At 72.0% G+C, this 56,996-nt stretch carries 52 protein-coding genes and 1 tRNA gene (1 of these 53 running past the window's edge); 15 read left to right on the plus strand and 38 right to left on the minus strand.

Going from position 1 to position 56,996, the window contains the following annotated elements; genetic code table 11:
• Positions 1-1,420, minus strand: a 1,420-nt coding sequence (locus QQZ14_RS00005) for a cystathionine beta-synthase (RefSeq protein WP_284532089.1), incomplete at its 3' end; no start/stop codon positions are given.
• Between the two features lie 78 nt (positions 1,421-1,498).
• Between QQZ14_RS00005 and QQZ14_RS00010 the strand changes: the two genes are divergently transcribed.
• From QQZ14_RS00010 to QQZ14_RS00030, 5 genes are all read left to right on the plus strand, one after another.
• Positions 1,499-2,554 carry an SGNH/GDSL hydrolase family protein gene (locus QQZ14_RS00010; RefSeq protein WP_284532090.1) on the plus strand — a complete coding sequence of 352 codons (1,056 nt, stop codon included), beginning with the start codon at positions 1,499-1,501 and terminating at the stop codon, positions 2,552-2,554.
• Positions 2,555-2,624: 70 nt separating this feature from the next.
• The gene (locus QQZ14_RS00015; protein ID WP_284532091.1) at positions 2,625-3,389 is read left to right on the plus strand and encodes an ABC transporter ATP-binding protein; all 765 of its coding nucleotides are present in this window, start codon (positions 2,625-2,627) and stop codon (positions 3,387-3,389) included.
• On the plus strand, positions 3,386-4,720 hold the full coding sequence (locus QQZ14_RS00020; RefSeq protein WP_284532092.1) for an ABC transporter permease: 1,335 nt from the start codon (positions 3,386-3,388) through the stop codon (positions 4,718-4,720). The genes QQZ14_RS00015 and QQZ14_RS00020 overlap by 4 nt, the downstream gene beginning before the upstream one ends.
• Positions 4,721-4,734: 14 nt before the next feature.
• Complete coding sequence (locus tag QQZ14_RS00025) at positions 4,735-5,973, plus strand: sensor histidine kinase (RefSeq protein ID WP_284532093.1); 1,239 nt, start codon at positions 4,735-4,737, stop codon at positions 5,971-5,973.
• Positions 5,970-6,626 (plus strand): response regulator transcription factor, encoded by a 657-nt coding sequence (locus tag QQZ14_RS00030; RefSeq protein WP_284533061.1) that lies wholly within the window; start codon positions 5,970-5,972, stop codon positions 6,624-6,626. The genes QQZ14_RS00025 and QQZ14_RS00030 overlap by 4 nt, the downstream gene beginning before the upstream one ends.
• Positions 6,627-6,663: 37 nt before the next feature.
• Here the strand turns inward: QQZ14_RS00030 and QQZ14_RS00035 are convergent, their stop codons facing one another.
• The 15 genes from QQZ14_RS00035 to mfd form a co-directional block, all read right to left on the minus strand.
• Positions 6,664-7,542 (minus strand): Bax inhibitor-1/YccA family protein, encoded by an 879-nt coding sequence (locus QQZ14_RS00035; protein ID WP_284532095.1) that lies wholly within the window; start codon positions 7,540-7,542, stop codon positions 6,664-6,666.
• A 117-nt stretch (positions 7,543-7,659) separates the two neighbouring features.
• Positions 7,660-9,048 carry a PAS domain-containing sensor histidine kinase gene (locus tag QQZ14_RS00040; RefSeq protein ID WP_284532097.1) on the minus strand — a complete coding sequence of 463 codons (1,389 nt, stop codon included), beginning with the start codon at positions 9,046-9,048 and terminating at the stop codon, positions 7,660-7,662.
• A gap of 107 nt (positions 9,049-9,155) precedes the next feature.
• On the minus strand, positions 9,156-10,724 hold the full coding sequence (locus tag QQZ14_RS00045) for a methyl-accepting chemotaxis protein (protein ID WP_284532099.1): 1,569 nt from the start codon (positions 10,722-10,724) through the stop codon (positions 9,156-9,158).
• Positions 10,725-10,935: 211 nt separating this feature from the next.
• Positions 10,936-11,009, minus strand: a tRNA-Leu gene (locus tag QQZ14_RS00050).
• 3 nt (positions 11,010-11,012) lie between these two features.
• Complete coding sequence (locus QQZ14_RS00055; RefSeq protein WP_284532100.1) at positions 11,013-11,855, minus strand: uracil-DNA glycosylase; 843 nt, start codon at positions 11,853-11,855, stop codon at positions 11,013-11,015.
• Positions 11,856-11,894: 39 nt separating this feature from the next.
• Positions 11,895-12,161, minus strand: coding sequence for a hypothetical protein (locus QQZ14_RS00060; RefSeq protein WP_284532101.1), 267 nt, complete (start codon positions 12,159-12,161; stop codon positions 11,895-11,897).
• 23 nt (positions 12,162-12,184) lie between these two features.
• Complete coding sequence (locus tag QQZ14_RS00065; RefSeq protein ID WP_284532102.1) at positions 12,185-12,433, minus strand: DUF3618 domain-containing protein; 249 nt, start codon at positions 12,431-12,433, stop codon at positions 12,185-12,187.
• Positions 12,430-12,831, minus strand: a complete 402-nt coding sequence (locus tag QQZ14_RS00070; protein WP_284532103.1) for a phage holin family protein — start codon at positions 12,829-12,831, stop codon at positions 12,430-12,432. Before QQZ14_RS00070 ends, QQZ14_RS00065 begins: the two co-directional genes overlap by 4 nt.
• 94 nt (positions 12,832-12,925) lie before the next feature.
• Positions 12,926-13,840 (minus strand): Ppx/GppA phosphatase family protein, encoded by a 915-nt coding sequence (locus QQZ14_RS00075; RefSeq protein WP_284532104.1) that lies wholly within the window; start codon positions 13,838-13,840, stop codon positions 12,926-12,928.
• Positions 13,837-14,316 carry a DUF501 domain-containing protein gene (locus QQZ14_RS00080; protein WP_284532105.1) on the minus strand — a complete coding sequence of 160 codons (480 nt, stop codon included), beginning with the start codon at positions 14,314-14,316 and terminating at the stop codon, positions 13,837-13,839. Before QQZ14_RS00080 ends, QQZ14_RS00075 begins: the two co-directional genes overlap by 4 nt.
• Before the next feature lie 221 nt (positions 14,317-14,537).
• The gene (locus QQZ14_RS00085; protein ID WP_284532106.1) at positions 14,538-15,146 is read right to left on the minus strand and encodes an FtsB family cell division protein; all 609 of its coding nucleotides are present in this window, start codon (positions 15,144-15,146) and stop codon (positions 14,538-14,540) included.
• Positions 15,147-15,161: 15 nt separating this feature from the next.
• On the minus strand, positions 15,162-16,439 hold the full coding sequence (gene eno, locus QQZ14_RS00090) for a phosphopyruvate hydratase (RefSeq protein ID WP_284532107.1): 1,278 nt from the start codon (positions 16,437-16,439) through the stop codon (positions 15,162-15,164).
• A gap of 167 nt (positions 16,440-16,606) precedes the next feature.
• The gene (locus QQZ14_RS00095) at positions 16,607-17,263 is read right to left on the minus strand and encodes a MazG family protein (protein ID WP_284532108.1); all 657 of its coding nucleotides are present in this window, start codon (positions 17,261-17,263) and stop codon (positions 16,607-16,609) included.
• 17 nt (positions 17,264-17,280) lie between these two features.
• Positions 17,281-17,940, minus strand: coding sequence for a SurA N-terminal domain-containing protein (locus tag QQZ14_RS00100; RefSeq protein ID WP_284532109.1), 660 nt, complete (start codon positions 17,938-17,940; stop codon positions 17,281-17,283).
• Positions 17,937-21,461, minus strand: coding sequence for a transcription-repair coupling factor (mfd, locus tag QQZ14_RS00105; RefSeq protein WP_446740470.1), 3,525 nt, complete (start codon positions 21,459-21,461; stop codon positions 17,937-17,939). Before mfd ends, QQZ14_RS00100 begins: the two co-directional genes overlap by 4 nt.
• A gap of 733 nt (positions 21,462-22,194) precedes the next feature.
• On the opposite strand from mfd, the gene QQZ14_RS00110 reads away from it, so the two are divergent.
• Both QQZ14_RS00110 and QQZ14_RS00115 read left to right on the plus strand, forming a co-directional pair.
• Positions 22,195-23,595, plus strand: coding sequence for a sensor histidine kinase (locus tag QQZ14_RS00110; protein WP_284532111.1), 1,401 nt, complete (start codon positions 22,195-22,197; stop codon positions 23,593-23,595).
• Between the two features lie 2 nt (positions 23,596-23,597).
• Entirely contained in the window at positions 23,598-24,278 is a 681-nt protein-coding gene (locus QQZ14_RS00115; protein WP_284532112.1) for a response regulator transcription factor, read from the plus strand.
• Positions 24,279-24,452: 174 nt separating this feature from the next.
• Here the strand turns inward: QQZ14_RS00115 and QQZ14_RS00120 are convergent, their stop codons facing one another.
• Together QQZ14_RS00120 and QQZ14_RS00125 are read right to left on the minus strand one after the other, a co-directional pair.
• A complete protein-coding gene (locus QQZ14_RS00120) occupies positions 24,453-25,214 on the minus strand; it encodes a helix-turn-helix transcriptional regulator (RefSeq protein WP_284532113.1) in 762 nt (253 codons plus the stop codon).
• A gap of 376 nt (positions 25,215-25,590) precedes the next feature.
• Positions 25,591-26,229: a helix-turn-helix transcriptional regulator gene (locus tag QQZ14_RS00125; RefSeq protein ID WP_284532114.1), complete on the minus strand. Its 639-nt coding sequence runs from the start codon at positions 26,227-26,229 to the stop codon at positions 25,591-25,593.
• A gap of 462 nt (positions 26,230-26,691) precedes the next feature.
• On the opposite strand from QQZ14_RS00125, the gene QQZ14_RS00130 reads away from it, so the two are divergent.
• The 5 genes from QQZ14_RS00130 to QQZ14_RS00150 all read left to right on the plus strand — a co-directional run bounded on the left by QQZ14_RS00130 (position 26,692) and on the right by QQZ14_RS00150 (position 31,912).
• On the plus strand, positions 26,692-28,095 hold the full coding sequence (locus tag QQZ14_RS00130; protein ID WP_284532115.1) for a sensor histidine kinase: 1,404 nt from the start codon (positions 26,692-26,694) through the stop codon (positions 28,093-28,095).
• Positions 28,055-28,759: a response regulator transcription factor gene (locus QQZ14_RS00135; RefSeq protein ID WP_284532116.1), complete on the plus strand. Its 705-nt coding sequence runs from the start codon at positions 28,055-28,057 to the stop codon at positions 28,757-28,759. The genes QQZ14_RS00130 and QQZ14_RS00135 overlap by 41 nt, the downstream gene beginning before the upstream one ends.
• 211 nt (positions 28,760-28,970) lie before the next feature.
• Positions 28,971-29,636, plus strand: a complete 666-nt coding sequence (locus tag QQZ14_RS00140; protein WP_284532117.1) for a hypothetical protein — start codon at positions 28,971-28,973, stop codon at positions 29,634-29,636.
• A gap of 111 nt (positions 29,637-29,747) precedes the next feature.
• Positions 29,748-30,890 carry an MFS transporter gene (locus tag QQZ14_RS00145; RefSeq protein ID WP_284532119.1) on the plus strand — a complete coding sequence of 381 codons (1,143 nt, stop codon included), beginning with the start codon at positions 29,748-29,750 and terminating at the stop codon, positions 30,888-30,890.
• Positions 30,887-31,912 (plus strand): hypothetical protein, encoded by a 1,026-nt coding sequence (locus QQZ14_RS00150; protein WP_284532121.1) that lies wholly within the window; start codon positions 30,887-30,889, stop codon positions 31,910-31,912. The genes QQZ14_RS00145 and QQZ14_RS00150 overlap by 4 nt, the downstream gene beginning before the upstream one ends.
• A 19-nt stretch (positions 31,913-31,931) precedes the next feature.
• Here the strand turns inward: QQZ14_RS00150 and QQZ14_RS00155 are convergent, their stop codons facing one another.
• Both QQZ14_RS00155 and QQZ14_RS00160 read right to left on the minus strand, forming a co-directional pair.
• Positions 31,932-33,248, minus strand: a complete 1,317-nt coding sequence (locus QQZ14_RS00155) for a UDP-glucose dehydrogenase family protein (RefSeq protein WP_284532122.1) — start codon at positions 33,246-33,248, stop codon at positions 31,932-31,934.
• A 15-nt stretch (positions 33,249-33,263) separates the two neighbouring features.
• On the minus strand, positions 33,264-34,580 hold the full coding sequence (locus QQZ14_RS00160; RefSeq protein WP_284532123.1) for a glycosyltransferase family 4 protein: 1,317 nt from the start codon (positions 34,578-34,580) through the stop codon (positions 33,264-33,266).
• 161 nt (positions 34,581-34,741) lie between these two features.
• On the opposite strand from QQZ14_RS00160, the gene QQZ14_RS00165 reads away from it, so the two are divergent.
• Entirely contained in the window at positions 34,742-36,451 is a 1,710-nt protein-coding gene (locus QQZ14_RS00165; protein ID WP_284532124.1) for a DUF4082 domain-containing protein, read from the plus strand.
• Between the two features lie 36 nt (positions 36,452-36,487).
• Here QQZ14_RS00165 and QQZ14_RS00170 read toward each other — a convergent pair whose 3' ends face one another.
• From QQZ14_RS00170 to QQZ14_RS00185, 4 genes are read right to left on the minus strand one after another with little or no spacing between them, the layout of a single operon-like run.
• Positions 36,488-36,775, minus strand: a complete 288-nt coding sequence (locus QQZ14_RS00170; RefSeq protein WP_284532125.1) for a phosphopantetheine-binding protein — start codon at positions 36,773-36,775, stop codon at positions 36,488-36,490.
• Positions 36,776-36,795: 20 nt separating this feature from the next.
• Entirely contained in the window at positions 36,796-38,031 is a 1,236-nt protein-coding gene (locus tag QQZ14_RS00175; protein ID WP_284532126.1) for a pyridoxal-dependent decarboxylase, exosortase A system-associated, read from the minus strand.
• Positions 38,028-39,593, minus strand: coding sequence for an acyl-CoA ligase (AMP-forming), exosortase A system-associated (locus tag QQZ14_RS00180; protein WP_284532127.1), 1,566 nt, complete (start codon positions 39,591-39,593; stop codon positions 38,028-38,030). Before QQZ14_RS00180 ends, QQZ14_RS00175 begins: the two co-directional genes overlap by 4 nt.
• 27 nt (positions 39,594-39,620) lie before the next feature.
• Positions 39,621-40,493 (minus strand): hypothetical protein, encoded by an 873-nt coding sequence (locus QQZ14_RS00185; protein WP_284532128.1) that lies wholly within the window; start codon positions 40,491-40,493, stop codon positions 39,621-39,623.
• Between QQZ14_RS00185 and QQZ14_RS00190 the strand changes: the two genes are divergently transcribed.
• A complete protein-coding gene (locus QQZ14_RS00190) occupies positions 40,482-41,147 on the plus strand; it encodes a polysaccharide deacetylase family protein (RefSeq protein WP_284532129.1) in 666 nt (221 codons plus the stop codon). The two genes, QQZ14_RS00185 and QQZ14_RS00190, sit on opposite strands and share 12 nt — an antisense overlap.
• Before the next feature lie 5 nt (positions 41,148-41,152).
• Here QQZ14_RS00190 and QQZ14_RS00195 read toward each other — a convergent pair whose 3' ends face one another.
• Genes QQZ14_RS00195 through QQZ14_RS00220 form a run of 6 tightly spaced genes read right to left on the minus strand, consistent with a single transcriptional unit; the run spans position 41,153 to position 48,062 of the window.
• Positions 41,153-42,073 (minus strand): glycosyltransferase family 2 protein, encoded by a 921-nt coding sequence (locus tag QQZ14_RS00195; RefSeq protein WP_284532130.1) that lies wholly within the window; start codon positions 42,071-42,073, stop codon positions 41,153-41,155.
• The gene (locus tag QQZ14_RS00200; RefSeq protein WP_284532131.1) at positions 42,066-43,478 is read right to left on the minus strand and encodes an O-antigen ligase family protein; all 1,413 of its coding nucleotides are present in this window, start codon (positions 43,476-43,478) and stop codon (positions 42,066-42,068) included. Before QQZ14_RS00200 ends, QQZ14_RS00195 begins: the two co-directional genes overlap by 8 nt.
• The gene (locus QQZ14_RS00205; protein WP_284532132.1) at positions 43,465-44,214 is read right to left on the minus strand and encodes a hypothetical protein; all 750 of its coding nucleotides are present in this window, start codon (positions 44,212-44,214) and stop codon (positions 43,465-43,467) included. Before QQZ14_RS00205 ends, QQZ14_RS00200 begins: the two co-directional genes overlap by 14 nt.
• Positions 44,201-45,454, minus strand: a complete 1,254-nt coding sequence (locus QQZ14_RS00210; protein WP_284532133.1) for a hypothetical protein — start codon at positions 45,452-45,454, stop codon at positions 44,201-44,203. The genes QQZ14_RS00205 and QQZ14_RS00210 overlap by 14 nt, the downstream gene beginning before the upstream one ends.
• Positions 45,451-46,548, minus strand: coding sequence for a glycosyltransferase (locus QQZ14_RS00215; protein ID WP_284532134.1), 1,098 nt, complete (start codon positions 46,546-46,548; stop codon positions 45,451-45,453). The genes QQZ14_RS00210 and QQZ14_RS00215 overlap by 4 nt, the downstream gene beginning before the upstream one ends.
• 20 nt (positions 46,549-46,568) lie before the next feature.
• A complete protein-coding gene (locus QQZ14_RS00220; RefSeq protein ID WP_284532135.1) occupies positions 46,569-48,062 on the minus strand; it encodes an oligosaccharide flippase family protein in 1,494 nt (497 codons plus the stop codon).
• Between the two features lie 330 nt (positions 48,063-48,392).
• Between QQZ14_RS00220 and QQZ14_RS00225 the strand changes: the two genes are divergently transcribed.
• Positions 48,393-49,307, plus strand: coding sequence for a hypothetical protein (locus QQZ14_RS00225; protein ID WP_284532136.1), 915 nt, complete (start codon positions 48,393-48,395; stop codon positions 49,305-49,307).
• 10 nt (positions 49,308-49,317) lie between these two features.
• Here QQZ14_RS00225 and QQZ14_RS00230 read toward each other — a convergent pair whose 3' ends face one another.
• The 8 genes from QQZ14_RS00230 to QQZ14_RS00265 all read right to left on the minus strand — a co-directional run.
• Entirely contained in the window at positions 49,318-49,998 is a 681-nt protein-coding gene (locus QQZ14_RS00230; protein WP_284532137.1) for a hypothetical protein, read from the minus strand.
• Positions 49,995-51,314 (minus strand): glycosyltransferase family 4 protein, encoded by a 1,320-nt coding sequence (locus QQZ14_RS00235; protein ID WP_284532138.1) that lies wholly within the window; start codon positions 51,312-51,314, stop codon positions 49,995-49,997. The genes QQZ14_RS00230 and QQZ14_RS00235 overlap by 4 nt, the downstream gene beginning before the upstream one ends.
• The gene (locus QQZ14_RS00240; RefSeq protein WP_284532139.1) at positions 51,311-52,438 is read right to left on the minus strand and encodes a DegT/DnrJ/EryC1/StrS family aminotransferase; all 1,128 of its coding nucleotides are present in this window, start codon (positions 52,436-52,438) and stop codon (positions 51,311-51,313) included. The genes QQZ14_RS00235 and QQZ14_RS00240 overlap by 4 nt, the downstream gene beginning before the upstream one ends.
• On the minus strand, positions 52,435-53,079 hold the full coding sequence (locus QQZ14_RS00245; RefSeq protein WP_284532140.1) for an acetyltransferase: 645 nt from the start codon (positions 53,077-53,079) through the stop codon (positions 52,435-52,437). Before QQZ14_RS00245 ends, QQZ14_RS00240 begins: the two co-directional genes overlap by 4 nt.
• Positions 53,076-54,209 carry a DegT/DnrJ/EryC1/StrS family aminotransferase gene (locus QQZ14_RS00250; protein WP_284532141.1) on the minus strand — a complete coding sequence of 378 codons (1,134 nt, stop codon included), beginning with the start codon at positions 54,207-54,209 and terminating at the stop codon, positions 53,076-53,078. The genes QQZ14_RS00245 and QQZ14_RS00250 overlap by 4 nt, the downstream gene beginning before the upstream one ends.
• The gene (locus QQZ14_RS00255) at positions 54,206-55,204 is read right to left on the minus strand and encodes an NAD-dependent epimerase/dehydratase family protein (RefSeq protein ID WP_284532142.1); all 999 of its coding nucleotides are present in this window, start codon (positions 55,202-55,204) and stop codon (positions 54,206-54,208) included. Before QQZ14_RS00255 ends, QQZ14_RS00250 begins: the two co-directional genes overlap by 4 nt.
• The gene (locus QQZ14_RS00260) at positions 55,201-56,274 is read right to left on the minus strand and encodes a Gfo/Idh/MocA family protein (protein ID WP_284532143.1); all 1,074 of its coding nucleotides are present in this window, start codon (positions 56,272-56,274) and stop codon (positions 55,201-55,203) included. The genes QQZ14_RS00255 and QQZ14_RS00260 overlap by 4 nt, the downstream gene beginning before the upstream one ends.
• 120 nt (positions 56,275-56,394) lie before the next feature.
• Positions 56,395-56,996: the 3' end of a DUF4082 domain-containing protein gene (locus QQZ14_RS00265; protein ID WP_284532144.1), read on the minus strand. It continues 4,171 nt past the right edge of the window; 602 of the gene's 4,773 nt are visible here — the last part of the coding sequence; its start codon lies beyond the right edge, outside the window — the gene reads right to left on this strand; the stop codon is at positions 56,395-56,397.

The following is a 56,996-nucleotide window of genomic DNA, read 5'->3' on the forward strand; positions in this document are numbered from 1 at the left end:
CGGACACCCCCGCCCTACGTCGCGAAACCCGAGCGAGAAACGCCAGCAGGTCGTCCCGCGTGACGACCCCGACCGGCTTGCCGTCCTCGTGCACCAGCAGTGCGTCGGCGCTCTCGAGGGCGGTGACGGCGTCGGAGGCCGGCTCGGTGGAGCCGATCGTCGGCAGCGGGGGCGACATGTGCTGGCTGACCGAGTCGGTCAGCCGCGCCGTACCCGTGTAGAGCAGGTCGAGCAGGGTCCGCTCCGACACCGACCCGACCACCTCGGCGGCGACGACCGGCGGCTCGGCCCGCACGACCGGCATCTGGGAGACGTTGTACTCCTGCAGGATCGCGACGGCCTCGGCGATCGTCTCGTTCGGGTGCGTGTGCACGAGGTCGGGCAGCCGGCCGCTCTTGCCGCGCAGCACCTCCCCGACCGACTGGACGGAGCGCTCGGCACCCTCGACGGGGAACCCGTACTGCGCCAGCCAGTCGTCGTTGAACACCTTGGTCAGGTAGCCGCGGCCCGAGTCGGGCAGCAGTACGACGATCACCGCATCCTCACCCTCGGGCGTGCCGGCGAGCTCGTGGGCGAGCTGCACCGCGGCGTGCACGGCCATGCCGGAGGAGCCGCCGACCAGCAGCGCCTCCTCGCGGGCCAGCCGCCGGGTGGTCGCGAACGAGTCGGCGTCGGAGACCTCGATGATCCGGTCCGCGATGTCGCGGTCGTAGGCCTCGGGCCAGAAGTCCTCGCCCACGCCCTCGACCAGGTAGGGCCGCCCGGAGCCGCCGGAGTAGACCGACCCGGCCGGGTCCGCGCCCACGACCTGCACGGCGGGGCTCTGCTCCTTGAGGTAGCGGCCGACCCCGGTGATCGTCCCGCCGGTGCCGACGCCGGCGACGAAGTGGGTGACCTTGCCCTCGGTCTGCGCCCAGATCTCGGGGCCGGTGGTCTCGTAGTGCGACCGCGGGTTGTGCGGGTTGGAGTACTGGTCCGGCTTCCAGGCGCCCGGCTGGGAGGCCAGCCGGTCGGAGACGTTGTAGTAGGAGTCGGGGTGCTCGGGCTCGACCGCGGTCGGGCACACGACGACCTCCGCGCCGTACGCCTTGAGCACGTTGCGCTTGTCCTCACTGACCTTGTCGGGGCAGACGAAGACGCACTTGTAGCCCTTCTGCTGCGCGACCATCGCCAGCCCGACGCCCGTGTTGCCGGACGTCGGCTCCACGATCGTGCCCCCGGGCTGGAGCTCGCCGGACGCCTCAGCGGCCTCGATCATCCGGGTCGCGATGCGGTCCTTCACGGAGCCGCCGGGGTTGAGGTACTCCACCTTGGCGAGGACGATCGGTCCCTTCGCGCCGGCCAGGGAGCCCATGGACTTCGAGAGCCTGAGCAGCGGGGTGTTGCCGATCAGGTCGAGGAGTGAGTTCACGTACTGCATCGCGCCAATCTAGAGGCGCCGCCGCCCTCCGCGTAAACCCCGGCGGCACGGGCTGGTAGGCGTCCGTAGAGTGGCGCCGTGGGGAAAGCGGCTGCTGCTCGGAAGCTGGCCTCCGCCGCGGCGTACGGCGGCGGTGGCCTCTCGGTGCTCGGCGGGGCGATCTACGGCGTGCTGCGCGTCGAGGCGACGGTCGCGCGCAACCGGATCGGCCGCCTCGACGACGACCCGCCCGACCCGACCGGCTGGTACGGCCGCGGCCGCCCCGGACCGGCGATCAAGGTCGTGCTGCTCGGCGACTCCAGCGCGGCCGGGTACGGCGTCGAGCGGGTCGAGGAGACCCCCGGAGCCCTGCTGGCCAGCGGCCTGGCGGAGCGGGCGGACCGTCGGGTCTACCTGCGCGACTTCGCCGTCGTGGGCGCGATGTCCTCGGACCTGTCGAGCCAGATCGACGGCGCGCTGCCCATCGAGCCCGACGTCGCGGTGATCCTCATCGGCGCCAACGACGTCACCCACTCGGTGCTGCCCTCGGCGTCCGTCCGGCACCTCGCCGAGGGTGTACGCCGCCTCCGCGAGGCCGGGGTCGAGGTCCTCGTCGGGACCTGCCCCGACCTGGGCACCATCAAGCCGATCGCCCCACCGCTCAAGCAGGTCGCGCGCGCCTGGTCGCGCCGACTGGCCGCGGCCCAGACGATCACGGTCGTCGAGGAGGGCGGCCGCACGGTCTCGCTCAGCTCGATCCTGGGCCCCGAGTTCGCGGCCGCGCCCGCGATCCTCTTCGGCCCCGACCAGTTCCACCCATCGGCGGACGGCTATCGCTCGATGGTCACCGTGCTGCTGCCGTCGACGCTGGCCGCGCTCGGGCTCATCCCCGAGGACGAGGCCGAGCCGGAGGCCTACCGCGGCGAGGGCGTGCTGCCGATCACCGCCGCCGCCATCCAGGCGGTGAACGTGCCCGGCACCGAGCTCGGCGGCACCGAGGTCGGCGGCTCCCGGCGCGGCGTCCGCGGCCTGTGGGTCGAGCTGCGGCACCGCCGCCGCCACCCGGGCACGGAGGGCGAGGCGCCCGACGCCAGCGACGAGGACGCGGCCGACGACGATCCCGCCGAGGGGCTCCCGGAGGCCCGCGAGGGGTAGGGGAAACCCCACCCCGACCGGCGGTCCAGGCCCATCGAGACCGCGCCTCGGCGCTCCTAGCGTCGATGGCATGAACTCACCCACCACGGCTTCAGCCGCCCTCGAGGTCCACGGCCTCACCCGCACGTACGGCGAGGGTGCCGGCGCGGCCACCGCGCTCGGCGGCGTCGACCTCGCCTTCGTCCCCGGGACCTTCACCGCCGTCATGGGCCCCTCGGGCTCCGGCAAGTCCACGTTCCTCAGTTGCGCCGCCGGCCTCGAGCGGCCCACCGGGGGCCGGGTGCTGGTCGACGGCCACGACATCACCGACTGGGCCGAGAACGACCGCACCCGGCTGCGGCGCGAGCGGATCGGCTTCGTGTTCCAGGGCTTCCACCTGATGCCCTACCTCACCGCCGAGCAGAACGTCGCGCTGCCGCTGCGCCTCGCCGGCCACCGTCCGGACCGCGCCCGGGTGGCGGCCCTCCTCGAGCGGGTCGGCCTCGCCGACCGCGCCCGGCACCTGCCGGGCGCGCTCTCCGGTGGCCAACAGCAGCGGGTGGCGATCGCCCGCGCGCTGGTGACGGAGCCGGCCGTGATCCTCGCCGACGAGCCGACCGGCGCCCTCGACTCCACGACCGCCCGCGGCGTGCTCGCGCTGCTGCGCGAGAGCGTCGACGCGCTCCAGCAGACCGTCGTCATGGTCACCCACGACCCCGTGGCGGCGGCGTACGCCGACACCGTGGTCTTCCTGGTCGACGGCCGCGTGGCCGGGCGGATGGACCGGCCCACCGCCGACGCCGTCGCCGGCCAGCTCACGCACCTGTCGGACCTGGTCGCGGGAGGTGTGTCATGACGCAGCTCGCCTGGCGCTCGCTGCGCCACCGCGCCACCGCCTCGGTGGCGACCTTCGTCGCCGTGCTCCTCGGCACGGCACTCATGGGCTCCTTCGCCACGCTGGCCGCGAGCGCCTCCGGGCCGGTCTCGGCGGCCGACCAGGACACGCTGCGGACCATGGGCACCGTCGTCGGCGCCTGGGGGGCGATCATCGTGCTGTCCGCCGTCGTCTCGACCGTCGGCATCACGGTCACCCAGCGCGAGGTGGAGATCGGGCTGCTGCGCACGGTCGGCGCGACCCCGCGCCAGACCTCCCGCCTGGTCCGAGCCGAGACGCTCCTCGTCGCGACGCTGGCCTCGGCCCTGGGGGCTGTGCTGGCCTGGCTGGGCGGCGGGTTCCTCCTCGCGCTCCTGCGCAACACCGACACCGTCCAGGAGTCGGCCCGCTACCGGCCCGGCCTCGCCCCGGTGGCGACGGCGGCGCTGGTGGTGCTCGTGAGCCTGCTCGGCGCCGGGTTCGCGTCCCGCCGCGCGACCCGCGGGTCGGCGAGCATCACCCCGAGCGAGGGCCGGCCAGGAACGGCCCGGCTGCAGTGGTGGCGGATCGCCGCCGCCGTGCTGCTCCTCGGCTACAGCGCCACGATGGCCGTCGTCACGATCACCGTGACCGCGCACGACGAGGACCCGTACTCCGCGATGGCGACCTCCGGCCAGCTGGGCATCCTGGTCGCGCTCGCCCTGGCCTGCCTGGCCCCGTGGCTGCTGCGGGTGCTCTCCGCGCCCGCCCGGCCGCTGCTGGGCACCGGCCCGGCGGCGTACCTGGCGACGTACAACTCCCGGCGGCGGGCCCGCCTGCTGAGCGGCGTCCTGGGCCCGGTCATCGTGCTGACCGCCGCCGGGATCAGCGTGTTCATGATCGTGGGCACCGACGACCGGACACGGCCGGCCGGCTTCGAGGACGACGCCCGGACGATCAACCTGCTCAACAACGTGGTCGTCGGGATGATGGTGGTGTTCGCGGCCGTCGTCGTCATCAACACGTTCGCGGCGGTCGTCGCCCACCGGCGGGCCGAGCTGCGCCAGCTGTGGCTGCTCGGCGCGACCCCGCGCCAGGTCGAGGCGTCGGTGCTGGCCGAGGCCCGCGGCGTCGCCGCCATCGGGGTGGTGCTCGGGGCGATCGCGTCGCTGGCGGCGGTCGTGCCGTTCGGCGTCGCCCGCCACGAGGGCGTGGTACCCGACGGGCAGCTCTGGCTCCCGCCCCTCGTGATGGCCGGCGCGGTCGTGCTGACCCTGCTGTCGGCACGCTCCGCGGTCCGGCGCGCTCACGTGCCGGCCGGCGCGCTCCAGTGACAGACTGGTCCGCCATGCTGCTACGCGGGATCGGGTCGCTCCGGCCCACGCCGGTCGACGGGGACGCCCTCGTCGACCGGCTGCGGCTGACCCTGCTCTCCGCCGGCTACGCCCTGCTGGGGGCGCCGGCTCTGGCGTTGGGCATCCTCACGATCCTGTGCATCCCGCTCGGGCTGGTCACCGCCGGGTTCGCCCTCGCCTTCGCCGCCGTCCCGGCCACGGCCGCACTGACCGCCGTCCACCGGCGGGTGAGCGGTGCGCTGCTGGGCGAGCAGGTCACGACGGCGTACGCCGACACCACGGGCACGAACGTGGTCACCCGGCCGGTGCGCTGGCTCACCGACAAGGCGCGCTGGCGCGACGTCGGGTTCTTGTGGTTCTCGGCCACCGGCGGGTTCGTGATGTCCGTGCTGCCGGTCGGGCTGCTGACCGCGCCGATCACCCACCTCGGTGGCGCGGTGCTCGACGGCGGCTTCTGGTGGTGGATGCTCGTGCTGCTCGACGGGCCGCTGATCGTGGTGTGGTGGTGCGTGACACCGGCGCTGGTGCGCGGCCGGGCGGTCGCCGAACGCAACATCCTGGGCCACTCACGGGTGGAGCGGCTCGAGCGCCGGGTCCAGGAGGTCGCCGCGTCCCGCGAGGAGTCCCTCGACCACTCCGCGGCCGAGGTGCGCCGCATCGAGCGCGACCTGCACGACGGCGCCCAGGCCCGGATCGCCGCGGTCGGCATGAACGTCGGCCTGGCCGAGAAGCTGCTGGCCACCGACCCGGCCGCCGCGGCGGACCTGCTGCGTGAGGCCCGCGAGACCACGGTCTCGGCCCTGGAGGACCTGCGGTCGGTCGTCCGCGGCATCCACCCGCCGGCCCTGGCCGACCGCGGCCTGGCCGGCGGCATCGAGGCCCTTGCGCTGCCGATCCCGCTGCCGGTCACCGTCGCCGTCGACCTGCCCCGGGGCATCCCCGAGCCGGTCGAGTCGGCCGCCTACTTCGCGGTCGCCGAGTGCCTGGCCAACACCGTCAAGCACGCCGGCGCCACGCGCTCCTGGGTCGTCGGCTCGTACAACGACGGCGTGCTGCACCTCGAGGTCGGCGACGACGGCCGCGGCGGCGCGGACGCCCACGTCGACGCGCAGGGCGGCGGACTCTCCGGGATCGCCCGGCGGCTGGCGGCGTTCGACGGCACGATGGAGGTCGTGAGCCCCTCGGGCGGGCCGACGATCGTGACCATGGAGGTTCCGTGCCGGACCCGCTGAGAGCGGTGGTCGCCGAGGACCAGGCACTGCTGCGCGTCGGCCTCACGCGCATCCTCGAGGCGAGCGGCATCAGCGTGGTCGCGGCGGTCGACAACGCGCCGTCGCTGACCCGGGCCCTCGCCTCGCCGGACGTCGACGTCGCGATCGTCGACGTGCGGATGCCGCCGGCGTACGCCACCGAAGGCCTGGTCGCCGCGGTCGCCGCGCGCCGCGCCCGCCCGGCGTTCCCGGTGCTGGTGCTCAGCCAGTACGTCGAGCCGCTCTACGCCCGCGAGCTGCTGGCCAGCGGCGAGGGCGCGGTGGGCTACCTGCTCAAGGACCGGGTCGCGGACGTCGACGGGTTCGTGGCCGCGGTCCGCCAGGTCGCCGGCGGGGGCACGGTGCTCGACCCCGAGGTGGTCGCCGGTCTGGTCAGCGGCGCCGGCCGCGACCAGCCGCTCGAGCGGCTCACCCCTCGCGAGCGCGAGGTGCTGACGCTGATGGCCGAGGGCCGGTCCAACGCGGCGATCGCGGCCCGGCTGTTCGTCTCGGAGAAGGCGGTCGGCAAGCACACCAACGCGATCTTCACCAAGCTCGACCTCCCTCCGGCGCCCGACGACAACCGCCGGGTGCTGGCCGTGCTCGCCTGGCTCGACGGCCCGAAATCACGTTGACCCGCCCGAAACTTTCGGGCGGGTCAACGTGATGTGCTCAGTTGTCGCTGAACATCGCGAGCAGGCGCAGCAGGTTGGTGTAGATCCAGACCAGGCTGACGGTCATCGCGAAGGCCGCGCGCCACGACTCCCGCTCCGGGATCCGGTTGGCGATGCCCTGCTCGACGAAGTCGAAGTCGAGCACGAGCATGAACACGCCGAGCGCGAGGCCGGCGATGGCGGTCAGCATGCCGAGCGTGCCGAAGCCGAAGAGGCCGATGTCGGCGTTGAACATGCTCAGCACGAGCTCCATCAGGCTCAGGCCGACCATGCCGAACACGGCGGCCATCACGAACATGCGGAACTTGTTGCCGACCTTGATGTCGAAGATCTTGTACGCCGCGAGCGTGCCGGCGAAGGCCGCGAACGTGCCGATCACCGCGCCGGAGACGACGCCGTCACCGAACTGCACGTCGAAGAGCTTGCTCAGGCCACCGAGCGCGATGCCCTCGAGCACGGCGAACGCCATGACGAGTGCCGGGCTGATCACCCGCTTGAACGAGTTGACCATCGACAGCGCGAAGGCGCCGAGGGACCCGAAGGTGACGGCGGCGATCAGGCTGCCGCCGACCTCGCCGTTCTCGATGTCGGGGGTCATCACCCAGGTGGCGAGGGCGGCCACGATGACGAGGCCGAGCGAGATCGCGGTCTTCTGGACGACCGAGTCGATCGTCATCGGGCCGTGGTCGACAGCCGGAGTCGTGCCGGTGGGTTGGCCCGGGGTGCCGGTGCCCCAGGTCGCGGGGTCGGTGTAGCCGGTCTGGCCGTAGCCCTGGTGCGCCGACCCGTTGCCGGCGTACGTCTGGTTGCCGTAGGCGTTGGAGCCGGGGGCGTTGAACTCCTCCGACCGGCGGAACACAGGGTTGTTGCTCTGCATGGTCTCTCCTCGAGGCCGTGGGTGTCGTCGCTCTGACGGGTCACCTGACAAGCCCAGTCTAGGCGGGCTCACCGGGTTGAACGCTCGCCCGCCTCGTTTGGTTCCCGCGGCCGGCACCTACGCGGCGCTGAGCGGCAGCCGCACCGAGAACGCCGTGCCCGCCCCGGGGCCGCTGGTGACCGAGATCGAGCCGCCCATCAGCTCGACCAGCTGCTTCGTGATCGCCAGCCCGAGTCCGGTGCCGCCGTACCGGCGCGTGATCGAGGGGTCCGCCTGGAGGAAGGACTCGAAGACCCGCTCGGTCTGCTCCGGTGTCATGCCGATGCCGGAGTCCTGGACGACCACCTGGAGCTCGGGCCGTCCGTCGCCGAGCCGGCTGGCCCGCGCCTCCAGGCGGACGAACCCGGTCTCGGTGAACTTCACCGCGTTGTCGAGGAGGTTGGAGACCACCTGCCCGACCCGGACCGGGTCGCCGTGGATCGAGTCCGGCAGGGGCCCGTCCACGACCAGCTCGAAGCGCAGGCCCTTCGCCGACGCCGCCGCGCGTGCCACGGCCGTCGTGTCTGCGAGCAGCACCGTCGGGTCGAAGTCCGTGCGTTCCAGGGTCGCCCGCCCGGACTCGACACGGGAGAAGTCCAGGATCTCGTCGACCAGGCGCAGGAGCCGTGATCCGGCGCGGTCCATCGCCTCGGTGAGCCGCTGCTGGCCGGCGTCGAGCTCGGTGTCCCGGAGCAGCTCGGCAGCGGCGAGCACCGTGGTCAGCGGTGTGCGGATCTCGTGGCTCATGTTCGCCAGGAACAGTGACTTCGCCTGGTTGGCGTGCTCCGCTGCCCGACGGGCGTCCTCGAGCTGCTGGAGCAGCCGGTTGCGCTCGGTGACGTCCTCGGCGATGCCGAAGACCCCGACCACGACATCGCCGACGACGATCGGCAGTCCGGTCACGATCAGCTCGACGAGACTCCCGTCCCGGCGACGCACCGACGTGTCGATCGTCTGGGGTCGCCGCTCGAGGATCTCGATGAACGCCGCCCCCACGTCCTCGAGGTCCTCGGGGCACAGGAGGTCGGTGAACGACATCGTCCGCAGCTCCTCCTCGGAGTAGCCGGACAGCACCAGGGCCGCCCGGTTCGCCGAGGTGAAGCGCCCGTCGGTCCCGAGCGAGAACACCGCCTGGGGGTTGTACTCGAACAGCGAGCGGTGGCGCTCGCCGGTCTCGGCGAGGGCGCGCTCGGCCGTCGCGAGCTCACGCGCGTCGCGGTGCGCGTCCCGGTAGCGGCGCAGCGAGTAGACCGCGAGCCCGATGATCGCCGCCACCGCGGCGACGGCGAGCTCGTCGGCGTCGTACCGCTCGTGGTGCCGCGACCAGTCCGAGAACAGCTCGAACAGGTCGAACGCGGACGCGAGCACAAACCCGCCGACCACGACCACCGCCACCAGCGCCAGGTCGATGCGCGCCGACCGCCGCCGGCGACGCTCCCGCTCGGTGACGTCAGGGAGCCGAGTCACGCCGCCCGATCCCCGCTCGTGGTCCCCCGCGAGCGTGGCAGCATGCGACCACGTCTACCCGGAGCGGTGCCGTGCCAAACGTCGCGAGGGCTCACGTGGACTGCCGCTCAGACCAGGGTGAACCGCGACACCTCGGCGCGCAGTTCGGTGGACATCCGGGCGAGCTCCTGGATCGCGGTGAGCGTCTGGTTGACCGCCTGCGTCGTGGTGTCCGCCGCAGCAGCCACCCCGGAGATGTTGGTCGCGATCTCACCCGACCCGGTCGAGGCCTCCGCCACGTTGCGCGACATCTCGTTCGTCGTCGCGGTCTGCTCCTCCACCGCCGAGGCGATCGTCAGCTGGTAGTCGTTGATCGAGGCGATGATCGAGGAGATCTCACCGATCGCCCCCACCGCACCACCGGTATCGGCCTGGATCGCCTCCACCCGACGCGCAATGTCCTCCGTCGCCCGCGCCGTCTCCTGCGCCAGCTCCTTCACCTCGTTGGCCACCACCGCGAACCCCTTGCCCGCCTCACCAGCACGAGCCGCCTCGATCGTCGCGTTCAACGCCAACAGGTTCGTCTGCTCCGCGATCGAGGTGATCACCTTCACCACATTCCCGATCTCCTGACTCGACGCCCCCAGCTTCCCCACCGTCTCGTTCGTCGACTCCACCATCGACACCGCCTGCGAAGCCACCCGAGCCGCCTCGTTCGCCGAATGCGCGATCTCCCGGATCGAGGCACCCATCTGCTCCGAACCCGCCGCCACCGTCTGCACGTTGCGCGACACCTCCTCAGCAGCACCCGACACCACACCCGCCTGCACCGACGTCTCCTCCGCACCCGCCGCAATCTGCTGCGACGACGCCGACAACTCCTCCGACGCAGCCGCCACCGCATCCGCCGAGGACCGCACGGTCCCGACGATCGAGCTGACCGACTCGATCGACTGGTTGAAGGCCTTCTCCAGGTCACCGACGCATCCCGTGGACCTCTCCGGCAGCCGGTGCGCGAGCTCGCCGGCCGCGAACCGCTCGAGGGCGGCGATGCTCGCCTTGAGCGGCCGCACCAGGCTGCGGGTGATCGCCCACGCGCTGACGCCCGCGACCAGGAGCCCGAGCGCGCCGATGATGATCACGCGCAGCCGCATCGACCCCGCGACGTCCACCGTGTCCCGGGAGGCGGCCGCGGCGTCCTTGCTCAATGCCTCGGAGGCACCGCTGAGGACGACGTCCATCGCGTCGTTGGCCTCCTGGACCTGGTCGGACCGACGCCGCTGCCCATCCTGGTCCGCGACGGCACCGTCGACGAACGACGAGATCGCGGCGGTGTAGTCGCCGAAGGCCGCCTCGACCTCGCCGACCACGGCCTGGTCGTCCTGGTCGAGGGGGATCTTCCGGAGTTCGGCGATGAAGGCAGCCACCTTGGCCGTGTCGTCGACGACGTCGGCCTGGAGGCTCGCGGGGTCGGCCGCGGTGAGGGACTTCAGGGCGTCGACCTTGAGCTCACTGGAGCGGGTGTCGAGCTGCAGGTAGATCGCCCGGGCGTCCTGGTGGGCCAGTGCCCGGTCGGCGTCGTGCCGTACGCCGCCGGCGGCGACGGCCGCGACGAGCGCGACAACGGTGGTCGTGATCAGGCCGATGCCGGTGATCACGGCGATGCGGCGTCCGACGGTCCAGCGGATGTTGGGCATCCTGGGTCCTTCCATGGGGGACTCCGTCCGGGAGTCGACTGGTGGGCCCGAGAGACCGAGCAGGGCGCGCTCGGCCAAGGTGCGTGACGACGTCGGAGGCCGCTCGGCAGCGGTCCGTCCAGATCGGTTACGGGTCCTTCGGCCCGTCGTCCCGGGACCTGAGTCAGTGGACCAGACCAGTTCACGGACGGGGCCGGCCTCCACACTGGGGTGCCCCCGCTGGGACTCGAACCCAGACTGCGCCGCTTTTAAGGCGGCTTCCTCTGCCGGTTGGGATACGGGGGCCGGTCAGGCCACGATCCTCCCAAGGACGGCGGCGCGGCGCAGGACGTCGTCCAGCATCGGCTCGGTGAGCCGGCCGGTGAAGGTGTTCTGCTGGCTGGGGTGGTAGCAGCCGAGCAGCGTGATCTCGCGGTCCGGGCCGACCAGCTGCGCCTCGACCCCGTGGCCGAAGCGCGGCTTGGGCCGGGCCACGTCCCAGCCGAGGCCGGCGAACGAGCGCAGGGTCGCGTCCCAGCCGAAGGAGCCGAGCGCGACCACGACCTCGACGGTGTCGACCACGAGGCCGAGCTCCGCGGAGATCCACGGGGCACAGGTGTCCCGCTCGACGACGCTGGGCTTGTTCTGCGGCGGGGCGCACCGCACGGTCGCGACCATCCGGGTGCCGATGAGCTCGAGCCCGTCGGCGGCGTGCACGCTCGTGCTCTGGGTGGCCAGCCCGACGCGGTGCAGGCTCGCGAACAGCCAGTCACCGCTGCGGTCGCCGGTGAAGATGCGCCCGGTGCGGTTCGCGCCGTTGGCGGCCGGCGCCAGGCCGATCACCAGGACCCTCGGGTGAACCGCGCCCCAGCCGGGCACCGGACGGCCCCAGTAGGGCTGGGTGGCGAACGACGCGCGCTTGTCCCGTGCCACGTCCTCCCGCCAGCGGACCAGCCGGGGGCAGGCCCGGCAGACCGACACCCGGGCGTCGAGCTCGGCCAGGTCCGCCGTACCGGCCAGCCGGCGGACCTGCGCGGCCGTCGCGGCGACCGGCGTCTCGTCGGTGGCGGGGTCACCCGGCCAGCCGGTGCCGGGGGGAACCGGGGAGGCGAACAGCTCCCCGGTGGCCGGGTGCGGGAGGACGTCGGTCACCGGGCCATCCTCCCGCACCCGGTCAGCGTCGGGGCCGGGTCAGGGTGCCGGCTGCACCGAGGTCTCGCGGCGGACCTTGTCGGCCGCGGTCGAGGCCGCGTCGGAGACCTTCTCCTTGGCGACGTCGGCGGCGGTGGCCGCCTGCTGGGCGACGGTGTCCTGAGCCTTGCCGGCCGCCGCCTGCACCTTGGGGTTGTGAGCGACCTTCGAGGCACCGGCCTTGATCTGCTCGTAGCGCTCGTGGCCGGCGCGGGAGCCGAGGACGTAGCCGACGGCGACGCCGGCCAGCAGGGTGAGCTTCTTCATGGGATCTCCTTCATCGAGGGCTGTCAGTGGCGGCGTCGCCAGACCAGCAGGCCGGCGACGAGGGCGACTGCGGCGAGGGCCGCGACGGTCAGGTCGGGCCGTGGCTTGCCGTCCGCCGTGGTCGCGCGGTCCTTGATCTCGCCCGCCTTGTGCTGGGCGCGGGCCTTCACGTCGAGCTTGGCGTGCAGCTCGGTCACGGTGGCCGCGAGCTCCTCCCGCTGCCGGGCGAGGTCGGCCTCGAGCGACTCGGGCGAGGTGCCGTTGCTGGTCATCGGTGCTCTCCCTTCAGCGCGGACACGTCCTCCTTGACGTTGGCGATCGTGACCTCGGGCGCGACCGGCGTCGCCTGCTGCATCTCGTTGCGACCGCCCAGGGCGGCGCCGAGCGCCGCGAGCAGCAGCACCGCCGCCACGATGAGGCAGGCCGCCCACAGGGGCAGCACCAGGTCGAGGGCCACGATGGAGGTGGCGATCAGGGTGGCCGCGGCGAAGAACGCCAGCAGCCCGGCCAGGCTGAACATGCCGATGCCGAGCCCGGCGCGCTTGCCCTTCTGCGCGAGCTCGGCCTGGGCCAGGCGCAGCTCGGTGCGCACCAGCTCGGGGATCTGCTCCGACAGCCGGTGCACGAGGGCGCCGAGCGGTTCGTCGGTCGTCGTACGCGGGTCGCTCATGAGGGCCCGGTGCCCACCCGGGAGGGTCCGAAAACGGTAGTCCCTGACGATCGGGCCCTATGGGAGCGCTCCCACGGGGCCCGATCGTCAGGGACTACCCCACCGAGCCGATGGACCAGGCGATGCCGTCGAGGATGTCGGACTCCGAGACCACGAGTCGGTCGACCCGGGCGCGGCGCAGCACCGCGGAGAGGATCAGGGCGCCCGCGTCGATCACGTCTGCCCGGCCCGGGTGCATGAAGCCCAGCGCCCGACGTTCGTCGTGGCTCATCGCGACCAGCCGGTCCACCGCGGCGTGCACGTCGGCGGTCGCCACGACGGCCTGGTCGAGGGCGTCGCGGTCGTACGCCGGGAGGTCCAGCACCGCGGCCGCCACGGTGGTGATCGTGCCGGCCACGCCCACGACGGTCGCGGCGGCGGCGACGTCGACGGGGCAGGCGTCGAGGTGGGCGTCGATGTCGGCCAGACAGGCCGCCACCTGGTCGGGGGTGGGCGGGTCGCCGGCGACGTGCCGCTCGTGCAGGCGGACCGACCCGATGTCCATCGAGTGGGCCTGCTCCGGTCCGGACCTACCGAGGATCAGCTCGGTCGAGCCGCCGCCGATGTCGACGACCAGCACCGGCACGGGGGCGGGGACCCGGAGGTTGCGCACCGCGCCGCCGAAGGCCAGAGCCGCCTCCTCGGCACCGGTCACCACCTCGGGCTCGACTCCGAGGCGCTCGCGGACCCCGGTCACGAACACGTGGGCATTGGCGGCGTCGCGCGTGGCGGAGGTGGCGACGAACCGCACCCGCGCCGGCGGGACACCGTGGTCGCGGATCAGCGCGGCGTACTCGTCGATCGCGGCGAAGGCCCGCTCCAGCGCCTCGTCGGCGATCCGCCCGGTGCGGTCGAGGTCCTGGCCGAGGCGGACGATCCGCATCTCGCGCACGTCGACCCGGGGAAGGTCGCCCACCAGCAGCTTGATCGTGTTGGTCCCGCAGTCGATCGCCGCGACCCGCCCGCTCATACGCAGGGCCCGGACTCCCACCACGGGCCGAGCAGCTCGAGCACCTCGTCCCCGAGCGGGTTCACGCCGGGCCCCTGGGCCAGCGCCTGCCCGGCGAGCACGTGCAGGCACTTGACCCGGTCGGGCATGCCGCCCGCGGAGATCCCCTCGATCTCCTCCACCTGCCCGAGCCCCGCCCGGAACTCCAGGTAGCGCTCGTGGGCCCGGCGGTACGCCGCGGCCAGGTCGGGATCGTCGGCCAGGCGGTCCTGCATCTCCTTCATCAGTCCCGAGCCCTCGAGCGTCCCGATCCGTGAGGCCGCCCGCGGGCAGGTCAGGTAGAACGTGGTCGGGAACGGCGTCCCGTTGGGCAGCCGGGGCTCGGTGGTGACGACGTCGGGGTTGCCGCACGGGCAGCGGTGGCCGACCTCGTGGATGGCCCGGGGCTCCCGGCCCAGCTGGGCCTCGACGGCGGCGATGTCGTGGGCGTCGATCACTCGGCGATTGTTGCAGCAGGTGGTTTCGAGGCTCGCTTCGCTCGCACCTCAACCACCGTGCCGGCTCGCTTCGCTCGCACCTCAACCACCGTGCCGGCTCGCTTCGCTCTCACCCCAACCACCGTGCCGGCTCGCTTCGCTCTCACCTCAACCACCGTGCTAGCGGTGGTTGAGGTGCGAGGAGCGCCAGCGACGAGCCTCGAAACCACCGCACGCGACCGTCAGTCGGTGCCGGTGATCTTGCCGGTGATCTTGCCGGTGATCTTGTCGGTGGGGGTGGGCTCAGGGGCCGGAGGGTGGCCGGCCAGCTCGACGGACTCCCACGCGGACGACCACCAGGCCTTCGGGGGCTTGCGGGCCACGGTCGACGGGTCGGTCAGGGAGGTGTCGCTCACCAGGGGGTCGCCGTCCTCGTCGAGGACGACGTAGGCGGTCTCGCCCGGCATCACGAAGTTGAGGTCGCGCGCCTGCTGGCGGACGTAGGCCGGGTCCTCCCAGCGCCGCTTCTCACGCTCGAGGTCGTCGATGCTCGCCCGGCGCAGCGCGATCTGGCTCTTCAGGTCGCCGATCTGTTCGCGCTGCTGCAGGTAGGCCCGCAGCGAGGAAGCGTAGGAGACGGTCAGCACCGCGAGCACGAGCACCAGGATCGCGGCTCGGCCGGTCAGCTTGGGCCGGCGACGCCCGGTGCGCCCGGGCGCTGGGGGCCCCGGAGACGCCGACGCCGCCGGCACGGGCCGGCCCGGTCGGGCGGCGGTCGGGACCTTGCGTGGTCCCGACCGCCCCCGCGGGCGCGGCGCGCGCGGCGGCGTACGGCGACTCTCGGACGGCATACGTCCTAGGTTCGCTCAGCCGGCGTACCGAGGGAACGCCGACGCGCCGGAGTAGCGCGCCGCATCTCCGAGCTCTTCCTCGATCCGCATCAGCTGGTTGTACTTCGCGACGCGCTCGGACCGCGCCGGGGCGCCGGTCTTGATCTGACCGCAGTTGGTCGCGACCGCGAGGTCGGCGATCGTGGTGTCCTCGGTCTCGCCCGAGCGGTGGCTCATCATGCAGCGGTAGCCGTTGCGGTGCGCGAGGTCGACGGAGTCGAGGGTCTCGGTGAGCGAGCCGATCTGGTTGACCTTGACGAGCAGCGCGTTGGCCTGGCCGCCGTCGATGCCGCGCTGGAGGCGCTCGACGTTGGTGACGAACAGGTCGTCGCCGACGATCTGGATCTTGCCGCCGAGCTGGTCGGTCATCGCCTTCCAGCCCGCCCAGTCGTCCTCGTCCAGCGGGTCCTCGATCGAGACGATCGGGTACGACGACACCAGGTCGGCGTAGTAGGCGGTCATCTGCTCGGCGGTCTTGGTGCCGCCCTCGAACGCGTAGGACCCGTCCTTGTAGAACTCGGAGGCCGCGACGTCCATCGCGAGCGCGATGTCCTTGCCGAGGGTCAGGCCGGCGGCCGAGACGGCCTCGGCGATCAGGTCGAGCGCGGCCCGGTTGCTCTCCAGGTTGGGGGCGAAGCCGCCCTCGTCGCCCAGGCCGGTGGCCAGGCCCTTCTTCTTCAGCACGGACTTCAGTGCGTGGTAGACCTCGGCGCCGTACCGCATGGCCTCGCGGAAGGTCGGCGCGCCGATCGGGGCGATCATGAACTCCTGCACGTCGACGTTGGAGTCCGCGTGGGAGCCGCCGTTGAGGATGTTCATCATCGGGACCGGCAGCAGGTGCGCGTTGGGGCCGCCGACGTAGCGGTACAGCGGCAGGCCGGCGGAGTCCGCGGCCGCGCGGGCGACCGCGAGCGAGACGCCGAGGATCGCGTTGGCACCGAGCGTGCCCTTGTTGGGGGTGCCGTCGAGCTCGAGCATCGTCTGGTCGACCAGGCGCTGGTCGTCGGCGGCGAGGCCCTCGACGGCGGGGGCGATGGTCTGGATGACGGCGTTGACGGCCTTGGTCACGCCCTTGCCGACGTAACGGTCTCCACCGTCACGCAGCTCGACCGCCTCGAACGCGCCGGTGGAGGCGCCGCTGGGCACGGCGGCCCGGGCGAAGGACTGGTCGTCGAGGAGGACCTCGACCTCGACAGTGGGGTTGCCGCGCGAGTCGAGGATCTCGCGCGCGCCGACAGCTTCGATGGATGCCACGTCAGTGCTCCTGGGGGTCGTCTGTGGGGTGGGCCCGGGCCGGGTCGCGGCGGACCGTCGTTCAGCCTAGACCGTGCGCAGGGGCACACCCAGGGCCCTGGGCCCCTGCGGGACGAAGGGCCCTGGCAACTGGGGTCGTGTGTCCCCCGTGCGCCCCACGGGGGCGGTCAGAGCCGCCGGCGCACCGCGTCGCGGAGCGCCTGCTCGGGGTCGACACCGGTCTCCCGCGCCTCGGCGACCAGGGCGAGCAGGCGTTCGCCGAGGTCGTTGGCGGGGTCGTGGACGGGTGTGGCCCCGACAGGCCCGACCACCGGCGACGACCCGGCCCGGGCGAGGCGGTCGAGGACCTTGTCGGCGTACAGCAGTGCGGGCAGGGCGGGCGGGAGGCCGTCGGAGACCGAGGTGCGCTGCTTCTCGGTCGCCTTGATCGACTCCCAGACCTCGTTGATGTCGGCAGGCTCGACCGGGGAGTCCGCGTCGGGGGCGAACACGTGCGGGTTGCGGCGACGCATCTTCGCGACGATGTCCGCGGCGACGTCGTCGAGGGTGAACTCGCCGGACTCCTCGGCGATCACCGCGTGGAAGTACACCTGCAGCAGCAGGTCGCCGAGCTCCTCGCGCAGGTGCGCCCAGTCGCCGGTGGCGTCGCCCGTGTCGATGGCCTCGAGGGTCTCGTAGGTCTCCTCGAGCAGGTACCGCGACAGCGAGCGGTGGGTCTGGCCGCGCTTCCATGCGCACTCGGCGCGCAGCCGGCGCATCACCTCGAGGAACTCGAGGAGCGGCTCGGTGCCCTCGGGTGGTTTCGAGGCTCGCTTCGCTCGCACCTCAACCACCGGGCCTCTCAGCCGCAGCGCTGGGTCTCGGGCAGCAGGGCGGCGTACGCCGTGTCCGGCTGGTCGGCGTCGGCCTTCTTCGTCGTATCCCCGAGGCCGTAGGAGAGGCTGGTGTCGACGGGCGTGGTGACGCCCTTGTCGATCGACACCCCGAAGCGCGGGTCGATGTCGACATCCTGGTCGGCGAGCCAGGCGAGGAACTCCTGCTCGCCCGCCTTGGTCGCGGCGTCGCCGCTGGCGCCCTGCTCCTCGCCGACCGACCTCTCGACGGCCTGGAGGTAGAGCGTCACGCCCTGCACGTCGATCACGGCCTGGACCTGGTCGTCGGGCAGCGACCCGAGCTGCCCCTTCGCCTGGTCCACGGCCTGGGCGTAGTCGTCCGCCGCGGACACGCCCTGCTCGTCGGCGAACTGGTCGACCGCCGCGCGCAGCGCCAGCGCGCCGGCGACCTGACCCCGCAGGTAGTGCCCGGCGAGGACCTGGCCCTGCTGGAGCTGCCCCTCGACGTAGGTGCAGAACGACGTCGACACGTCGTCGACCTCGTTGACGGAGATCGTCTCGTCCCCGACCCGCGCGGCGACGCCGGGGTTGAACGCGGGGACGGAGCCACAGCCGGTGAGCAGGAGGATCGAGGCCGAGGCCAGGCCGATCAGGCGGATGCGGGTCACGTGCTCTCCTGGGGGTCGATGACAGCGTCGATCACTTGCCGAGCCCATTCAAGCAGGGCGATCCCGGTGATCGGATGCCCCCCGACCACGGCGGTCTGCGGGCGCGGGACGAGGATCGTGCTGACGGGCGCCTTGACGATCGACTTGGGGTACAGCCGGTTGAGCCGGACGACGCGCGACTCGGGCAGGTCGACGGGCGCGAACCGCACGTTCCGGCCCGCGATCGTGACCTCGCCGACGCCCGCGCGGCGGGCCCGGGCCCGGAAGCGGGCGACGATCAGCAGCGAGGCGACCTCCTGCGGCGGCTCGCCGTACCGGTCGAGGAGCTCCTCGTTGATCTGGTCCACATCCTCGTCGGAGCGGACCTCGGCCAGCCGCTTGTACATCTCCAGGCGCAGCCGCTCGCTGGGGATGTAGTCGTGCGGCAGGTGGGCGTCGACGGGCAGCTCGATGCGCACCTCGTTGAGCTCGGGTTCAGCGTCGCCGCGGAACTCCTGGACGGCCTCGCCGACCAGCCGGACGTAGAGGTCGAAGCCGACGTCGGCGATGTGGCCGGACTGCTCACCGCCCAGCAGGTTGCCGGCGCCGCGGATCTCCAGGTCCTTCATCGCGATCGCCATGCCGCCGCCGAGGTCGGAGTGCTGGGCGAGGGTCGCGAGCCGCTCGTGGGCGGTCTCGGTGAGCGGCTTCTCCGGCGGGTAGAGGAAGTAGGCGTAGGCCCGCTCCCGCGACCGGCCGACCCGGCCCCGCAGCTGGTGGAGCTGGGAGAGGCCGAGGGTGTCGGCGCGCTCGATCACCATGGTGTTGGCGTTGGACACGTCGAGCCCGGACTCGACGATCGTCGTGCAGACGAGCACGTCGAACTGCTTCTCCCAGAACTCCAGCATCACCTGCTCGAGCTGGTGCTCCCCCATCTGGCCGTGCGCGACCGCGACCCGGGCCTCGGGCACCAGCTCGCGGATCCGGGCCGCGGCCTTCTCGATCGAGCTGACCCGGTTGTGGATGTAGAACACCTGGCCCTCGCGGAGCAGCTCGCGGCGTACGGCGGCCACGATCTGCCGGTCCTCGTAGGCGCCGACGTAGGTGAGCACCGGGTGACGCTCCTCCGGCGGTGTCGTGATCGTGGACATCTCACGGATGCCGGTGATCGCCATCTCGAGCGTGCGCGGGATCGGCGTCGCCGACATCGAGAGCACGTCGACCGAGGTGCGCAGCCGCTTCATCTGCTCCTTGTGCTCGACCCCGAAGCGCTGCTCCTCGTCGACGATGATCAGGCCCAGGTCCTTGAACCGGATGTCGGGGTTGAGCAGACGGTGGGTGCCGACCACGATGTCGACCGAGCCGTCGGCCATCGCCGCGATCACCTCGCGTGCCTCCGCGTCGGTCTGGAACCGCGAGAGCGCCTTGAGGATCACGGGGAAGCCGCTCATCCGCTCGGTGAACGTGCTGAGGTGCTGGGTGACCAGCAGCGTGGTCGGCACCAGCACTGCCACCTGCTTGCCGTCCTGGACCGCCTTGAACGCCGCCCGCACCGCGATCTCGGTCTTGCCGTAGCCGACGTCGCCGCAGACCAGCCGGTCCATCGGGACGGTGCGCATCATGTCGCCCTTGACCTCGTCGACCGTGCTCAGCTGGTCGGGGGTCTCCTGGAACGGGAACGCGTCCTCGAGCTCGCGCTGCCACGGCGTGTCGGGACCGAACGCGTAGCCCTGGGTGGCCTGGCGCGCGGCGTAGAGCTTGATCAGCTCGGCCGCGATCTCGCGGACCGCCTTGCGGGCGCGGTTCTTGCGCTTGGTCCAGTCCCCGCCACCGAGCCGGTCGAGCGAGGGCTGCTCGCCGCCGACGTAGCGGGTCACCTGGTCGAGGGCGTCCGCCGGGACGTACAGCCGGTCGGGTGGGCCGCCCCGCTTGCTCGCGCCGTACTCGAGCACGAGGTACTCGCGCACCGCCCCGCCGACCTCGCGCTGCTTCATCTCCACGAAGCGGCCGACGCCGTGCTGCTCGTGCACGACGTAGTCGCCGGCGCCGAGCTCGAGCGGGTCGATCTGGCGCTTGCGCCGGGCCGGCATCTTCCGCATGTCGCGGGTGGACGCCTTCTGGCCGGACAGGTCCTCGCCGGTGAGGATCACCAGCCGGTTGGCCTCGTCGACGAGGCCGTGGTCGATCGCGCCGCAGGTGACCGTGACGACGCCGTCGGTCAGGTCGGCGGCTCGGTCGATGTCGTCGACGACCCGGGCGGGCACGTCGTGCTCGCCGAGCACCTCCACCATGCGCTGCGCGGGGCCGTGGCCGGTGTGCAGGACGACGACACGGTGCCCCGCGCGGCGCCACGCCTCGATGTCGGCGACGGCCCGCTCCATCTCGCCGCGGTAGGCGTCCACCGCGGTCGCCGGGATCGTCCGGCTCGGTACGGCATCCACGTCGATGTCGACCGTGGTCTCGACAGACTCGACCACCGGGGTGTCGATGCCGAAGGGGCTGACCGTCCACCAGGGCTGGTGCCGGTCCAGGCAGTGCTCGCGCACGTCGGCGATCGTGCGGAACGACGCCGCCCCCATGCCGGTCATGAGCAGGTCGATCGGCGCGGTGCCGCCACCGGCGGCCGCGGCCCAGCTGGCGCCCAGGAACTCCTCGCTGGTCGCCACCAGGTCGTGGGCCCGGCTGCGGGCGCGCTCGGGGTCGAGCACGACCACGTGGGTGTCCGCGGGCATCAGGTCGACGAGCAGCTCCATCTCGTCGACGAGCACCGGCGCCAGCGACTCCATCCCCTCGACGGCGATGCCGGCGGCGATCTTGTCGGTCAGCTCGAGCAGCTGCGGGTGCTGCCGGCCGAGCTCCGCGGCGCGGGTCCGCACCTCGTCGGTGAGCAGCAGCTCCCGGCACGGCGGGGCCCACAGGCGCTCGACCTTCTCGAGCGTGCGCTGGTCGGCGACGGAGAACGAGCGGATCTCCTCGACGTCGTCACCCCAGAACTCCACGCGCAGCGGGTGCTCCTCCGTCGGCGGGAACACGTCGACGATGCCGCCGCGCACCGCGAACTCCCCGCGCTTCTCCACCAGGTCGACGCGGGAGTACGCCGCCCCGGCGAGCCGGCGTACGACGTCGTCGAGCGGTGCGGTGTCCCCCGGCTCGAGCTCGACCGGCTCCAGGTCGCCGAGCCCCTTGACCTGGGGCTGCAGCACGGAGCGCACCGGTGCCACCACGACCTTCAACGGCCCGTTGCTGGCGTCGTGGCCGGGGTGGCTCAGCCGGCGCAGCACCGCCAGCCGGCGCCCGACGGTGTCGCTGCGCGGGCTGAGCCGCTCGTGCGGCAGCGTCTCCCAGCTCGGGTAGTAGGCCACCAGCGCCGGGTCGATGAGGTCGCCGAGCGACTCGACCAGGTCCTCCGCCTCGCGGGAGGTCGCGGTCACCGCCAGCACCGAGCGTCCCTCGCGGACCAGGCCCGCGACCACGAACGGCCGCAGCGCCCCCGGTCCGGTCAGGTCGAGGGCGCGCACGGCGCCCCCGCGCGCGTCGGCCATCGCCTCGGCGAGCGTGGGGTCGGCGAGGACTGCTTCGGCCAAGCCGGAGAGGTGCACAGGTGGCTCCAGGAAGAGGGGCGGACAGCACGAGAGCCCCCGGTCAACACAGGACAGGGGGTGGTCCGCCCAGTCTACGGTCACGTCGAGTCGGGACTTCCGACGGTCGAGTCGGGACTTCTGATGGTCGAGTCGGGGCTTCCGACGGCGACAACACGAGGAACCACAGACTGCGACGCATCACCACGCACCCGGGCCACTTCACGATAGGAGCCGGTGCGGCGGGTCTGGGACCAACGCCGGTGGCACCCGCACGGCGTGACGGGCGCCCCGATTTTGGGGATGCCCGGTAGCCGGATCCGGGCCAGGATGGAAGGAGCCCTTCGGGGACCTGGACGCTCGTCAACCGTCCGGCAACGAGGGTCTACCCGACCGGTGGGATCGGAACCCCCGAACCGGCCCCAGTCCCCACTCCCAGGATCCCCCAGGAGTGTCCGGGTGGCCCGCGCCGGCGGTTGGCGAGCCCCGGTTGTGGACGAACTGCTGCGATATCCGGACCTCGGGCGTACGTTTAGTTCGAAGAGAAGTGTGCGGCCAGAAGATTCCCTCGGGGCACCGACGCCGCACGAGGAGACCTCACTCTCCTACTGGATCCGCAGGGGGCGGACGGTGCACACGGGGCGCATCCATCTCGGGGATGCTCGGAGTTCGGGGATCCAGCTTGTCCGAAAACGAGATGGCCGTTGTCTGGCGATGGCGCAGCACGGCGCTTGTCGCTGTGGTGCTGGTGTGCTGCTGGTTGGTCACCACGGGGATCACCGACCCGGACTTCAGCCCGGTCGGGATGGCCCGGTCGGCCGGCCTGATCGCCTACCCCGCGCTCCTCGCAGCCTTCCTGATGCTCGAGCTCCACGGACGTGTGTCCGGGACCGGCGTGTCTCCGTGGCTTGCGGTCGGAGTCGCCTTGATCGCCACCCAGGGCCTCCTGCTGACCCTCGAATCCTGGGACGCACCGTCCTGCTGCCCCCCCGGCTGGCCGTTGCTCGCCGACGCGCTGCTGGCGGTGCTGCTGCTGATCCTGGCCGGGCTGGTGGCCGTGCCGCTCCGGGTCGACCCCGGCATGGCCAGCCTGGCCGGCGGCTTCGCGCTGGCGTCGGCTCACCTCGTCGTCCGCACACCCGGACCCGACCTCTCGATCCCCCTGCGATGGACCATGCTCTGCCTGCTTGCCGTCGCGGGCATTGTCTTGGCCGTGCGGCTGGTGACCGTGACCGATCTGCCACTCCAGGCCGCGGGCTCGCTCGCCGCAGGCGTCGTGGCCCTGCTCGCAGGGCGTCTGGCCACCGACGCGCTCCCGGCAGAGAATCCCGCGGTCAGCCTCTTCGTGGTGTCGGCGGAGGTCTTCGGGGCCGCGTTGGCGTGCGGGGTCTTCGCGGAACTGCTGCGTGAGGACGTCGTCCGCGCACAACAGCGTGCTGTCCGGGTGGACGAGGAGCTCACGGCCCTGCGGTCCCAGGTCCGGATCCACCGCGAGCAACTGCACGAGGCTCGGGCCACCGTCGCAGGCATCCTCTCGGCGTCGGTCCTGCTCGGCCAGGACGGCGCGCTCGACGACGCGATGCGGCGACGGTTGGCCGACATGCTCCACCCGGAGACCGTCCGCCTGCAGCGCCTCCTGGCGGAAGGCGTCGCCGCCCGCCAGCCCTTCGATCTGGACGAGGCGATCGAGCCGGTGATCCTGACCCATCGGGCAGCCGGTCAGATCATCGACTGGGAGCGCGGTGATCGGTGGGTCGTCGCCCGGCGCGACGACGTGACCCAGTTGGTCCGGATCCTCCTCGACAACGCGGCCATGCACGCGCCCGGAGCAACGGTGTCGGTCGGCGGGACAGAGCGGGACGGCTGGGTGGAGCTCACGGTCGCCGACGACGGCCCCGGACCGCCGACCGACCTGGGCGAGCAGATCTTCGACTGGGGGACCCGCGGCGAACACTCGCCGGGGTCAGGCATCGGCCTCAACCTGGCGCGACGTCTGGCAGAGTCGTCGAACGGCTATCTGCGGCTCGCTCGGGGCGAGGTGGGCGCGGTGTTCGTCGTCGGTCTCCCCAGCGTGCAACCCGAGTCGGGGGAGACCTGAGGATGGCGCACGGAAGGACGCGCATCGCGATCATCGACGACCACGAGCTGTTCGCGCAGTCCCTGGCTGTCGCGCTGACCCTCGACGGGTACGACGCCGAGCGGCTGCCCCTCGGTGCCCACCCCTCGCCTACCCAGGTGATCGCGGCCACCAAACGCTGGAACCCGAGCATCGTCCTGCTCGACCTCGACCTTGGTGCCGCTGGCGATGCCGGCCAGCTGATCGGCCCTCTCAGCCAGGGCGACGCCGTGGTCATCGTGATCACGGCCGCTGAGGACCCCGTCCGGCATGGCGGGTGCATCGCCGCCGGAGCCGCCGCAGTGCTCCCGAAGTCGAGCTCCTTGGCGGACATCCGGGCCGCCGTCCAGCGGGCGTCGGCACGGCAACCCCTGATCGACTGGCGCGAGCGGGAACAGCTGATCGGCCGCTGGAACAGGCACCGGGCGGCAGGGCGGGCGCACCACCAGCGATTCGACCGTCTGACGGAGCGCGAACGCCAGGTGTTGGGACACCTGGTGCGAGGCCGGACGGTGAGGGACATCGCTCGCCTCGGGGTGGTCTCGGAGGCGACCGTCCGGACGCAGGTGAAGTCGATCCTGGCCAAGCTCGACGTGTCCTCGCAGATCGCCGCCGTGGGCCTGGCCCACGAGGTGGGGTGGCGCGCACCCCATGACGAGCCCTAGCCTCCTCGCCTCGCTCGTTCGTGAGCCCGGGGATGCCGGCCGGCGGCCGGGTCGGGCGCGCCTGGTCCGCGGCGCTGTGCCGCCGGTTCTCCCGCCTCGTCGTCGGACTCGGGGTGGTGTCGTCAGGCGGCGGTCCAGCCGGTGTCGATGAGCCGGCCACGTAAGATCCCGAGGCTAGGGGAGGCGACCGCACAGCGTGCGGACGGCTGCCGCGGCTCGCAGCTGCGAGCCGACGCCCAGCTTGTGCAGCACCGACCTGACCTGGCTGCGGACAGTTGCCTCGGCGAGATCCGACGACGCGGCGATAGCACGGATGGACTGGCCGTCGACCAGCAGTTCGAGGACCGCGTGCTCGCGCGGCGTGAGCGTGCGCAGCCGGGCGAGCGCCTCGCGCCGCTCGCGAGCCACGGCGTGCCAGAGCGCGATGACCCCGGCCTCGGTCGTGCTGTCGACGAGGCGGTCGCCGTGGGCGACCACGATGATCGCCTCGACGACCTCGTCCAAGGTCCTCTCCGAGGACATGACCGCTCCCGCCCCAGCCTCGAGGAGGGCACCCCACGCGGGCCCCGGTCCGTCGCTGGTCACGACCACCCAGCGGACCGGGTGCTGGACGAAGAGCCACAGGACCTGGGCCAGCGTCGGCGACAGGTCGTCTCGGCACAGCATGAGGCCGGCGTCCGGACGCAGCCGCGACAGCTGGAGCGCCGGGCGGTCGTCGGGGACCGCCGAGCGCCACTGGACGGTGTGGGTCACGAACCCCCGAGCCGCCAGCGCCGCACGGACAGCCTGGCTGAGAAGCAGCTCGTCGGATCCGACGGCGATGCGCAGCGGCCGCCGTGGCCCGCGCGTCGCGGTCACGTCGACCTCGCCGCGAGTGCCACCGTCGCACTGCGCCCGCACCGGCCGGGTGCTCTCGTCCTCAAGTGGGACGCGCATGCCGGAACCCGCGCCGGATGCTGCGGCAGCCGCTGGGGGGATCCCAGCACCACCTATGGGGGATGTCAGGGATTGATGGGTGCTGCGCACCTGAAGATCGTGGCCCTCTTGGCAGGGAATGCGGTAGAGCGCCCCCGAATTTGGGGTAGCCGTGTGAGCAGCGTCACCTCTTGGTCCGAAGCGACTCGAACACGTCGTGCTCGGACCTCCCGGACCGGTCATCATCTCGGGTGACCGATGACCGGCGCGGCGAGGGCGCGCTGAGGCACGGCGGCCACCCTCGACGCACAGACCCGCATCGCCATCATCGACGACCGCGAGATGTTCGCCTCGCCGCTGGCCGCGCCGTGAGTGCCGGCGACCGGCAGGCACGGGCCTATGCGGCCCCGTCGCGCAGGGTCTGGACGGCGGCGACCGCGCGCAGCTGGGAGGACACCTCCAGCTTGCGCAGCACGGCCTTGATCTGACTGCGCACCGTCGTCTCGGCGACCGCGGAGTCCCCCGCGATCGCGCGCACCGTCCGACCGGCGACGAGCAGCTCGAGCACAGCGTGCTCCCGCGGGGTCAACGTCCGCATCCGCGCCAGCAGCGCCCGGCGCGGCGGGCTCACCTGATGCCATCGGTTCAGCGCCCGTTCGCGATCGGAGGCTGGCATCGACCCGCGCCCCAGGGCGACCTTGACCAGCGTGTCCCCGATGACCTCGAGACCGACCCCGGCGGGCAGCACCATCCGCGCGCCCGCCTCGAGCAACGCGCCCCAGGTGGCGTCGGGCTCCGTCCCCGTCACCGCGACCCACCGGAGGGGGTGCTGGTCGAGTAGCCACTGGACCTGAGCCAGCACCGGCGACAACACCGCGTCCAGGACCACGAGGCCGACATCGGGACGCATCCGGGAGAGCTGCCGGACCATCCGGTCCCCCGCGCCGTGGGAGCGCCAGTCCAGGCTGTCTGCCGCCCAGCCCTCGGCGGTCAGGGCCGCCCGGACCGCCTGGGCGACCAGGAGGTGGTCCGCCATGACAGCGACGCGCAACGGAGTGGATGCGCTGATCCGGCTCACCCCGCTCCCGAGGGAAGGTGCGGCTGCCATGGGCCCACCCCCCGGTCGCTCACTTGCTCTTGGGACACTCGGACACCCCCATGGTGCTCCGCTCAGCGCCGTGCTGCCTCCCACCGGCCCCAGGTGCCCCATTATTGGGGAAGGTCCGACCGCTTTTGGGGGCCTCCGGCAACCGATCGACTCCCCAAATTGGGGTAAGCATGCGGATTCCGTCGTGACGGTGCCGTAGCCCGCCTGAATACTCCGTGCATGGGGACACATACGATCAGTCGGGGGGCCATCGTGAGACTGCGTGATCTGCCTCCCCTGGACCGGTTCCAGGGGAGGCGCCAGGCGCCCCTGCGGGCCGCCGACCGGCCGCGAACCGCCTGGGGGACGCACCGGCGGGGGTGGCGCGACGCCCTCGCGATCATCGCGGTGGTGGCGTCCCTCCAGCTGGTCCATCTCACGATCGACCATTCCGAGCACGCGATCGCCGACCTGGCGAGCCAGGCCACTGCGCTGACCTCCGCCGCCCTGTTGGCTTCGTCGGGTCTCCTCTACTTCGACGCGCGCACGACCGACAACGAGGTGGTCGCCTGGCTCGCCGCGGCCGTGCTCCTGCTCGGGCTCGCCGGCGGGGCCTCGATCACGCTGGAGCGCCCGGGCGGCGGCGCACCACAGGGCTGGCCGGCGATCTACCAGGCCGTGCTGATCGTCGTGGCGCTCGGTCTCGTGGCCCTCTCCGGACGACCCCGGTACGCCGGGCACCCGCTGGGTCTGGGCGTGCTCGGCGGGACCACCTCGACGCTGGTGGCGCTGACGCTGCTCGACACGGGCCTGCTACCCAGACTCCCCCCCACACTGGAATGGCTGGCTCCGGCCACCCTCGCGCTGGCGTACGCCGCGCTGACGATCCGGCTCTACCATCTCTCCTCACTCCCCGGCTGGTTCCGAGTCCAGCTCGGGCTGACCGCTGCCCTCCTCGGCGTCAGCCAGGTGGCCGCCCAGGGCGGCTCCGGACACCTGCTCGCCGACTCCGTCACCATCGTCGGCGGGGTGGTCGGCGCGGCATGTCTGTGGAGCGGCTGCAGCGTGCTGCTCCAGCGGGCCATGAGCGAGACCGAGCAGGCCCTCGTCGACGTCCGCACCCGGGTGCACGAACTCGAGGGCAGCTTCCGAGCGGACCGGGCACGGATGCACGAGGTCGACGCCACACTGGCGGGGATCGCCTCGGCGGCGGACCTGCTCCACGACGCGCCCCACCTCCCGCCCCAGCGGCGCCGAGTCCTCCAGGCGATGGTGCGATCGGAGAGCGCCCGGCTGGTCCGGCAGCTCGCGGAGGACCGCGGGGGTCCGCCGCGACCGGTGCCGGTGGACGCCGTGTTGGAGCCCCTCGTCGAGCGCCAACGGCTGCGCGGCGTCGACGTCGCCTGGTCCCCGACCGGAATCGTCGCATTGGCGGAGCCGGGCGACCTCGGTGACGCGCTGAGCGTGCTGTTGGAGAACGCGGTCCGGCACGCACCAGGCAGCACCGTACGCGTGGAGTGCCGCCGCGCGGGCTCTCCGCTCGATCCCACGGTCGAGATCCTGGTGTCCGACTCCGGTGCCGGCGTGGCACCGGAGGTCCGCGCACGGCTCTTCGACTGGGGCGCCCGCGGACCTCAGTCACCAGGGCAGGGCATCGGTCTCTACTACGCCGCCCAACTCGTCAACCGGCATCACGGGGAGCTCCGGCTGGCGGACACCCCCGCAGGCGGCGCGACGTTCATGATCCGGATCTCAGCGGCTCGGAGGGCATCCGATGGGCACCTCAACAGCGCCATCGCATCCACAGGCACGTAGTAGGACGCGCATCCTCATCCTCGAGGACCACGCGCTCTTCGCAGAGTCGCTCGAGCTGGCCCTGTCGATGGAGGGCTACGACGTACGCCGCGCGCCGGTCCCGCAGAGCAGCGGGGCCACGCAGGGCGTCCTGTCGACCGTGTTGCGGCTCCATCCCCGCATCTGCCTCCTCGACCTGGACCTCGGCGCCTTCGGGGACGGGCGACGCCTGATCGCGCCGATGGCACACGCCGGGGCGCATGTCGTCGTGGTCACGGCGTCGACCGACCGTGGCCGGTGGGGCGAGTGCCTCAGCAGTGGGGCGCGCAAGGTGCTGTCGAAGAGCCGGCCGCTCAACGACATCCTGGTCACCGTGCGGCGACTCAACCAAGGGCAGCCGGTGCTGGACCCCGGCGAGCGCGAGGAGCTGCTCCGTGCCTCGCACGAGCGCCGGGAGGAGGCGCAGCTCGGCGAGCGTCTGACGCACCTCACCAGCCGCGAGCAGACGATCCTCGGTCAGCTGATGCTGGGTCGGACGGTACGGGAGATCGCGGCGGCCAGCGTCGTATCAGAGGCAACCGTCCGGACGCAGGTGAAGTCGATCCTGGCGAAGCTCGAGGTCTCCTCGCAGCTGGCTGCCGTCGGGCTCGCCCACCGGTCGGGTTGGCGGCCGCCCGCCTCGTGACCGTGCGCCTCGTGACCGTGCGCCTCGTGACCGGACGCCCGGGCCCGGCGGCGCGCCCGAACGCTGGACCCATCCCCCATCTTGGGTATCTGCCCAGGGACCAGCACCGGACCGCACAGCCGATCGCGCACCCTCGGAGCAGTGGGGGACCGCCCGGAGTCACCCCGGGGGCTGGAGTGCACCGATGGCAAGTTCTCGCAGTGTGCGGGCCGTGACGGCCCTCGCCGGCGCGGCCGCCGTCGCGCTGGGCACCGTGCTGGGGCTGGGCCTCGGCACCGACTCGCGCGCCCCCTCCGATGGCGCGGGAGCGGCCGCTACCCCGAACGCCCGGGTCGGCTCTGCGGGCAGCAGCTCGGAGAGCCGACCGGGGACCAGCCCCCACCAGTCCCTCCGCCGCGAGGCCGGAATCCACCGCGGTGGGTCCACCGGCGGCGTCGAGGTGCAGCCCGACATCCCCGGCACGACTCCCTCGAGCCTTCCCGGGATCGAGACCGGGTCGTCGGCGACGGCGGGGCCGGACTGGAGCCCGTTGCCCGAGGCAGCCGCGTCAGCACGAGGTGGACTCGTCACCGGCTATCCCCGGGACCTGCTGCCGCCCGCCCCGCGCTCGTCGGTGCGGACCAGCAGCGTCGCGCCCTCCCCCGACCGGGTCCAGGTCGCGCTCGTCGCCGACCGCGGGCCCCACCCAGACCTCGTTCTTCGCTTCTACCGCGAGCGGCTCGTCCGGGCCGGCTTCACCGAGGATGCCGCGCCGGCGGTGGGTGGCACCTCGTCGGCGTCCTTCGTCCGCGACGACGACGTCGTGGTCGTCACCGTCGGGGGAGGTCCGGGGCGCACCTACTCGGTCTACGCCGTCCTCGACGCCACTCAGGGCTGAGCACCGTTGTACATCGCACTGAGCGACCGTCCCGAGGCCGCCCCCGGGGAACGCCATCCCGGACGCCGGCGACCGGTGGCATCGGCCGTCGTCACGCTGGGTTTCGTCAGCATGGTCACCGACATCTCGTCGGAGTCTGTCGCCGCCATCCTCCCGCTGTACCTGACCGGGGTGCTCGGTCTGTCCACCATCTCCTACGGGTTCGTCGACGCGCTCTACCACGGGGTCAGCGCGCTGGTCCGGATCGGTGGCGGCTGGGCGGCCGACCGTGGCGGGCACCCCAAGTGGGTGGCGCTCCTGGGCTACGGAACATCAGCCGTGGCGCGCGTCTTCCTCCTGTTCAGCACCGGCCTGTCCGCGATCGCGACGGTCGTCGCGGTCGACCGGGTCGGCAAGGGCCTGCGCACCGCGCCCCGCGACGCGATGATCGCCGACGCCTCCGCCGACGCAGACCGCGGCCGGGCCTTCGGTGTCCACCGCGCCCTGGACACCACCGGCGCCGCCATCGGCCCGCTCATGGCCTTCGCCGTCCTATGGTGGATCCCCGACGGCTACCTGACCGTCATGGTGATCTCGCTCGGCTTCGCGCTGCTCGGTGTCGCGCTGCTCGGTCTGCTCGTCCCCGACCGATCCGCGAGCGCACCCAGGCCCGCGCGCCGGCCGGCGACCTGGCGAGAGGTCGCCCGACCCGCTCTCGTCAAGCTCCTGACGCTCGCCGGCGTGCTCGGCCTGCTGACCGTCGGCGACGGCTTCATCTACCTGGCACTGCTGGACCGTGGGGGCTTCGCCGCGCACTGGTTCCCCCTGCTCTACGTCGGCACCAACCTCGCGTACCTGTCCCTGGCTGTTCCGTTCGGTCGCCTCGCGGACCGGGTCGGCAAGGGCAAGGTGCTTGTCGCGGCCCACGTGGCACTGCTGGGCTCCTACCTCACCGCGGCGTTCGCCTGGTGGGTCACGCTCGCGACCGCCCTGGCGCTCCTGCTCCTGGGCATGTTCTACGCCGCCAGCGACGGCGTGATCGCCGCACTGGCCAGCAGGCTCTCCGCCGACCACGTCCGTGCCAGCAGCATCGCCGCGGCGCAGACCGTCGTCGCGGTCGCCCGGATGGCCTCGTCGGCGGTGTTCGGCGTGCTCTGGTTCCTCCTCGGTCCCCAGGCCGCGCTGGTGGCCGTCGGAGCCGCCCTGCTGCTCGTGCTGCCGATCGCCTTCACCGCGGCCAGCAGCCTCGACCGCGAGCCGACCCCCGCGCCATGAGCCGGCGCGCCCGCGTCGCCACCTTCATGGCGCTCGCTCTCGTGGTCCTCTGTGGTGTCACGGCCTACGCCGTCGCCTCGGCGGTCCGCTACCACCGGACCCACGACCGCCCGCCGACGGTCGCCACGGTCACCGACGACGCCGCCGTGGACGCGATGAGCGAACCGCGCATCCTCTTCCGGCACACCGGGATCGACGAGCGCTACGGCCGGGTCGCCGTGGTCTCCCTCGTCGACCCCGGCGGCGCCCGGGCGTTCACACCGGTCTCGTGCGACCGCGTGTACGCGACGTCCGAGGTCGAGTCGTGCTTGCGGACCGAGCGCGGTGTCGTCACGGAGTACTCGCTGACCGAGTACGACGACCGGTGGCACCAGCTCCAGCAGGTGCCGGTCCCCGGGATTCCCAGTCGCACCCGGCTGTCTCCGGACGGATCGCTCGTGGCGACGACCACGTTCGTCAGCGGGCACTCGTACATGCAGGTCGGCTTCTCGACCGCGACCGAGATCCGCGACGTCGACGGCGACAGCCACGGCGACCTGGAGAAGTTCGACCTCGTGCTCCTGGGGCGTCACGTGGTGCCCCGTGACCGCAACGTCTGGGGAGTCACGTTCGGCCCCGACGACAACACCTTCTACGCCACGGTCGGCACCGGCGGTGAGACCTACCTGGTCCGGGGCGACCTGCGCGCGCGGACCCTCACGTCGGTCGCCGACGACGTCGAGTGCCCCTCGCTCTCCCCGGACGGCACGCGCATCGCGTTCAAGCAGGCGAGCCGGCGTGACGGCCGCACGTGGTGGACACCAGCGGTGCTGGACCTGGCGCACGGCCGACGGACCGTGCTGTCCGGCGAGACCCGTGACGTCGACGACCAGATCGAGTGGCTCGACCGCGACACCGTGCTCTACGGCGTGGGTCGCGAGGACGAGCCGGGAGTCAGCGATGTCTGGGAGCTCGACACGTCGTCGGATGCACGGCCCCGGCTGCTCATCGAGCAGGCCTGGTCGCCGGCCGTGGTGCGCTGACGACCAGGCCCCGACCGGCTCAGGCGCGCGCCCGGCCCAGCGCCCGGTAGGTCCAGCCGGCTCCGCGCCACCGGGCGGGGTCGAGCGCGTTGCGGCCGTCGAGGATCCGACGGTGCCGTACCAGGTCGCCCATGGCGACCGGGTCGAGCGCGACGTACTCCGGCCACTCCGTCAGGACCATCACGAGCTCCGCGTCGGCGACGGCCTCCTCGGGGCTGTGCGCGTACTTCAGGTCCGGCCACCGGTCGCGCGCGTTGTCGACGGCACACGGATCGGTCACGACCACCTCGGCGCCCTGCAGCTGCAGCTGTGCCGCAACGTTGAGGGCCGGTGAGTCACGGACGTCGTCGCTGTGGGGCTTGAAGGCGGCACCCAGCACCGCGATCCGCCGCCCGACCACCGAGCCGCCGCACTCCGCACGTGCGAGGTCGACCATGCGCACCCGGCGCCGCTTGTTGATCGAGTCGACCTCGCGCAGGAACGTCAGCGCCTGGTCGATCCCCAGCTCACCGGCCCGCGCCATGAACGCACGGATGTCCTTGGGGAGGCAGCCGCCGCCGAAGCCGAGACCGGCGTCGAGGAAGCGGCGACCGATCCGGGCGTCGTACCCGATCGCGTCCGCTAGCTGGGTCACGTCCGCACCGGTCACCTCGCACAGCTCCGCCATCGCGTTGATGAAGGAGATCTTCGTCGCCAGGAAGGAGTTCGCCGCGACCTTGACGAGCTCCGCCGTGGCGAGGTCGGTGACGAGGAACGGTACGCCGGCGGCGAGTGGGGCCGCGTAGACCTCGCGCAGGCACGCCACGGCCTCCTCCCGGTCACCCTCGGGGAGGCCGACCACGATGCGGTCGGGGTGCAGCGTGTCGTCGACCGCATGCCCTTCCCGGAGGAACTCCGGGTTCCAGGCGATCACCGGGCCCGGGCGCGCCTCGTGGAGGCGCCGTCCCAACCGCTCGGCGGTGCCGACCGGGACCGTCGACTTGCCCACGACCACGGCGTCCGGCAGCAGGTACGGCAGGAGGCCCTCGAGCGCCGCGTCGACGAACGAGAGATCGGCGGCGTACTCGCCACCCGCGCGTTGAGGGGTGCCGACACACACGAAGTGCACTCGGCAGTCGGCGACAGCCGCGATGTCGGTCGTGAAGCGAAGGCTCCCCCGGACCCCGTCGCGGAGCAGCTCGGCGAGCCCCGGCTCGTGGAAGGACGGGATGCTGCGCGCGAGCAGCTCGATCTTCTGGACGTCCTGGTCGACGCCGATGACGTCGTGGCCCATCGCGGCGAGTCCGGCGGCGTGCACCGCGCCGAGGTAGCCGCATCCGATCACGGAGATCTGCATGTCAGCTCCTCCTGCTCAGGCCGACACGGCGTGGTCGGCGGCCTGCGGACCCTTCGACAGCACGAAGCGGCGGAACTCGCCTTCGTCGCCGAGCTCGACGTACCGCGGCTCGGTGGAGGCCGGCACCAGCCGCTGAACGTCGGTGCGCAGCAACCGGTCGTAGACAGAGACATACGCCGAGGACTGGGGCTTCCAATCGAGCGCCAGGGAGACCCGACGCCGGGCGCGGCGCGACATCTCCAATCGCAGCTCGGGATCGTCGAGCAGTCGCTCGACCGCATCCGCGAACGCGACGACGTCGCCCGAGTCGACGTAGAGGCACGAGTCCCCACCCGAGACCCGCGTCTCCTTCAGGTCGAAGCACACCGAGGGCAGCGCGTAGGCCATGTACTCCATGGTCTTGTTCATGGTCGACACGTCGGCGAGCGGCGTCTTGCGGTCGGGGCACAGTCCGACCGATGCCTCGCTCAGGTGCTCGGCGATCATGTCCGGCCCGGCCCGGCCGGTGAACGTCACGAAGTCGTCGAGCCCGAGCCGGCGAGACTGGAGTCGCAGGTCCCCCAGGCAGTCGCCGAACCCGAGCAGCGTCGCCTCCACGTCGCTGCGTCCGCGGCGGTGGACCAGCTCCTCCATCACCTCGAGCACCGTGTCGACGCCGTCTTGGGGACCCATGATGCCCAGGTACACGAGCGAGTGGCGAGATGAGCCCTCCGGCGGGTGGATCGGGCGCATCACCGTCGTGTCCGGCCCGCTGCGCACGACGGTCACGTCCTCAGGAGCCAGGCCGCCCCGCTCGACGGCGATCTGCTGGTAGGACTCGTTGGTCGAGATCACGTGGTCCGACGTCGCGTACGTACGCCGCTCGAGCCAGCGCAGACCCGCCAGCTGCGCGCGACCGCCCCACCCCTGGGGCTCACCGAACCGCGACAGGAACAGCTCGGGGTTGAGGTCGTGCTGGTCGAACACGAAGCGCACGTTGCGGCGCTTCCAGAGCTTGGCGAGCGCCCAATAGGTGTCCGGCGGGTTGCAGGCCTGCAGGGCCTGGAACGGCGCCCGGCGCCAGACCCGCCGGCTCAGGTGCGCGGTCCGCAGCCACGAGTACCCGAACTCCACCGCGTAGCCGAGCAGGCCCGTCGCCTGCGGCGCAGGACGGTACTTGTAGAGGTGGATGTCGTCGATGACGGCGTACGACGGGTCCCCCGGCCCCTTCGGACAGATCACGCTGACCTCGAAGCCCGCGTCTCGCAGGGCGCGGCACTCCAGCCAGACGCGGCGGTCCAGGGGGACCGGGAGGTTCTGCACGATCACCAGCACATGAGGTCGTTCCGCCATGTCGCCACACTCGGAGGGAAACGGCCCGACCACGATGGGATCAGCGCCAAATTCCCCAAATGGGGGGACATCCGTGTCGCGGCAGCGCTGGCAGAGTGAGGGCGACCGGTTCATCGCTGCAGGCCTGGGCGCGAACCACGCCGCCGACCTCGAGGTGCCCGATGACCACCCACGCCCATCGACGCCGACGCGACCACGGCGGCCGACCCCGGGCCGCGCTCACCGCGGTTCTCCTCTCGATCGGGCTCACCCTCCCGACGGTCACGTTCATGGCCCTGGTCGCGCCGGCGTCCGTCGCACAGGCCGGCGGCCTGTTCCCGGCGGACGGCACGGTCGAGGCCACGCAGGACTCCGACGTCGTTGCCGTGGAGCTGGGCATGCGGTTCATCCCCAAGGTCGCCGGTCAGGCCACCGGGGTGCGGGTCTTCAAGATCTCGGCGAGCCCCCACGCCACACCCGACTCCGGCACCGTGTGGGACTCCCGCGGTCGGCGCCTCGCGACGACGACATTCGAGACGACACCCACGACCGGTTGGCTGGCCGTCGACTTCGACGAGCCGGTCGACCTGCGGCCGGGAGAGACGTACACGGTCTCCGTCCACGTCCCGCACGGGCGCTACGCCGTGACTGAGAGGTACTTCGACCACAGGATCGAGACCTCTCAGCTCGTGGCCCCGGGATCCCGCAACGGCGTCTACCGCTACGGCACGTCCTCGCAGTTCCCGTTCCAGACCTACCACTCGTCCAACTACTGGGTGGACGTCGCGTTCGTCGCCGTCGACGCCGCCGGGACACCGACCAGCAACCCGACGTCGAGCACCGGGCCGGACGGCACGCCGTCGTCGTCCGGGGAGACCCAGGCCCCACCCGCTCCCCCCTCGGGCGGCGCCGGCACTTCCGACAACTCGCCCACCGGGGCCGATCCCACCGACAGCACCCCCACCGACAGCACCCCCACCGACAGCACCCCCACCGACAGCACCCCCACCGACAGCACCCCCACCGACAGCACTCCCACCGACAGCACTCCCACGAGCCCGCCCCCTACCGACCCGAGCGGCTCCCCGACGAACCCGACGCCTCCCACCGGGGACTGGCCCGGCCCCGACAACACCGGGATGCCCAGTGGCACCGCGCTCACGGCGTACTCGGGGCCGTGCACCATCACCCGTCCGACGCGCCTCACCGCCGTCGACGCCACGTCGTGCGACGCGATCCTGGTGAGGTCGGCAGGGGTCGTGATCTCCGACTCCCTCCTCCCTCGGGTGGATGTGACCGACGGGCGCGACGACAGCGTCACGGTGACCGACTCGACGGTGCGTGGCGGCGACTGGGTGGACGGGGCGGTCTGGGGCTCCAACATCACCCTCACACGGGTCGAGGTCACCGGCGGCCAGCACAGCGTCCACTGCGGGGACCAGTGCACGGTCACCGACTCATGGCTGCATGAGCAGTACAACCCTGCCGGACGCAGCTTCCACAACAACGCCTTCATCTCCAACGGCGGCAACACGATGGTCGTGCGGCACAACACCTTGGCGTGCACACCTCAGGTCAACAGCTCCGACGGCGGTTGCACGGCCGACCTGTCGCTCTTCGGTGACTTCGAACCGATCCGCGACGTGCGCATCGAGCGCAACCTGTTCGTGGCCAACCCGACGGGGATCAGCTACTGCCTCCACGCGGGCCACAACCCGGGGAAGCCGTATGGAACGGACCCACGCGGCGTCCAGGTCGTCGACAACGTCTTCCAGCGCGGCAACAACGGCAGGTGCGGCGTGTGGGGAGCGGTCACGTCCTTCCTCGAGGACGGCACGGGCAACGTGTGGTCGGGAAACGTCTGGGACGACGGGACGGCGCTGCGACCCTGACCGGCAACGTCACGGCACCTTCACCGGCAGGCCCGATCAGGCCACCAGCTGTTGCTTGCCGGTGACGAACGCCGCCAGCGTCCCCAGCGTGTCGAAGACCTCGCCCGTGAACTCACTGTCGTCGATGGCGATGCCGAAGCGCTCCTCGAGCACGACGACCAGCTCCACGAGCGAGAGCGAGTCGAGCTCCGGGATGCCGCCGAGCAGCCCGGTCGACGTGGTCAGCGAGTCACGCCGCTCCTCGATACCGAGGACCGTGACGACGGCGTCGACAACCTCGACGAACGTGGTGTCGGTGTGGTCGGGGCTCTGCGTGGTGTCCATGGAATCTCCTGTTGAGTCATTCAGACGAGGACCTCGACCGGTTGGTCGTGTCCGAGGAAGGCGGTGGGGCTCGCGGTGAGGCCGTAGGCGCCCGCCTGGAAGACGACGACGAGGTCACCGACCTCGACGGTGGGCAGCGACACCTTGGAGCCGAGCAGGTCCAAGGGTGTGCACAGGCACCCGACGACGGTCACCGGCTCGGGCGCATCCTCGTCGGACGGTCCGAGCCGGGTTCCGACCACGAGCGGGTAGTTGCGCCGGATGACCTGGCCGAGGTTCCCCGAGGCGGCGAGCTGGTGGTGCATGCCGCCGTCGACGACGGCGAAGCGCTGACCGCGCGAGACCTTCGTGTCGACGACGCGGGTGACGTAGACCCCAGCCTCGCCGACGATGTACCGGCCCAGCTCCACCACCGCTCGCGCCTCGGGCAGGGCGGGACGCAGCCGTGTCTCGAGCAACCGGTGGAGGTTCTCACCGAGCCTGGCCAGGTCGAGCGGCTGGTCCTTCTCGAAGTAGGGGATCCCGAAGCCGCCGCCGAGGTTGACGTAGCGCACCGCGGCAGCTGCGTGGTCGGCCAACCGGAGGACCAGGTCGACGGTGCGCTCCTGAGCCGCCGCGAGGATGTCCGCGTCGAGGTTCTGCGAACCCGCGAAGACGTGGAAGCCGACCATGTCGAGGTCGCGGTCGGCCACGAGACCCAGGAGCTCGGGCACCTGCTCGGCGTCGACGCCGAACTGCTGCGGCCCGCCACCCATGCGCATGCCCGATCCCTGAACGGCGAAGTCCGGGTTGACCCGGATGGCGGCGACCGGTCGGACACCGACCGCCTCGCCGGCGGCCAGGAGCCGGTCGACCTCGCCCCGGGACTCGACCTCCACCACGACGCCGGTGGCGGCGGCCTGACGCAGCTCCGCCTCCGTCTTGCCGGGACCGGCGAAGCTGACGTCGCCCGGGTCGATCCCGGTGTCGAGGGCGGTCCGCATCTCCCGTGCCGATGCGACGTCGAGGACGTCGACCAACCCGGCGAGGTGCTGGACCACGGCGGGCATGGGATTGGCCTTCACGGCGTACCCGAGGTGCAGGTCGCCGGGAAGGGCCGCACGCAGCGACTCGACGCGCGAGGTCAGCAGCCTGCGGTCGTAGGCGAAGAACGGTGTCGAGCCGACGCCGGCAGCCAGCCGCTCCAGCGGCATGCCGCCGACCACGAGCTGTCCGTCCTTGACGTCGAAGGCCTCGACGTGGCGGTCGGGAGTCATCCGGCCAACTCCTCTCGGACCGCACCGCGGTCGAACTTCCCGTTCGGCGACTGCGGCAGCTTGGGGCGGATCTCGACGGCCGACGGGACCATGAACGACGGGAGTGCCCGCCGATAGGCCGAGAGCAGGTCGACCGCGTCGAACGCGTCCGGCTGCGCGGGCGTCACCACCACCACGATCCTCTGCCCGAGGCGGTCGTCGGCGACACCGACCGCGACCGCGTCCCGGACCAGGCCGGACTCGTAGGCCACCTCCTCGACCTCGGTGGGGCTGACCCGGTAGCCGGACGTCTTGATCATGTCGTCCTGCCGTCCGACGAAGTACAAGAAGCCCTCCTCGTCGGTCCGGACCGTGTCGCCCGACCAGACCGCGATCTCGGCCGGCCGCCAGGTCGGCTGCGACCCCGGAGCGGGGCGGAAGCGCAGAGCGGTCTGCTCCGGGTCGTTCCAGTAGCCGAGGGCGACCAGAGGTCCACGATGCACCAGCTCGCCCTCCTCGCCCGGTCCGCAGCGGGACCCGTCGGGTCGGACGACCAGCACCTCGGCGTTCGGGATGGCCCTGCCGATCGAGTCCGGCCGGCGGTCGACCTCGGCAGGGTCGAGGTAGGTCGACCGGAAGGCCTCGGTGAGGCCGTACATGAGGTACGGCGCCGCCTGCGGGAACAGCTCGCGGAGCTGGTCGAGCGTCGCCTTGGGCAGTCGGCCGCCGGTGTTGGCGAAGTACCGCAGACGCTCCCGCGCCTGCTCCGGCCACGCCGCCTCGGCGACCTGGATCCACAGTGGCGGGACACACGTGAGCCCGGTGACTCCGTGGAGCGCGCAGAGCCGCGGCACCTCGGCGGGGAACAGGTAGTTCATGAGCACCACGTGCGCACCCACCCAGAAGGCGGTCGTGAGCTGGCTCAGGCCCGCGTCGAAGCTGATGGGGAGCGCGGCGAGGACGACGTCGTCGGGGACGTTCCCCAGGTAGCCGCTCACGCTCTCGGCTCCGACCAGGAGGTTGCGGTGGCTGAGCACGACCCCCTTCGGACGGCCGGTGCTGCCGGAGGTGTAGAGGATCGCGGCCGGGTCGAGGTCGACGCCGTCGACAGGCACCGGTGTCCGCGCCGACCCGGCCAGCTCGTCGTACCGAGCCAGCTGGACGCCGTCGACCTCCCGCCCGTCGGCCTCGCCGACCAGGACCACCGCCACGAGGCTCTGGGCGTCACCGAGGAGGTCGGCGAGCAGCGCCCATCGCTGCGGGCTGGTGACCAGGACACGCACCTCGCAGTCCAGCAGCACGAAGGACGCCTGCTCCGGCTTGAGCACCGGGTTGACGGGCACGAAGAGGCCGCCGGCGACCGAGGTCGCGAAGATCGACGTGACGGTCTCGATCCGTTTCTCGAGGTAGATCGCGACCCGGTCGCCACGACCCACCCCCACGTCCTGCAGACCGGCGCCGACCGCCTGCACGTCCGACCACAACCGGTCGTAGTCGACGGTCGCGTCCTGATAGCTCAGGGCCGCAGACGCACCACGAAGCCGCGCCTGTTCAGCGACCAGATCGTGCACGTGGACCCTCATCCGATACTCCTTCTCGTCGTCATCCGCTCACCAGGGCACACAGGTGAGCTCGCTGTACAGGTCGTCGATGTCCTCGGGCGCGACACCCTCACCGCGGAACATCTTGGGACGGGGGGTGCGCAGCCGACCCGAGAGTGGTGGCGCGTGCCCGACCGTGCGCAGCTCGACGAGCAGAGCCAGCACGCCGTGCCGCAGCAGAAGGTGCCGCTCGAGCGCGAGGTAGCCCCGCCGCAACAGCCCCGGCGCGCCGGTGTGGAGGACCACGGCGAACACCGGCAGCCCCCTGCGTCGTACCTTGCGGACCATCACGTAACAGGGCTCACCACGGACGACGAGCACGACGTGGTGGACCGCGGCCGCCGTACGATGGTCGCGGTAGAGCTCGAGATCGCGTGCGGGCAGGAGCTGCTCGACCCGGTCGGGACGAGTCACCACACGGACCCCCGGCGTCGGCAGCGGCAAGCACGGCGCCAGCGCCGTCGTCGTGTCGAGGTCGGTGAACCCCAACCGCCGGTTGAGGACGAGCACGTTGCCGCTCGGTGAGAGGTCCGTCAGAACCACACCGCGGCGGGCCAGCTGGGCACGGAGCAGCCGAGGCGCGTGGGCCCGGTGGCTCTCGAGCACGCACCAGGCGCCCAGGTTGCACACCGAGCGGCGGCGCCCGCCGATCTCTCGCTCCGAGTGGAACGCGAGGTAGACGCCGACGACCGCGGTCCCCTGCCTCAGCAGGAACCCGTGATCGTTGCCGACGGCGGCCCACGGTGGCGTGATGGCCTTAGTCCAGTCCTGCGACGACAGACGGGCGTCCAGGTGGTCGTGCAAGAATCTGCCCACGAGGTCGAGGTCGCCCGCCGCAATGGGCTCGACCAGGACCGGCTCGGAGGGCTCGTGAGCGACCACACGATGAACATCTGCTTCCACGGGGTCGGCGTTCCCGACCGGACCCTCGAGCCCGGCGAGGCGCCGTACTGGATCTCGCCCAGTCTCTTCCACGCGGTCCTCGATGAGGTCGCCGGTCACGGCGGGGTCCGGATCAGCTTCGACGACGGCAACGCCTCGGACGTCGAGATCGGGCTCCCGGCGCTGCTCGACCGCGGCCTGCAGGCGACCTTCTTCGTCCTGGCCGGCCGACTCGGGGCTCGCGGTAGCCTCGGCGAGGACGACATCCGGGAGCTCGACGCGCAGGGCATGGTCATCGGGACCCACGGGATGGACCACGTCCCGTGGCGCGGCCTGGACGACGCGGTCCGTGACCGGGAGCTCGTCGCCGCACGCGACCGGATCTCCACGGTGGTCGGTCGACGCGTCGACGAGGCGGCCCTGCCGCTCGGCCGGTACGACCGGCGCCTGCTCGGGCAGCTGCGCGGGCTCGGCTACGCCCACGTCCACACCAGCGACCGAGCCCACGCCCGGCCCGGTGCCTGGCTCCAACCGCGGTTCAGCGTTGTCGGGACGGACACGGTGTCGCGCCTGCGGGCCGACGTCCTCGGGCCGCAGCCGGTCCGGCGCCGGATCGGGCGCTCGGCGGTGATGTTCGCCAAACGGCTGCGCTGACCTGGTCACACCTGCTCCAGCCACTCGGGCCCGCGCGGAGCGACCAGCATGGACGGGCGCAGCAGGACGGACAGCGCGCTGCGCGCGATCGGCTGCCCGAGCAGCGAGCGGGAGCCCTCGCGGAGGAGGGCGGCGATCCAGAAGAAGGCGGCGCCGACCTGCGAGTGTCGGCGCCGGAACAGCCGCAGCCGGTTGGCCACGAGCAGCGACCACAGGCGCGGTGAGGTCCCGGACGCGCCCTCGAGGTGGACCGCCTGGGCGGTCGGAACATACTGCACGCGCAGCCCCCGGTCGCGAGCCCGGAGGTGGTAGTCGGTCTCCTCGGAGTAGAGGAAGTACGACTCGTCCCACGCGCCACAGGCCCGCCAGCACTCGGCACTGATGAGCTGTGTCGAGCCCTCCGCCCAGTCGGTACGCGCGGCGGTCTCGTATCGGGCCGGGTCGGACACGACCTCGCCGAGCACTCGCACCCGTCCGGCACGCGTGGCTCCGAGGAGGGCGTCGGCGTAGGCGCGGGCCAGCGTCGGCTCGCGCCGCAGGGAGTAGATGAGGTCGCCGTCGCCGTCCACCAGGCGCGGCACGCAGATCCCGACACCCGGCTCGCCGAGGGCGCGCATGAGCTCGCGGACACAGCCCGGCGTCAGCCGCACGTCCGGGTTGAGCACCAAGACGGCCTCGAAATCGCCGGCCACCGCGGCCGCCGCGTTGATGCCTGCGGCATAGCCGGCATTGCGCCCCATCTCGACCACGACGGCCTCGGGCGTCAGCTCGCGCAGCAGCGGCACCGTGTCGTCGGTCGAGGCGTTGTCCGCCACCACGAGCGTCCAGTCCAGCCCGCCGAGCCCTCCCGGCAGGGAGGCGAGCAGACCCGGGAGCACGGCAGCGCTGTTGAACGTGACGACGACGACGGCCACCCGGTCAGCCATGGCGCACCCCGGCCGTCTCCAGTGGCCGCGCCTCCGCGCGGGCCTCGACACGGGCCGCCGCGCGGTCCTCGTAGGAGAGCCGGGACGCGGCACCCGCCATGCCGAAGAGCAGGAAGGTGAGCCCGCCCGCCTGGGCGAAGCCCCACGCGTCGAACGTCACGGACGCCACGAGCATCCCGACGATCCCGGCGGCGATGGCGAGGGAGACGTGGGAGTCGCGTGCAGCGACCGCTCGACGCCGGGCACCCAGGGCGCTGCCGCTCGCACCGACGTAGAGCAGGAGGACCACGAGGAGGCCCACCATGCCGAGCTCGAGGAGCAGCATCAGGATCTGGTTGTCCAGGATCCGGTAGTAGCCGGGGACGAAGGTGAACAGGCCGCGCCCGAACCACGGCTGGTCGCGGTAGAGCGCCAGCACGACGCCGTAGTCCTCGGTGCGACCGGTGACGCTCGGGTCGGTGGCGAGGCTCGCGAAGAGCGAGTAGATCGTCCCGACGAGGCCCGGGACGGCGAGGCGCAGGAGGACGACGACCGCCGGTGCCAGCATCAGCGCACGGCGACGGCGGGCCGAGGGCCAGTAGCAGAACATGATCAGCAAGGCGACACCTGCGGCGAGGATCCCTGATCGCGACACGGCGAGCGGCATCGCGAAGCCGATCATGATGACCGGGACGACGTCACGGCGCCGGGTCCGATAGATGGCCAGGTGCAGCGCGAACGGCAGCACGCACGCCAGGAAGACCGCGAACTCGATCGGGTGGGTGGCGGTGCTGGACACCCGTTCGAGGACGGATCTGGTGAGCGAGGCACCGACCGCCGCATTCGCACTGAGGCCGGGCACCCGCACGTACGACGCGAGGTTGGTGCCGGTGTAGAACTGGTAGATCCCGGTGAGTGCGTACGCCGCGCTGACCCAGCACAGCCACCGGACGAGGAGGTCGAGATCGCGCCAGCTGCGCAGCCCGTCCAGCGTCAGCAGCGCGATCCCCAGCCAGGCCGCGAAGCTGAGGAGCCCGCGGTCCGCGGCCGCCACCATGGCGCCGTGGACCTGATCGACCGTCGGGAACACCAGCGTCCAGACGTCGTCCGTCCCCTGGCGCATGTTCGACGGCGCGTACCAGCCGGCCAGTGAGCCGGCGGCGTAGGACACGAGGACGGCGGCGAACGCGACACCGAGGAGCAGCCGCACCGGAGAGGGGCTGCGCGGTGTCAGGCCGGCGATGCGTGCCCCGCACCACCAGAGCAGGCCGCCCAGGCCCACCATGTTCGCGAGCGTGCCGGGGGCGCCGAGCGGCCGCAGGATCAGCTGGGCGGGCACGGCGAGCAGCAGCACGACGTACCCGCGCAGGAACCACAGCGCCGGGATCTCCCGGCGCCCGTGCCACCACCGGCTAACGCGCTGCATTGCGCGTCCTCTTCGTCCGGCCTGGTGTGCCCTCGCCCTCCTCCTTCGGTGCGACCGGCGTGGCCAGCTTCAGCTGCCGGCCCTCGTCAGGGTCCGACTGGTCCGGCCCCTGCTGCTCCTCCTCGTCGTCGCCCCCAGGGCGACGGCGGAGCAGCCGGTCCAGCAGGAACGCGAGGATGATCGTCGCGACGAGACCACCACCGCCGATCACCGCCATCGCGCGGATCTTGGCGCCCGGCACCACCTCTGCCGGGGGTGCGCTGGTCGTGCGGGGATAGACGCGCTGCGTGTCCGGGACGTCGAGTCCCTCCTGGAGCACGAAGAGCTCGCGTGTCACCCGCGCGATCACCTCGTCACGTGTCGCCGCCGCCTCCACCGGATCGATGTCTTTGACCGTGATCAGCAGCAACGGTCCGGTGTCCGGGCTCACACCGATCGCGTAGTCGGACGTGAATCCCGCCTCGACGAACGACCGCTGCTCGGGCTTGGAGTTGAGCTGGGCGGCCGTGATGGTGGCCATCGTCGTCAGACCCGGCTGAAGGTTGAGGTACGGGTTGCTCGGGGTGCCCTTTCCGGTCGCCGTCGGCGGGAGCAGGAGGAGCACCTGTCCGCTCGCCTGGTACTGGGTCGGCACCTCCTTGACCGCGACGACGAGGCCGGCCACGATCGCGATCGCACAGACCACGACGACGTACCAGCGACGGGCGAGGACCGCCAGGGCCTCAGCGAAGTACACCGTCTTCTCCTGTCTGCCTCAGGCCGGATGCCGCGGTCGCGGCGCCGGAGGCGTAGGGGGGTGGGGCAGGCATGCGGGGGCGGAGTGCGTTGAACGGGACCGCCCGTCCCGTGAGCCAGGAGGCGGGCAGCCGCTCGACGTCCACCCCGTCGAGCAGCCACACGTCGGAGTCGTGGATGCCGACGACCGTCTCGTCGCCGATCACCCCGGCCGCGGCGAGCTCCGAGAGGTCGTCGACGGTGAGATTGGTGCACAGCAACGGTCCGCGAGCGCCGGAGGCGAAGTGGGGCACGAGCCCCGCGGGCTCGGAGACGCAGGACAGCTCGAAGGGAGCGCCACGTCGGGTCAGCTCGATCGGCTCACCGGCGAACGCCGTGAACGAACCACCTCGGTCGAGGTTGACCACGCGGAACCGCTCGCCGGGGCCGAGCAGGACGTCGTCGACGTCCAGCCGGATGTCGGCGAGGACGGTGCGACCGGCGCCGGTCTGCAACCGGGCGCGGCGGGCCGTGAACGACCCGAGCAGGGCCCGCCGGCGCCACCCGTGGCGACGCACAGGCGCCGTGTTGCGCCACCCGCGCGAGGCGGCTCCTACGACGCCGCACGTCGTGCGCACCGGCGTCGCCGCCGGGTGGAGCTCCGCGACCCGGCGATGGGCTTCGGCCAGCCGCGCGAGGTTGATCGTCAGGCTGTTGTGCGTGATGGCGAGATCCACGGCACCCACCCGCCGGCCGAGCCCCCGCAGGCGGACGCCGTACTCGACGGCGTAGGCATGCCAGGCGAGGTCCCGGTCCTCGCTCAGGGGATGCTGCAGGAGGAGCGCGCGGGGGGCGAGGAAGAGCACCTCGTCGAGGCTGTCGACGTCGACGGGGGACGGAGCGGATGTCCCGACGAGCTCGACCCGGTCCCGCAGCCTGCCGAGGACCTCGCCGGTCGCGCTGACCCCCGCCGCGCCGACCATCCCCCACGAGCCGGGCGAGTCCTGCCGCAGCAGCTCGGCGACCTGGAGCAGACGTGCGGCGGAGTGCACGAAGACGTCCTGGTGGACGAAGCCCACGACGTCGTGGCGAGCCACACGGACACCGTGGTTCAGCGCGGCGCCAGCGGTCGTGAAGCGGTGGTCGACGTTGTCGACGGCGATCAGCTCGATCCTGTCGGGGTCGATGCCGGCCAGCGAGCGGTCCAGACACTGTGCCCGGACCGCTGGATCGTTGAAGACGCACACGAGAGACACGCTCACCGGGCCACCACCTTCTGGAGGGCTCGCTCGAACTCGGCGCTGGAGAAGTCCTCACGCACGCGTCGCCGCGCCCGGGCGCCGAGGTCGAGCCGCTCCCCCTCGTCCAGCACCAGGCCGGTCACGGCATGCGCCAGTGCCGTCACGTCACCCGGCGGCACGACGCGACCGGTGTCGCCGACCTGGTCGGGCACACCACCGACACCGAACGCGACCACGGGAACCTCGAGGAGCATCGCCTCGAGCACCACCAGGGGGAACGGGTCGTCACGGGAGGGAAGGGTGAAGACGTCGAACCCGGCCATCACGGGGTAGGGATTGTCAGCAGCGCCGACGAACTCGATGCGGGGGTCCGGATCAACGGGCCGGGGCCCGTCACCCACCCAGACGAAGCGGATGTCGGTCGAGGACGCGGGCGACCGGGAGTCGAGCACCTCGTGGGCTGCCTGGAGCCACAGGTCCACGCCCTTGCGGTGCTCGATGCTGCCGCAGCAGCCCACGACCACGCAGCCTGGGCGGGGGGCGGCCCGGTCGCCCCCCGCAAGGGCGAGCACGCGCTCCTCGTCCGGCACGGACAGCAGAAGCTGCACGTCGTGCTCGGTACGCCGGGCCAGACGGGCCAGGTCTGCACGGACGCTCGGCGAGCACGCGACCAGCTCGACGCCGTCCGGCACTCGCCGGACGCCCGCGGCGGCCAGCAGCTCGGTCAGCACGGCCCCCGACTCGTGGACGTGCAGGATCGTGCGGCGGCACGGCCACCAGCGTGCCGCGCGGACGTAGACCGACGCGCCTCCGGAGTTCACGTACACGAGGTCGGCCCGGCTGCGGAGCAGGTCCACCCACGCGCACCCGGCATCGAGGAGCCGGCCGAGGCGCCGTGTAGGCGCCCAGCGGGTCTGGACCGCCCGGCGTCGCAGCCGGTGCCACGGTTCCACGCGGGTCGGCGCGAGATCGGCGTACTCGGAGAGCAGCGGACCCGGCCGGCGGGAGATCACCGCGACGGCGTGACCCTCGCGCAGCAGCCCCTGCACCACCATCTGGGCGACGCGGGGAGCGCCGCTGCGCGAGGCCTCGTGGGTCACCACGAGCACCCTCATGGGGGACACGCTGCCGCGCTTCACGGCAGAGCCGCCGACACCAGAGAGCCCGCCGGCTCCGGCTGCGCCGGCGGATGCCGGAACGCGACGACGTACGAGCGCAGCATCGACCCGGTGAGCGCCAGGTAGCCGCCGACGGCGAGCCCGCCACCCAGGAGCAGCGACACCCACGCCACATCCTCCAGCCGCGTGACGGCGAAGGCGAGCGCGCCCGCGAGGACGGCGGCGACCAACGGTCGGCCTGCGGCGGCGAGGAGGCCGTGCATCCGAACGCCGGTGACGCGGCGGACGGCCATCACGTACAGCGGGACCGCGACGAGGGCGATCGAGGCCACGTGAGCCCAGGCGACGCCGACCAGTCCATCGACGTGGACCCCGACCACGATCCCCGGCACCAGCACCGCCACCCACACCAGCTGGATGCCGAGCAGCCGGCTGGTGGCGCCTGCTGCGACCAGCACGTTCGCGAAGAGCAGCGAGACGGAGAACAGCGCGCCGTACACCGCGAGCACGGCCAGCACCGGCGCAGCACCGCGCCAGGTGGTGCCGAACACGGTCTCGACCAAGGGCCCGGCGAGCACGGCGGTGACGACACACACCGGCGCCGCCACCAGTGCGACCAGTCGGAGCGCGGAGCAGAGCGCCGCGCTGAGTCGCTCGCGGTCCTCGAGCACCCGACCGAAGGTCGGCACGACGACGCCGTTGAGGACCGAGCTGAGGACGGTCGTGGACCAGCTCGCCACGGTGAAGGCGACCATGTAGACGCCGACCTCGGTCTCGGTGAGCAGCCGCCCGATGATCACGAAGTCGGCGTTGAGCAACGACCAGTTGACGAGGTTCGCCAGCGCCAACGGCAGCCCGAACAGGAGCAGGGGAACCGCGGCCGCCGGCCGCCATCCCGGCCGGTAGCGACGGTGTAGGGAAGCGACCATCACCGCTCCCGTGACGATCTGTCCGAGCACTCGGGACCACGCGAAGGAGGTGGCGCCGCCGCCGTCGAGCGCGAGGACCACGAGCAGCGCGTTGGCCGGCACGAAGCCGGCCGCAGTGGCAAGGAAGATGCGATCCTGCCGGAACTCCCGGGTCAGCTGGGCCCCGGGCACGGCGAACACTCCCGTGAGCATCAGACAGATCGACAGCACACGGATCGGCTCAGCCGCGGCCGGCACGCCCAGCAGCGCGGCCACCACCCCCGCCGACGCCACCATGACGACGCCGAGCAGCAGGCTGACCCCGACGGAGAGGCTGGTGACGGTGGGGGCGATGTCCTCCGGCTCCAGGGCCGAGCGCGCCACAGCGGAGCCCATGCCGAGCTCGGCGAGACTTCCGACCACGACGTGCACGGCCAGGGCGACCGCGAAGACCCCGAAGTCCGCGGGAGAGAGGATGCGCGCGATCACCGCGGTGACGGCGATGCCGGCGAGGCGTACGGCGATGTTGCCGGCCGCCGCCCACAGCGCTCCCGCCCCGGCGCGCCGCACTAGGGAGTCGGACGCACCGGTCAGCGCGGCCATGGCTCGGCCTCCACATGCGTGAAGGACGGCATGCCGGTCCGTCGACCGTCGACCTCGTGCACGAATGACCCCCGAATCGAAGCGTGTCGCCGCCTGTGAGTGTCGAGGATGTGCAGAGGTCGCCGTCGCTGCGGTGCGCACCCGGGGCGGTTACCCAAATTTGGTGACCATCTCGGGCTCAGGGGCGCTCCGTCGTGGTCGATACTGACGGTGTCCGACCCCCCAATCGAACGAGTCCCCATGCACCGACCGGCCCCCCGCCGTCTTGTCCTGCTCACGTCCCGCCCGCGACCCGGTTCGGCCACGGCCACAGTCGCCCTGGGCGTGCTGATGCTCCTTCCCTTCCTGGCGCTCTCACCGGCCTCGGCCGAATCCTGGGCCGACCAGCCCGGGGTGAGCGCCACGGTCGCCACGGCCGCCCGATCGACTGTGGACCGGCAGACCGTGAACCGTGCGCGCCCGTGGCCCGGAGCCAAGTCGACCGGGGTCCCAGCCGGCACCCGGCTACGCCCGTACACCGGGCCGTGCACGATCACCCGGACGCAGACCATCGACGGCGTGGACGCCACCGGTCGGTGCGACGCGATCCTGGTCCGCGCGGCCAACGTGGTCATCAGCAACTCACTGGTGCCCCGTATCGACGCGACCGAGGACGGCTCGAACTCGGTGACCGTGCGCAGGTCCACGGTCCGCGGCGGCGACTGGAGCGACGGCGCGATCTGGGGGTACAACATCGTCGCCCGCCGCGTCAACGTCACCGGCGGACAGCACAGCTTCCACTGCGCCGGCGGGTGCACCCTCGTGAACTCGTGGCTGCACGCGCAGTACAACCCGGACGGCCAGAGCTACCACAACAACGCGTTCATCTCGAACGGCGGCAGCCGAATGCGCATCCACCACAACCGTCTCGCCTGCACGGCACAGGTCAACGAGACCAATGGCGGATGCACGGCCGACCTGTCGTTGTTCGGGGACTTCGACCCCATCCGCAACGTCACCATCACGAACAATCTCTTCGTGGCGAACCCGACCGGCATCTCCTACTGCCTGTACGGCGGCTACGACCCGAACAAGCCCTACGGGGAGGACCCGACCGGCATCGTGGTGAAGGACAACGTCTTCCAGCGCGGGGCCAACCGCAAGTGCGGCGTCTGGGGTCCGGTCACGTCGTTCCACCCGAGAGGCACCGGCAACACGTGGCAGGGCAACCGCTGGGACGGCGGCGGCGTGGTGCATTCGGGCTGACACCGTGCGCCTAGTGTCCGTCGGCGACCGCGACGATCGACTTCGTCAGACCCAGCACCCGCTCGTGGATGATCCGGGAGCCGGGAAAGTAGGCCCGCATCTCGGCCACCCCGACCAGCTCCGTCCACTGGACCTCGGACATCGCCTGGGCCGGTGAGTCCGGCCGCGAGTGCGCCAACGGCCAGGCCGCCGCGACCCGGGCCCGTGGACCCAGCGGGAGGAACTGCAGGAACGGGAACAACCAGTGCGGCTCGATCGGGAAGTACCGGTAGGGAGTCTGCACCCAGTGCCGGGGAGCGAGCCGGGCGACCTCCTCGGCCAGAGCGGCCCGCTTCGCGTGTCCTCCGACGTGCTCGAGGAGCGAGTTCGAGAAGACCAGGTCGAACTGGTCGGTCACCCCGACGTCGCGGAGCACCGCACGCGCGTCGCAGGCGTCTCCCGCGACCGGCGTGATCCACGAGTCGGAGCCGGCATCACCGGGCTCGAAGAGGTTCACCACCGTGACGCTGGCCGGCCGCACGGGTGCCCGCCGCCAGGCCTCGACAGTGCCTCCGAGGTCGATGATGTCCATGGTCTCCAGGTGTGGAAAGCACTCGGCGAACAGCTCCCAGCGTCGCGCCCGCCGGGCCGCCCCCAGCGAGGTGGGTGAGTCGACGAGCGCGCCTCTGAGCCGATGCGCGGAGGCCGTCATCGGACGCCCTCGATCGACTGATGGCTTTGTGGCGGGAACCGGTGACCGACCCCCCGGTCCGACCGACTCCCGCGTGGACCAGGATGCGTCACCGCGCGCCGGCCGAGCACGCCTCGTGCCAGATATCCCCGATCGTGGGTACGCAGGCCACGCGCCGCGGTGCGGAGCTGACGTGTCGCGGTGTCCACCCAGCGCACGGTGAGGCCCGTGGGTCGCGCCAGCGCGTCCTCGTAGAGCCCCTCGAGCGCGTCGGTCGCGGCCGCCAGTGAGAACCGGGCATCCACCTCGGTGCGCCCGAACGAGCCCAGCTGCTCGCGGCGGTCGGGGTCGACGAGCCCGCGGAGGATCCGGGCGAGCACCGGCACGACGTCCTCGGCATGCCCGCGACCGTAGAACCCGTGCTCGTAGAAGTACGCCGCGGATCCGGGCTCGAACAACCTGCAGAAGCCCTGTTCGCCGAGCACGACGAGCGGCCGCGCGTGCGCGAGTGCCCGGAGTGCTGACCCACCCATCCCGAGCACCACGTCGGCTCCGTCGTACGCCCCGCGCGGATCCATCGAGGCTCCGGTGAGGATCGTCGCCGGGCGACCCAGTCGCTGGTTCGCTGCCGCGGCGGCCGCCTCGATGCTCCCCCGCGCGTCACCGTCCCCGACGACCACCAGCCGGATCGGGAGGTCCGGCAGGGCCGTCGTGGCGCGGATCGCGGCGAGGATGCCCTCGGCCTTCATGATCCGGTCCAGCCGACTCACCACACCGACCACGAGCTCGTCCGCGGCGATGCCCAGCTCCGAGCGGAACCGCGCGCCGCGGACCGCGTCCGGACGGTCGGCGCCCACGTCGACCGGCGGCTCCATCAGCCGTACCGGCGCACGGTGCCACGTCATCACCTCCCGGCGCAGCGCCTGCGTGCCGACCACCTGCGGCAGCCAGGTCGGCACGTAGCGCTCAGCCTCCATCGTCCAGTTCGTGACGACACCAACCCGGGCCGGCGAGCTCCGTAGCGCCAGCGCGAGGGGCGGCGCCAGCCAGGGAGCGAAGACATGCACGACGTCGACGTCGTGGTCGCGGGCGACGGCGCGGATCTGGCGCGCACGCTCCCCGATGCCGGCCCGCGCCGGGAGGACGGTCAGGTCGAACCCGCGCTGTGCGATCAAGGGTGCGATCGAGGTCGGGGCGTCACTGTCGACAGCGAAGAGGGAGACCTGGTGACCGCGGCCACGAAGCAGGCTTGCTAGGTCGAGCGCGTTGATGGGGCACCCGCCGAGAGCCATGCTCTCCAGGCCGATGGCGACCCGGGGGCCTGCCGGCGCCGTCATGGCTTCGAGCCCGCGCCGGCCGGCCCGACCGCAGCTCGCAGCGCCTCGGCGACGGCCTCGAGGTCGGACTGGCGCAGGTGCGGGTACATCGGCAGCGAGAGGATCTGCCTGGCCGCGCGCTCGGCGACGGGGAAGGACCCCGGCCCGAGGCCGAGGGAGGCGTAGGCACCGGTGAGGTGGATCGGGGTCGGGTAGTGGATCCCGGCACCGATACCGGCCGCACCGAGCTCCGCGAGAACCCGGTCGCGCTCGTCGACCCGCACGACGTAGAGGTGCCAGACGTCCTCGTTGCCAAGCGCTACCTCGGGGAGCCGCACGCCGCCGACGTCGGCCAGCAGCTCGGCGTACTTCCGCGCGGCCCGACGCCGAAGGTCGTTCCACCTGTTGAGGCGGGCGAGCTTCGCGCGCAGGTAGACGGCCTGTACCGCGTCGAGGCGTGAGTTCATGCCGACCACGTCGTGGACGTACTTCGCCGGAGAGCCGTGTGATCCAAGGATCCGGACGGCCGCAGCGGCCTCGGGATCGTCGGTGAGGACCGCGCCGGCGTCCCCGGCGGCGCCGAGGTTCTTGCCGGGGTAGAAGCTGGTCGCCGCCACCGTCCCCCACGAGCCGGCCGGGCGACCGTGGCGTCGCGCCCCCTGGGACTGCGCCGCGTCCTCGATGACCGCGAGCCGGTAGGTCGACGCGAGATCGACCAGCTGCTCGACGAAGGCCGTCTGGCCGAACAGGTGCACCGGTGCCACCGCGCGGGTGCGTGGCGTGACCGCACGCTCGACCGCCGCCGGGTCGATCAGCAGGTGCTCCTCGTCGACGTCGACCAGGACCGGCACCGCGCCGATGCGCGACACGGCCTCGGCGGTCGCGATGAACGTGTTGGCCGGCAGGATCACCTCGTCTCCGGGCCCGACCCCGGCCACGCGCATGGCGAGCTCGAGGGCATCGGTGCCGTTCGCGACGCCGACACAGTGCTCGACGCCGATGTACTCGGCGTACTCGGCCTCGAACGCTGCCACCTCCGGGCCGCCGACGAACGCGGCCTCCTTGAAGACGCGCTCCATGCCGGAGCGGACGTCATCGGCGATCTCGGCGTGCTGGGACGCCAGGTCCACCAACGGAATCCTCATGATGCATGCCTCACTGGTCGAGCGGCGGGTCGGGCCGGAACGCCGACCCAGGTCTCGCCTGGTGGAAGGTGGTCGATCAGGACGGCGCCCATCCCGAGCACCGCGCCGGCCCCGACCGTCCGGTCCGGTCGGACCGAGGCGTTCATTCCCAGGTACGCCGCGCGTCCGATGTGGACATCGCCGCCGAGACTGACGCCGGCGCAGACCGTGACGTAGTCGTCGAGCCGGTCGTCGTGGGTCAACGTGACGTTCGGCATGACCACGACGTGCCGCGCGACGCGAACGTCGGCGGTCAGCACGCACCCCGCGAGCACGACGCTGCCGGCACCGACGGTGCAGCTCGCCGGGACCGTGACCGAGGGGTGCAGCAGCGTCACGAACCGTTCGGGGTCGACTCCCTGCGCCAGCAGCCGCTCGACGACGGACCGCCGGGCGGACCCACGCCCCAGGCACACCACGAGGGCGTCGCCGCGCCGCTCGACGGCCAGGTCGAGGCCACCGATGACGGAGTGTCCGGCCAGGGTGGTCCCCCACCTGCTCTCGTCGTCGTCGAGCACGCGCACCCGCTCGAAGGACGACGCCGCGAACGCCAACACCTCGCGGGCCAGTCCTCCGGCGCCCAGGATCAGCAGGTCGTTCACGCCGACCTCTCCGGCTCGCGCAACACCTCGACCACGCGCGCCTGCTCTGACTCCGACATCTGGTGGAACAGCGGAAGGATGAGGGTCGTGTCGGTGAGTCGCTCGGTGACAGGTAGCGCGCTGGTCTGGTGGACGTACGGCGGCTGCCGGTGCGCCGCCATGATCCCGCGTCGTGCCGAGACGTCCGCCGCTGCCAGACGAGCCATCAGGCCGTCGCGGTCGAGCGGGTACTCCGGCAGCACCTCGACCCAGTAGGACTGGAAGTTCGACGATCCCCAGGGCGGGTCCGCGACGGCACGCAGGCCATCGACGTCGGCGATGGCCTTGCCGTACACGTCCGCCAGCTCACGTCGGCGTCGCACGACCTGGGTGAGTCGTTCGAGCTGCACCAGTCCGACCGCCGCTTGGAGGTCGGTCATCCGGTAGTTGAAGCCGACCTCGGTGTAGACCTCCGGCGGCGCCAGGACGCTCGCGTGCCGCTCCGCGGCAGAGGCGCTCATGGCGTGCTCGCGCAACGTCCTCGCCCGCGCGGCCCAGTCGGCGTGGTTGGTGCTGAGCATGCCACCTTCGCCGGTGGTGAGGACCTTCCGTGGGTGGAACGACCAGGCGGTGATGTCCGCCCCGGCACCGACGGGTCGACCGCGATAGGTCGAGCCGGCCCCGCAGGCAGCGTCCTCGACCACCACCAGTCCCCGCGGGTCGCACACGGCGCGGATGGCCTGGAGGTCGACCGGCACCCCGCCTTGGTCGACGGCGATGACGGCGCGGGTCCGGGGGCCGATCGCGGCCGCCACCGTCTCCGCGGTGAGGTTGCCGGTGACGGGGTCGACGTCCGCGAACACCGGACGTGCTCCGACGTACGTCGGAGCGTTGGCGGTGGCGATGAACGAGAACGACGGCACCACGACCTCGTCGTCCGCCGTGATGCCGGCCACGACCAGAGCCAGGTGCAGCGCCGTCGTACAGCTGGAGGTCGCGACGGCGTGCTGGACCTGCTGGTGCTCGGCGAAGCGGCGCTCGAACTCCGCGACCCGCGGGCCCTGGGCGACCCAGCCCGAGCGGAGCACCTCCGTGACGGCGGCGACCTCCTCCTCGCCCAACCACGGCTGCATGACGTTGATGCGGGTCACGACACACCTGCCAGCCCGCGGCCGGCCGCGATCTCCTCGCGCAACGGCGCCCACCAGCTCACCAGCTCGCGCAGCCCCTCTTGGAGCCCCACACGTGCCTCGAACCCGAGGTCCTCGCGTGCGGCGGTCACGTCCGCCAGCCGGCGGGAGACGTTGTTCACGGCGCGCTCGGGCCCATGCTCGACCTCGAGGTCGGACCCCATGACCCGCAGCAGGGTGCGCGCCAGCTCGAGGAGGCTGGTCTCCGTGCCGCTCGCCACGTTGTAGACACCCTCCCGTACCGGGCTCAGCGCGGCCAGCACGTTCGCCCGGGCGATGTCACGGGTGAACACGAAGTCCATGGTCTGGAGCCCGTCCCCGTAGATCAGCGGCGGGCGGCCGTCGGCGATGCGCTCCATCCACCGCACCAGGACCTCGGTGTACAGGCCGTGGACGTCCATGCGGGGTCCATAGACGTTGAAGTAGCGAAGCGCCACGTAGTCCAACCCACGCATCGCCCGGAAGCTGCGCAGCATGCCCTCGTTGAAGGACTTCGCGGCGCCGTAGAACGTGTCGTTGTTGTGGTGGTGGTGGCGCTCGGTCGTCGGGAACTCCTCCGCAAGCCCGTAGACCGACGCCGACGACGCGGCCACCACCTTGTCCACGCCTGCCGCGGCGGCCGCCTCCAGCACGTTGAAGGTGCCGTCGACGAGGACCTCGAGTGCGAGCCGGGGCTCCTCCGCGCACTGCGTGATCCGGATCGCCGCCTGGTGGAAGACGAAGTCCTTGCCGACCGTCAGGTCGCGGATCAGGTCCCGGTCACGGATGTCGCCCTCGACCAGCCGGGCGCGACCGGTGGCGAGCGCGTCGTCGAGGTTGGCGACGCGTCCCCGGACCAGGTTGTCGACCACGTCGACCGTGGCCGCGCCCCGCTCCAGGAGCTGGTCCACGAGGGCGGAGCCAATGGTGCCCGCGCCCCCGGTGACGAGGATCGTGGCACCGGCCACCGCCGTCATCGGACGAGCTCCAGCTCGGGACGGTCGGTCGGCACCACGTCGACCAGGGCCCCCCGGGCCCGGAGACTGGTGGCCGCAGCCTCGAGGACGGAGAGGACGCGCAGTCCAGCCGCCCCGTCGGTCCGTGGTGGCCGCCCCTCCCGGATCGCGCTCGCAAGCTCGGCGACCATGAGTCCGAGCGGCTCGACCTCGGTGAGGGCGGGCGCCCAGGTGTCGCCGAGCCGGTAGGAGATCGACGCGGTCCGTCGGTCGATCCTGTCGACCGACTGCTGGACCAGGTCCACACCCCTGTCATAGACGCTCAGCCGCTGCTGCGGGTTGAGGTCGTCCCAAACCAAGGTCCGCGTGCTGCCGCCGATGACCATCTGCCGGATCTTCGTGGGGCTGAGCCAGTTCACGTGCACGTGTGCCATCGCCCCGCTCGTCAACGGCAACGTGAGGTAGCCGACGCAGGACCGGCCGGCACCGATCGGGTCGGCGCCTTGCGCGGCGACCCCCTCGGGGCGGAGCCCACCAGGGAGGATGTAGTCCAGTACCGAGAGGTCGTGGGGGGCGAGGTCCCAGAACACGTCGATGTCGGGCTGCACAAGGCCGAGGTTGATCCGCACCGAGTCGACGAAGAAGATGTCGCCGAGCGACCCGTCCCGCACGAGCTCCGCGATCCGCTGGACGACCGGGGTGTAGCAGTAGGTGTGGTCGGTCATGAGCACCAGACCCTCGGTCTCGGCGAGCTCCACGAGCTCGCGCCCCGCGGCCACGCTGTCCGCGAGCGGCTTCTCGACGAGCACGTGCTTCCCAGCACGGAGCGCCGCGACCGCGATGTGCCGGTGCGTCCGAGCGGGCGTCGCGATCGCGACCGCCTGCACGTCATCGCGTGCCAGGACCTCGTCCAACACCGCGGTCACCGTCACATCCGCCCGTCCGCCGACCACCTGGGCTGCCCGTTCGGTGTCGAGGTCGCAGACCGCCACCAGGTTCCACTCCGCGCTCGCCAGGAAGTTCCGGATCAGGTTCGGACCCCAATAGCCCGCCCCGACGACCGCCACTCCCAGCACACCGTTCCCCGTCACCCGTGTCACCCTCTGTCGATCGTCCCTGGGTTGCTCTGGGTGCCATTCGACCGGCGCAGCCGGTGGCCCGGCGCAGATTCGCGGAGCCCTTACCGAAGTTTGGGGATGGTCGCGACCGGGTCAGTTCGGCTCGAAGACCAGGTCCACGAAGTAGTTCGTAGCGTTGAACGTGAACGACGGGAACCCGCCGCCCGCCCCGTACCAGTACCGGCCGTTGTTCGCGGCCGGCGCCGTGATCGCGCCGGCGACCCAGGGGGCGGCGAAGAACCCCGGGGTCACCGCGTAGTGCCCGGCAGGGGCGTAGTAGGACACGACGTAGGTCTCACCGGCACTGACAGGCACCGGGGTGGGCAGGGTCGCGGTCTGCCATCCCGTGGCCGTCTCCGCGGGGAACGTGACCGTGCCGAGCCTGGTCCCCGTCGACGACCAGACCGACCCGGTGTGGGTGCCGGTGTTGCCCGACCCCTTGTAGAACAGGATCTTGGTGACCTTGCCGTCCGCCGTCGGGGTGAACGCCGTCCCGAGCTCCACCGGGTCCGCGTCGTTGACCGCGGCGCTGCTCGGAGTGAGACCGGTGAACAGCGACACCGCGCCCGTGGCGGCCGTATCGGTCCGGAACGTCCACGACTGGGTCGGCAGCGTCGCGCCCTCCGCCGAGGTGATATCGGTGACGGTCACGGTGATGTCCGACTGCCCCGGAAGTGCGCCTGCGGGCTTGAACG

The sequence above is a fragment of the Nocardioides sp. T2.26MG-1 genome, from assembly GCF_950101795.1.
Classification (GTDB): Bacteria; Actinomycetota; Actinomycetes; order Propionibacteriales; family Nocardioidaceae; genus Nocardioides.

What these genes read in the sequence shown, in the direction of transcription:
- QQZ14_RS00180 (WP_284532127.1), bottom strand. Translation starts at nt 39,593, where the DNA reads ATGAGGGTCCACGTGCACGATCTGGTCGCTGAACAGGCGCGGCTTCGT.
- QQZ14_RS00175 (WP_284532126.1), bottom strand. Translation starts at nt 38,031, where the DNA reads ATGACTCCCGACCGCCACGTCGAGGCCTTCGACGTCAAGGACGGACAG.
- QQZ14_RS00015 (WP_284532091.1), top strand. Translation starts at nt 2,625, where the DNA reads ATGAACTCACCCACCACGGCTTCAGCCGCCCTCGAGGTCCACGGCCTC.
- QQZ14_RS00060 (WP_284532101.1), bottom strand. Translation starts at nt 12,161, where the DNA reads ATGAAGAAGCTCACCCTGCTGGCCGGCGTCGCCGTCGGCTACGTCCTC.
- QQZ14_RS00125 (WP_284532114.1), bottom strand. Translation starts at nt 26,229, where the DNA reads ATGGCGGACCACCTCCTGGTCGCCCAGGCGGTCCGGGCGGCCCTGACC.
- QQZ14_RS00085 (WP_284532106.1), bottom strand. Translation starts at nt 15,146, where the DNA reads ATGCCGTCCGAGAGTCGCCGTACGCCGCCGCGCGCGCCGCGCCCGCGG.
- QQZ14_RS00230 (WP_284532137.1), bottom strand. Translation starts at nt 49,998, where the DNA reads ATGACGGCCTCCGCGCATCGGCTCAGAGGCGCGCTCGTCGACTCACCC.
- QQZ14_RS00150 (WP_284532121.1), top strand. Translation starts at nt 30,887, where the DNA reads ATGAGCCGGCGCGCCCGCGTCGCCACCTTCATGGCGCTCGCTCTCGTG.
- QQZ14_RS00020 (WP_284532092.1), top strand. Translation starts at nt 3,386, where the DNA reads ATGACGCAGCTCGCCTGGCGCTCGCTGCGCCACCGCGCCACCGCCTCG.
- QQZ14_RS00200 (WP_284532131.1), bottom strand. Translation starts at nt 43,478, where the DNA reads ATGCAGCGCGTTAGCCGGTGGTGGCACGGGCGCCGGGAGATCCCGGCG.
- QQZ14_RS00145 (WP_284532119.1), top strand. Translation starts at nt 29,748, where the DNA reads ATGGTCACCGACATCTCGTCGGAGTCTGTCGCCGCCATCCTCCCGCTG.
- QQZ14_RS00160 (WP_284532123.1), bottom strand. Translation starts at nt 34,580, where the DNA reads ATGGCGGAACGACCTCATGTGCTGGTGATCGTGCAGAACCTCCCGGTC.
- QQZ14_RS00070 (WP_284532103.1), bottom strand. Translation starts at nt 12,831, where the DNA reads ATGAGCGACCCGCGTACGACGACCGACGAACCGCTCGGCGCCCTCGTG.
- QQZ14_RS00165 (WP_284532124.1), top strand. Translation starts at nt 34,742, where the DNA reads ATGACCACCCACGCCCATCGACGCCGACGCGACCACGGCGGCCGACCC.
- QQZ14_RS00110 (WP_284532111.1), top strand. Translation starts at nt 22,195, where the DNA reads ATGGCCGTTGTCTGGCGATGGCGCAGCACGGCGCTTGTCGCTGTGGTG.
- QQZ14_RS00255 (WP_284532142.1), bottom strand. Translation starts at nt 55,204, where the DNA reads ATGACGGCGGTGGCCGGTGCCACGATCCTCGTCACCGGGGGCGCGGGC.
- QQZ14_RS00075 (WP_284532104.1), bottom strand. Translation starts at nt 13,840, where the DNA reads ATGAGCGGGCGGGTCGCGGCGATCGACTGCGGGACCAACACGATCAAG.
- QQZ14_RS00155 (WP_284532122.1), bottom strand. Translation starts at nt 33,248, where the DNA reads ATGCAGATCTCCGTGATCGGATGCGGCTACCTCGGCGCGGTGCACGCC.
- QQZ14_RS00115 (WP_284532112.1), top strand. Translation starts at nt 23,598, where the DNA reads ATGGCGCACGGAAGGACGCGCATCGCGATCATCGACGACCACGAGCTG.
- QQZ14_RS00220 (WP_284532135.1), bottom strand. Translation starts at nt 48,062, where the DNA reads ATGGCCGCGCTGACCGGTGCGTCCGACTCCCTAGTGCGGCGCGCCGGG.
- QQZ14_RS00195 (WP_284532130.1), bottom strand. Translation starts at nt 42,073, where the DNA reads ATGGCTGACCGGGTGGCCGTCGTCGTCGTCACGTTCAACAGCGCTGCC.
- mfd (WP_446740470.1), bottom strand. Translation starts at nt 21,461, where the DNA reads ATGGCCGACGCGCGCGGGGGCGCCGTGCGCGCCCTCGACCTGACCGGA.
- QQZ14_RS00045 (WP_284532099.1), bottom strand. Translation starts at nt 10,724, where the DNA reads ATGCCCAACATCCGCTGGACCGTCGGACGCCGCATCGCCGTGATCACC.
- QQZ14_RS00235 (WP_284532138.1), bottom strand. Translation starts at nt 51,314, where the DNA reads ATGACGGCGCCGGCAGGCCCCCGGGTCGCCATCGGCCTGGAGAGCATG.
- QQZ14_RS00215 (WP_284532134.1), bottom strand. Translation starts at nt 46,548, where the DNA reads ATGAGGGTGCTCGTGGTGACCCACGAGGCCTCGCGCAGCGGCGCTCCC.
- QQZ14_RS00170 (WP_284532125.1), bottom strand. Translation starts at nt 36,775, where the DNA reads ATGGACACCACGCAGAGCCCCGACCACACCGACACCACGTTCGTCGAG.
- QQZ14_RS00025 (WP_284532093.1), top strand. Translation starts at nt 4,735, where the DNA reads ATGCTGCTACGCGGGATCGGGTCGCTCCGGCCCACGCCGGTCGACGGG.
- QQZ14_RS00240 (WP_284532139.1), bottom strand. Translation starts at nt 52,438, where the DNA reads ATGAGGATTCCGTTGGTGGACCTGGCGTCCCAGCACGCCGAGATCGCC.
- QQZ14_RS00135 (WP_284532116.1), top strand. Translation starts at nt 28,055, where the DNA reads ATGGGCACCTCAACAGCGCCATCGCATCCACAGGCACGTAGTAGGACG.
- QQZ14_RS00225 (WP_284532136.1), top strand. Translation starts at nt 48,393, where the DNA reads ATGCTCCTTCCCTTCCTGGCGCTCTCACCGGCCTCGGCCGAATCCTGG.
- QQZ14_RS00065 (WP_284532102.1), bottom strand. Translation starts at nt 12,433, where the DNA reads ATGACCAGCAACGGCACCTCGCCCGAGTCGCTCGAGGCCGACCTCGCC.
- QQZ14_RS00035 (WP_284532095.1), bottom strand. Translation starts at nt 7,542, where the DNA reads ATGCAGAGCAACAACCCTGTGTTCCGCCGGTCGGAGGAGTTCAACGCC.
- QQZ14_RS00120 (WP_284532113.1), bottom strand. Translation starts at nt 25,214, where the DNA reads ATGCGCGTCCCACTTGAGGACGAGAGCACCCGGCCGGTGCGGGCGCAG.